This is a genomic window from Janthinobacterium sp. GW460-12-1-14-LB5, assembly GCF_059423585.1.
In genome coordinates, this window is the sequence record NZ_JBWKYD010000003.1 from 1 (window position 1) to 57671 (window position 57671).

The following is a 57671-nucleotide window of genomic DNA, read 5'->3' on the forward strand; positions in this document are numbered from 1 at the left end:
CCCCTTTCCCGCCACCGCGCTCCCAGCTCCCGCGTCTGCGCCTGGCTATGCGGCTGGCCGCTCCTGCTCGGCCTGCTGTTCGGCCTGCTGGGCCTGGCGGGCGCCGCGCAGGCGGCACCCTTGCCCCTGAGCAAGCAAGGCATCGCTCATCTGGACGATGGCGGGCAACTATTTCTCGCCGGTAATGACGCCGCGCCTGCCGATGCGGCCGCCCTGCCCGCCTGGCTGGCGCGCCAGCGCCCGGCCGGCCAGGTCGACCTGTTCGGCGGCGCCTACTGGCTGCATGCGCAGGTGCGCAACGACAGCGGCGAAGCGGCCTGGGTCATCGACCCGAACGACACCCTGATCGACCTGGTCGACGTCTACGTGTATGGCCCCGGGCCGCACACGCCGCCGCGGATCTTGCTGACGGGCTACCAGCATCCGCACGAGTATTTGTTGCACTACGGCAGAAACGTGCAGCTGGCGCCAGGCGCCACGTATGACATCCTGATCCGCTTTTCCAGCCCTTATTACGCGCGCGCGCCCCTGTTCGGCGTGAAGACGCAGCAAGACTACCGCAAGCTGGTGGGCAAGGAAAACTTCCTGATGGTGGCGTCCATCGGCGCCCTGCTGGCGCTGGGCCTGTTCAATTTCTTCATCTTTTCCATCACCCTGGACAAAGCCTCGGCGTATTACGCGCTGTACGTGCTGATGTATGGCCTGGCCTGGGCCATGACCTTCCACGTCTTTGCCGACCTGTTCGACTGGCACCAGCTGCAGCTGCATTACGTGCCGTTTTTCCTGCTGCCCGTCTTCAGCACCCTGTTCTACATGCATTTCCTGCACCTGCGCGATTACTCGCCCCTGCTGTACCGCCTCAGCAAGGTCAACCTGGTGCTGCCCCTGCTGCTCTTGCCCAGCTGCTTCTTCGCCCTGTCGTATGCGCACACGCTGGCCACCATCGCCATCAGCATCTGGATGCTGCTCGCGCTCGTCTGCGGCATCGTCGTCTGGCGCCGCGGCTACCAGCCGGCGCGCTTCTTCGTGCTGGCCTTCGTCGCCCTGATGCTGCCCGGCTTTCTGATCCTGCCGGCCAACCTGGGCCTGATGCCGGCCATGGTGGCCAACGCCCAGCTGGTGACCCTGCTGGGCGGCACCTTGGACGGCTTGCTGCTGGCCTTTGCCCTGGCCGACCAGATCCGCCTGCTGCGCAACAACCTGGAACAGCGGGTGCAGGAACGCACCCTGGCGCTGACCCTCAGCAACGACGCCCTGCTGAAAGCCAAGGAGCACGCGGAAGTGGTCAGCCGCCACCGCATCGATTTTCTGTCCGCCATGAGCCACGACATCCGCACGCCGCTGGCCGGCGTGATCGGCATGCTGAAATTCGCCCTGCGCGACCAGTCCGTCAAGGGCCGCACGCAGGAATACCTGCGCATCGGCCTGCACAATGGCGTCTCGCTCTTGACCATTCTCAATGACATCCTCGATTTCTCGAAGATCGACGCGGGCAAGCTGACCCTGGAAACGGTGGATTTCGACCTGCTGGCGCTGATCGGCGACGCGGCCGGCATCGTGCAGGGCCAGGCCGACGCCAAGAGCCTGCTGCTGCGCCGCGAGCTGGCGCTGGACTTGCCCCGCTACGTGCGCGCCGATCCCACGCGCCTGCGGCAAATCCTCATCAACCTGCTGGGCAACGCGCTGAAATTCACGGCGAATGGCGAAGTGCTGCTGGAAGTGCGGCGCGCCCGCACGCCGCCGCGCCGCGATGGCCGCAGCGACATCGAATTCATCATCAGCGACACGGGCCCCGGCATCGACGCCGACACCTTGCCGCGCTTGTTCCAGAAATTCGAGCAGGCCGACCATTCCACCACGCGCCGCTACGGCGGCACGGGCCTGGGCCTGGCCATCTGCAAGGAACTGGTCGAACTGATGGGTGGCACAATCGGCGTGGAAAGCCGGGTCGGCATCGGTTCGCGCTTTCATTTCACCTTGCCGCTGACGCCCGGCAGCGCGCCCGCGGCCGATGCGCGCCGGCCGGCACGCCAGGCGCGCCATGCCTGCCGCCTGCGCATCCTGTGCGCCGAAGACGTGCGCACCAACCAGATCATCATCGGCACCCTGCTCGAAAGCATGGGCCATGACGTGACCATCGTGGAAAACGGCGAGCAGGCGCTGCGCGCGCTGGGATCCGGCCCCTACGACTGCGTGCTGATGGATGGCCGCATGCCGGAAATGGATGGCGAACAGGCCGCGCGCCTGATCCGCGACGGCGGCAACGGCCAATTCCCCATTCCCGACGCGCACATTCCCATCATCGCCCTGACGGCCAACGCCAGCGAACATGACCGGCAACGCTACCTGGCCGCCGGCATGGACGACTTCCTCAGCAAGCCCGTCGACGAAGCGCTGCTGTTCGAGAAAATCGACGCCGTCATCGACCTGCTGCTGGCGCGCGGCCACGCCCTGCCGCCCGCTGCGTCCGCCGGGGACGACACGCTGGCGCGCCAGTTCGGCCTGGACGACGCCGGCGGCGCGCAACCGCAAACGCCGGCGCCGGCCGATCCCATGACGGCGCCCGTGCACATTTTGCCGCTGGCGGGCCTGTCGCCGCAGCACTTGCAGCGCATCGCGCAAGCGTTTTTGACGGAAGCGCCGCGGCGCCTGGACCTGGCTTGCCACGCCGTGCGCGACGGCAATGCCAGCGCAGCGGCCGCCGCCTTCCACGCCTTGAAAGGCAGCGCCGGCTACCTGAGCCGCCCCACCCTGCACGGCCTGTGCCACCAGATGGAAACCCTGGCCTCGAACGGCCAGCTCGATAACGTGGAGCAATTCCTGCCGCAGCTGCAGGCGGCGCTGGAGATGGCGCGGCGCGACCTGGAAAATCAGCCTGGAGCCTGAGGCAGCCAGCCACGCGATTGCAGCCACGCCAGCAACAGCCGCGGCCAGGCGGCCGGCTCGCTGCCCGGCTTGCCCAGGCCCCAGCCATGGCCGCCGTGCCGGAACTGATGCAGCTCAAACGGCACGCCCGCCGGCCCAGGGCGGCGGCCATCAATGTACTGTTTTCGGGCGGCGACACGCGGTCATCGAGCGCCTGCGCGATGAAGGCGGGCGGCGTGTGCGCATCGACGTGCCATTCCACCGACAGCGCATCGCGCGCCGCCTGCGTGGGGCGGGCGCCCAGCAGCTCTTTCTTCGCATGCGTCGTGTCGAACGGCGGCTGCATGGTCAGCACGGGGTACAGCAGCACGACGAAATCGGGCCGCGCCGATACGCCATCGATCGCATCGGCGGGCGCATACAGGGCGGCGGCCGGCTGGACGGCCGTCATGCCGGCCAGGTGCGCGCCGGCGGAAAAACCCAGCATGCCGATGCGCGCCGGGTCGATGCGCCACTCGGCGGCGCGCGCGCGGAGCACGCGCATGGCCCGCTGGCCATCCTGGAACGGCGCGGCAACGCCGCCGCCCTCCCGCGGCAGGCGGTACACGAGTTCAAACGCCGTGATGCCCTGCGCCTGCAGCCAGGCGGCGGCCGGTCCGCTTTCCTTGCCCGCCTCGATATGCGCATAACCGCCGCCGCTGACCAGCAGGATGGCCGTGCCGTTCGGCTGCGCCGGGCGGTGCACGATCAGGTAAGGCTGCTCCACCTGCGTGATGGAACCCCTGGCGCTGGCGCGCTGCGGCCCCGGGGCCGCGCCGCCGGGCGGCGCGCCTGGCCACAGGAAAATCGCGCCCGCCGGCGCGGCGCCCGCGTGCAGGTGGATCAGGACAAGACACAGCAGCATCAGGCCTTGCATGACTAGAAATCCGTCTCGCCCTGGATCACGGCCGGATAGCCCGTCATGGCGCGCGAAGTCTGCATGCCGGCCATCACGGCCGCCTCCACGCAGCCCGCATTGATGCCCGTCCTGATCCAGTCGCCCGTCAGGAACAGGTTGCTGAAGCCCGACTGGTCGGTGGCCAGCCGGTACTGCGTGCTGTTCACCACCGACATCACGTAGCGCTCGGACGGGTCGACGTTGGCGCGCCAGTACTGGCTGTCGAAGCGCGCCGGCCCCGTGCCCTGCTTCGCGTCGACCAGCCATTGCCACGGGAACGCGCCCGGCGCGCCCGCCTCGGGCCACAGCGCGCCGATCTCGCGTTCCAGCTGGTGCAGCGCGCCCTGCTTCGCCCTGGCCGCGCAGCGGGCGGGGAAATCCGTGTCGGTGACGGGCGGGTAGCTGTCGACGGGGAAGGCGCTGCAAAAATACGAGACGTTTTTCGGTTCCAGCCCCGCCGGCCAGTCCTCGTGCGCCAATAGTTGATCCATCGGCGCCCACGTATCGTACGGCTCCGTGAAGGCCGACAGCACGGGCTGCTGGCCCTTCGGCTGCGTGGTCCAGCCCATCTGCGCCAGGTTTTTGTTCAGCCACACCTGATAGGCCTGCGTGGCCACCGTTTTCACCTTGTCCGATGCCAGTTGCAGGGCCGGGCTTTGCGCCAGCAGCTGCGGGCACAGGGCCGGCAGCGAGCCGATGGAAATGCCGAACACCACCTTGTCAAAATCCACGCCCTTCTTCAGGATCGTGGCGGGCAGCTGCCGGCCGAACGCTTGCTGGTACTGCTGCGGCCAGTCGCTCCAGTACGATTCCAGGTTGATTTCCTGCCCTTGCAGCAGCGCCGCTTGCGCTGGATCAAGCTGCGCATAATCGGGCGCGCTGGGCCAGCAAGCCAGGCCCTTGACGTCGACCAGCGGCGCATAGCCGGCGGCCGGGTCCTTCAATTGCACCTGCTGCGTGATGCGGATGCTGTCGATGTCGCCCGCGCCCGGCACCAGTTCCTCCACGCGCTGGAAGAACTTGAATTCCACGCCCCGTTTTTTCAGCACCTCGTACAGCGGCGTAAAAATCGTGTCGCCCATGCCGGCCTGCATCTTGAACATGATGCCACCCTTGTAGGCCAGGCCGATGCGCGCCATCGCCCGCAGCAGGGTGCCCGCCTCGATGTTCGGCTTGGCGAAATCGCCGCCCTCGTAGGCGAACACCAGGTCGTAAAAGCCGCGCACGGGCGCCGAATTGACGCTGAACTGCTCGTCGCCGCCATGTTTTTTGAGCCAGGCACGGAAGTCGATGTCGTTGATGACGTCGAAGCCGTGCTTGAACACGCCATCCTCGAACATGCCTTTCATGACCGTGATGCCCAGGTCCAGGCAGGTGAACAGGCGGCGCAATTCATCGTCGCCATCGATCAGGGCGCGGTAGCGCAGGCGCAGCCAGGCGCGGATGCCGTTCAGGGTGCTGGCCAGCAGCTGGTGGCGGGCCTGGTCGTGGCGCGTGGAATCGGGCGCCAGGTCGGCCACCAGCGCCGCCAGCGCGCCCACGGACAGGCCCACGTCCAGCCCCAGTTCATCGGCCTGCCCCACCACTTCATCGGCCAGGCGGCGCAGCCAGCCCGGCCACACGCCTTCGCCTTGCGAGGCACTGGCACGCACGATGCGCGCATCGGCATCGGCCACCTGCCGGATCTGGCGTATCCACTGCTCGATCCAGCCCACCATGGCGATGGCCATCTGCCACAGGGTGATGTCTTCACCGCCCTCGCCCGGCTCGCCCGGCAAGGTGGGAAAGACGATGGACCAGTTGCGCCACTTGCCCTTGACGTCTTCCGACAGGGCCACGTAATCGTGCTGCTTGAAGGCGTCGCGCCAGGTGGCCAGCGGCGATCCGGGCGGGCGCTCCAGGCTGGCATACGCTTCCTTGATCATCCTGAAGGCGTTGGCGTAGAAGCCGAACCAGATGTGCAAGCCGTGTTCCTCGATGCGCTGGCCCGCCTGCGCATTGCGCCCGCTGGCGCCCTTGCCGCCCAGGCGCCAGCCCAGCTGGTAGACGGTGATGGCGTGCCGGTTTTGCCAGCCCGGCTGGCTCGTCAAGTAATAGGCCGCCGTCATAGCCGCCACGCCGCCGCCGAGGATGGCGATCTTTTCCGGCGCGATGCGCGAGTTGTCGACCAGCTCCTCGCCCGGCATGGCCGTGAAGTCGAAATTGACGTTGAACGGCAAGATCGCCGCCTGCGGCCCCAGCTGCAAACCCAGGGTCTGGTCCAGCGGGAAGCTGTCGAAAGCGTGCACCGTGCATTCGTATTCATAGCCGAGCAGGCGCGCGCTGTGCAGGCGGTTGATCTCGGCCGGCGCGGCCACCAGGGCCTGGTACACGGCTTTCACGCCCGCGCTGTCGGGGAATTGCTTGAGGAATATCTGGTCGATGCGTGGATTGCGCAGCAAGGACAGGATATCGGCCCAGCCGGCCTGGTCCATGTCGAAGAAATCGGGGATGGAGAGGAAAATCTGGAATGCCTGCTCGATGAGTTCCAAAAAGCTGTTGACGGGTTTGTGCGGCCCCGTCTGCACGGTGGCATTGACTTCGAGCAGCGGGTGCAGGGCCAGTTTCGTTTCCGGCGAGAAATGCTGGAAACCCTTGGCGGCGACGGAACAGCGCAGCGGCTCGCTGCCGGCGGCGGGAATCTCGTAGTCGCACAGGTATTTCGGATAGCCGAACAGTTCGCGCCCGTTGATCAGGGCCATCGCGTCATCGACAAAAATATGGCATGGATACCAGTAGATATGCGCGAGCTTGCCCGCCGCATCCATTTCGCCCACCATGATCCAGGTGACGATGTCGACTTCCGTGATCCAGCCCTTGGCCTGGTCGACGGGGTTGGCGGAGTCCGCATGGTTGACACGTGTAAACGTCAGCATCACGTACGGCGACAGGGCTTTCAGGGTCATCTTGCTGCCCGCCACCTGGTTCAGGGTGGTATTCACGGTCGCTTGCAATTTCGCCAGATCGCCGCGGACAAAATAGCCGTACATTTCCGACTGTTTCAATTGCAGCGGCGCATGCATCATCACCGAACCGCCCTGATAGATATACGAAGGTCTTGCAGAAGGTGTCGCCGTCATTGCCCTGTCCCCTTTAAGTTTCATTCAAACAAGATTTCTACAGTGTATTTGAGAAAGATCAATGAATGATATGAAATAAATTAAAGGATTTGCCAAGATGCATAGGCTCAGCCGGAAGGGGCAGGGACAAGCGTGAGGCAAGCGGCGGCCATCCGGTGTAGGATGGATCATCCGTGCAAAGCAGGCGAACTGACCCTGAAATGATTACTACCGACTACGTATCCACCTATTCCGGCAACCGCTTTTATCCCTTGCGCCCGCATATCGACAAGGTCGCCATCGAAGACATCGCCCACGGCCTCGCGTACCAGTGCCGCTTCAATGGACAGACGCAAGTGTTTTATTCGGTCGCCCAGCACAGCCTGATCGTCGCCGAGCTGGTGCCGCCCCCTTTGCGCCTGGCCGCCCTGCTGCACGACGCGGCCGAAGCCTACCTGGGCGACATGGTGAAGCCCTTGAAAGTGCTGCTGCCGGAATTTGCCGTGCTGGAAGACAAGGTCAGCGCCATCATCGCCGCCACGTATGGCCTGGATTTTTCCGACTACGCCCCCATCAAGCGGGCCGACCTGATCGCGCTGGCCACGGAAAAGCGCGACCTGATGCCGCACTCGGCCGAGCGCTGGGCTTACCTTGACGGCATCGCCCCCTTGCCCGGTATAATCGAGGCCATGGGTCCGGCCGAAGCCAAGCAGCGCTTCCTGCATGCGTTTGCCCGGCTGAGCGGGCTTGGGCTTGCGGCATGACGGCGTTTGCCCAGCCTCGCGAACGGGCGCTAAGCCCCGGTTTTTGCACGGCTTTTTTAGATATCCACAGCAACTGTGGATAAAGTTGTTGATAAGCCCCTCTTGACAAGCCGCAACGCCAGTATTGATGCGGGTTTCAATAATTTGCTGATTTCACAGGCAATTTTTTACCCCAATGAAATCAATGACTTAGGATCATGGGTTTGCGCCAACGCAAAGTTATTCGACAGCCATGAAAATATATTTTGCTGTGCACAAGCAATCCTGCCCAGACCGTCTTGCCTGAACAGCATTATTTTGACAAACCCCGCAGACTGGCATAGTGTGGAGTGAGCGAGCACGATCAACGGTGGATAAACGCATGAATATGGATAGCGACAGTTCCGCCAAGGGGGCGGACGAACCGGACTGGCTGGTCGATGAGCCGCTGGAACGGGCAAATGCGGCGGCAGAGACTGCCAACGCAACACCATGGCGCGTGCTGATCGTCGATGACGATGTCGACGTGCACGTGGTGACCAAGTTCGCCCTCAGCCAGGCCAGCTTCCAGGGCCGCAGGCTGAGCTTTCTGCACGCCTACTCGGGCGCCGAGGCATTGACCTTGCTGCGCAGCACATCCGATATTGCCGTGGTGCTGCTCGATGTCATCATGGAAACCCAGGATGCCGGCCTGCAAGTGGCGCGCCAGGTGCGCGAAGACTTGCACAACAGTGCCGTGCGCATCATCCTGCGCACGGGCCAGCCTGGCCAGGCGCTGGAACACCGCATCATCATCGACTACGACATCAACGATTTCTGGTGCAAGACCGACCTCACCACGCGCAAGTTGTTTACTACCGTGATCGCCTCGCTGCGCACCTACGCCACCTTGCGCGAAGCGCAGCAACAGCTTGCCGAACTGGCTGCCGCCCTGGCCCAGTGCGGCGATGCGCCACCGGCGCCAGCCGGCGGCACGCCCTGATCGGGCGCAGCTACTTTCAGTCATAAATCAAGAGTACTGGATGGGCATACAGGCTTGTACCCTGCCCCATTTTGGCCCATCTTGCCAACCCTTTGCATGGACTGAACGACCCCAATTTCCTAAGTGGCGGATTGTTAAGCGCTTTTTCAGATATCCACACGGACTGTGGATATCTTTGTGGATAAGCGCCTATTGACAGCCTTCAAAGCCACAGCCCGTGCGGCTTTCAATAAACTGCTCAATCAAACAGCAAAAATAAAATCCATTAAAATCAAACACTTAGAAACTCACACATAATCACAAGAAAATTATTTCGCCAATTTCGCTAACTCATCATTTGTGCATAACTGAGCCATAGTGATCAATCCGACAATATCGGACTGCGGCCACCGGCAACACAGTTGCCGTGCGGATACTCAATGCACGGTCTGGCGGCGCTGCTCCGGGTGCAGCAGCACGCGCTCGATCAGTTCGGGGGCGATATTGTATGACTTCAGGTATTCCAGCGCACACAAGGTACTGAAGGCCGCCTGCACGGCAATGCCCAGATCGACGATGTCGGACATCTTCTGGTCGACGCGGGCGTGCAGCACCGCGGGGTTGACGGGCATATGCAGCGTTTCTGTGGAATGAGGCATGATAAGCAACTCCTGCGTAGGGGACGGAGGGATGAAATGGCGTAGCGGTGCGAACCGCGCCAGCGGACAGGGACAGCGGTCATGTTGACGCTCAAAGTATTGCCGATAAACTCACGATGTCAATGGCAGGGAAACATGAGCCACGGTTTTTTTCTTCCAGGCACAAGCAAAGCCGAAAGCGGTGGACAAGCCCGCTCGGCCACGGCGATAATCAGCCATGCCCTCGCCTTCGCCCCTTCCGCCCGACCCGTCCCGCCCGCAGCCCGCCTCGCTTGCCGACCTGTTCTTCTCGTTCACCTGGCTGGCCCTGCAGGGGTTCGGCGGCGTGCTGGCCGTGATCCAGCGCGAAATGGTCGAACGCAAGCGCTGGCTGACGCAGGAGGAATTCCTGGAGGACTGGGCCGTGGCGCAAATCATGCCGGGGCCGAATGTCGTCAACCTGTCGCTGATGGTGGGCGGACGCTATTTCGGTTTGAAAGGCGCGCTGACGGCGCTGGCCGGCATGCTGGCCGTGCCCCTCGTCATCGTCTTGCTGCTGGGCGTGCTGTACACGCGCTTTGGCGACAACCCGCAGATGGCGGGCGCCCTGCGCGGCATGGCGGCCGTCTCGGCCGGCATGATCGCCGCCACGGGCGTGAAACTGGCGACCGCGCTGGCCAGGCATCCGCTTCCCCTGTGGCTGACCTTGTCCATCACCGTACTGGGTGTGCTGATGGTGGCGATCTTCCGCTGGCCCCTGCTGTACATCCTGCTGGGACTGGGCGGCATCGGCTGCCTGCTGACGTACCGGAAGCTGTCCGCATGACGCCGCCATTGCAACTGGTGTTGAGCGCGGGCGACTGGCTGAACCTGTTCGGCCACTACCTGATGCTGTCGCTGATGTCGATCGGCGGCGCCATTTCCACCACGTCCGAAATGCACCGTTTCCTCGTCGAACAGCATGGCTGGCTGACCCAGGCGCAATTCAACGAATCGATCGCCATCGCGCAAGCGGCGCCCGGCCCCAACGTGCTGTTCGTCGCCCTGATGGGCTGGAACGTGGGCATGAACGCGGGCAGCTACACGGCCGCTTACCTCGGCGTATTCATCACGATGGTGGGCATCATGCTGCCCAGCACCACCCTCACCTACGTGGCGGCCCAGTGGGGCTACCGCAACCGCGACCTGCGCCCCGTGCGCGCCTTCAAACAAGGCATGGCGCCCATCGTCGTCGCCCTCCTGATTTCCACGGGCATGATCCTGGGCGGCGCCAACCACGACATCCGCACGGACTGGCCCCTGTGGAGCCTGTCCATCGTGGCCGGCCTGATCATCTGGCGCACGAAGATCCATTTATTGTGGCTGCTGGCGGGCGGTGCGATCCTGGGCTGGCTGCAGCTCGTCTGACCTTACACGGCCAGGTGCCGTTTTACCTCATCGCCATCCATCTGCGCCGCCTTGCCACTGGCCACCACCTGCCCCCGCGACAGCACAATGAAGTCGTCGGCCAGCTCGCGGGCGAAATCGAAATATTGCTCGCACAACACGATGGCCATGTCGCCGCGCTGTTTCAACAAGGAAATGACCCTGCCGATATCCTTGATGACGGACGGCTGGATGCCCTCGGTCGGCTCGTCGAAGATGATCAGCTGCGGCTCGGCCAGCAGGGCGCGGGCGATAGCCAGCTGCTGCTGTTGCCCGCCAGACAAATCTCCGCCGCGCCGCTGCAGCATCTCCTTGAGCACTGGAAACAGCTCGTACACGTGGGGATCGATGCGCGCCGCTTGCCTGCCCCGCTTCACCGCCATGCCCATCAGCAAGTTTTCCTCGACCGTCAGGCGCGCAAAGATATCGCGTCCCTGCGGCACGTAGGCGATGCCCAGCTTTGCGCGCACATGCGGCGTCATTTTCGTGATGTCGCGCCCCTGGAACATCACCTTGCCCTGCGCCACGGGCAGCACGCCCATCAGGCATTTCAGCAAAGTCGTCTTGCCCACGCCATTACGCCCCAGCAAGGCCAGGCATTCGCCCTTGCGCGCCGACAAGTTGATGCCGCGCAAGGTGTGCGAGGAGCCATAGTATTGATTTAACTGTTGTACTTCCAGCATAGTCTGTGATCTCCCCTATTACCTTCCCAGATAGACTTCGATGACCCGCTCGTCGGCTTGCACCTCGTCCATGCGCCCCTGCGCCAGCACGGCACCTTCATGCAGCACGGTGACGATGCCTTGCCGGGCGATTTCCGCAACAAAACCCATGTCGTGCTCGACCACCATGATCGAATGTTTGCCGCGCAATTCATTGAGGAGTTCCGCCGTGCGCGCCGTTTCCGCGTCCGACATGCCGGCCACCGGTTCGTCCAGGAGGATCAGCTGCGGCTCCTGCATCAGGAGCATGCCGATTTCCAGCCACTGCTTTTGCCCGTGCGACAGCAAGCCCGCCGGCCGCGCCTCGTGGCCGTGGAGGCGGATCAAACGCAAGACCGCTTCGATCCTGCCCGCCTGTTCGGAAGACAGGCGCGCAAACAGGGTGGGCGCCACGCGCTTGTCCATCTTCATCGCCAGTTCCAGGTTGTCGAATACCGTGTGCTGCTCGAACACGGTAGGCCGCTGGAACTTGCGGCCGATGCCGGCGTGGGCGATCTGCGCTTCCGTCATCGTCGCCAGGTTCATGGTCTGGCCGAACCAGGCCGTGCCGGAGGTGGGCCGCGTCTTGCCCGTGATGACATCCATCATCGTCGTCTTGCCCGCGCCGTTAGGGCCGATGATGCAGCGCAACTCGCCCACGGAAATATCGAGGCTCAGTTTGTTGATGGCCTTGAAGCCGTCAAACGACACGCTGATGTCTTCCAGATACAAAATGGCGCCATGCGTCGTATCGACGCCCTCGCCTTTTATGCGCGAGTACGTGGGGCCAGCCTCGGTGCTGGCCATGCCGGGCAACATGCGGATGCTCATGCGACCTCCTCTGCCACGATGGGCTTGCGTTTGATCTTGCGCAACACGCCCAGCATGCCTTGCTGCATGAACAGGGTGACGCCGATGAACAGCAAGCCCAGCGCGAACAGCCACAGTTCCGGCATGGCCGCCGTGAACCAGCTTTTCAGACCGTTAACGGTGAAGGCGCCCAGGATGGGACCGATTAAAGTCCCCCGCCCGCCTACCGCCACCCACACGACCATCTCGATGGAGTTGGCGGGCGACATCTCCGACGGGTTGATGATGCCCACCTGCGGCACGTACAGGGCGCCGGCAATGCCGCACAGCACGGCCGACAAGGTCCACACAAACAGCTTGAACCACAGCGGGTTGTAGCCGAGAAACATCAAGCGCGCCTCGCTGTCGCGCACGCCCTGCAGCACCCTGCCCAGTTTCGAGCGGACGATGGCGCGCGCGCCCACCAGCGCCGCCAGCAGGAAGGTGAGCGTCAGCAGGAACAGCACGGCCCGGGTGGCGGGCGCCGTGATGCTGTGGCCCAGTATCGTCTTGAAATCCGTGAAACCGTTGTTGCCGCCAAAGCCGGTGTCATTGCGGAAGAACAAGAGCATGAAGGCATACGTCATCGCTTGCGTGATGATGGAAAAATACACGCCCTTGATGCGCGAGCGAAAGGCAAAGTAACCAAACACGAAGGCCAGCACCCCCGGCACCAGCACGACGAGGGCCATGCAGTACCAGAAATGTTCCGTGAAGGCCCAGTACCAGGGGTAAGTCTTCCAGTCGAGAAAGACCATGAAATCGGGCAAGCTGCTGTGGTACTGGCCCTGGTCACCGATGGCGCGCATCAGATACATGCCGTGCGCATACGCGCCCAGGGCAAAGAACACGCCGTGTCCCAGCGACAGGATGCCCGTGTAGCCCCAGACGAGGTCCAGCGCCAGCGCTGCCAGCGCGTAGCACATGAACTTGCCCACCAGCGCCACCGTGTAGGCGGACACGTGCAAGGCATGCCCTTCGGCAAATGCCAGATTGAACATCGGCAACAACGCCGCCAGTAATGTACAGGCGGCAATCGCCAGCCAGACGGGCCGCGTGAACAGGCCAGGCTTGGATTGATATGAGGTAATCATTCGACGCTGCGTCCCTTCATGGCAAACAGGCCCTGCGGCCGGCGCTGGATGAAAATGATGATGAATATCAAAATGGCGATCTTCGCCAGCACGGCACCCGCCACCGGTTCGAGGAATTTGTTGACTTCGCCCAGTCCCAGCGCGGCGATCACGGTGCCGGCCAGCTGGCCCACGCCGCCGAGCACCACCACCATGAAGGAATCGACGATATAGCTTTGGCCCAGGTCCGGCCCCACATTGCCCAGCTGCGACAGAGCCACGCCACCGAGCCCGGCGATGCCGGACCCGAGGCCGAACGTGAGCATGTCGACCTTGCCCGTGGCCACGCCCACGCAATCGGCCATGCGGCGGTTTTGCGTAACGGCCCGCACGAACAGTCCCAGCCGTGTCTTGTTCAGGATCAACCACACGGCCACAACGACGATGACGGCAAAGCCGATGATGGCCAGCCGGTTGTACGGCAGCACGAGGCCGCCCAGTACCGTCACGCCGCCCGACATCCAGCCCGGGTTGGCCACTTCCACGTTTTGCGCGCCAAAGATCGTGCGGACCAGCTGCATGAGGATCAGGCTGATGCCCGAGGTAGCCAGCAGGGTTTCCAGCGGCCGCCCGTACAGCCAGCGGATCACCGTGCGTTCCAGCATCACGCCCACCAGGCCGGCAACAAAAAAGGCGGCCGGCAAGGCGGCCAGCAGATACGCATCCTGCAGGCCGGGCAAGTAATTGCGGAAGAACAGCTGGCACAGGTAGGTCGTGTAAGCGCCTATCATCAGCAATTCGCCGTGCGCCATATTGATGATGCCCATCAAGCCAAACGTGATGGCCAGCCCCAGCGCGGCCAGCAGCAGCACGCTGCCCAGGGAAATGCCGTAGAACACATTGCCGGCCAATTCCATGCGCGCCACTCTGCCCTTGATCTGGCGCATGGTCTCGATGGCGGCCAGCTGCACGGCTTCGTCCGGTTCACCCCCCTGCTCCAGCATGGCTTGCAGCACGGGCAGCAGGCGCGCATCGCTGCTGCCGGCCAGGTCCTGCACGGCGGCCTTGCGCGTGGCGGCGTCGGGCGCATGCAGGTTGGCGCTGGCGATCAGCACTTGCAATAGTTGTTGAATGTCAGCGTCGCTTTCCCGTGCCAGCGCCGCGCGGATCAGGGGGATTTGCGCGGGATCAACATCCTTTTGCAAGGCTTGCGCGGCCGCCAGGCGTGCGCTGCGCTCCGGCGCCAGCAGCTGCCAGCCCGACAAGGCGCCTGCCACGGCCGCGCGCAAGCGGTTGTTGACCATCACGCCGTCGATGCCTTCCGGCAGCGGCACGTTCCGGCCGCTTGCCGGGTCATATGCCTGCTCGCCCTCGACGATGTACACCTTGCCGTCGGGCGCGGCGTACAGTTTGTCGTCCTGCAGCGCGTGCAGCACCTTGGCGGCCTCGGGCGTGGCCAGGGCGGCGATCTGCGCGACGGCGGCGACCCTGGCGTCGGAATCGTCGCCGGCCAGCGGCTTGAGCAATTCTGGCGGGATGGCGGCCTGCGCCATGGACGACAGGCACAGGCAGGCGAAGACCAGCAGCGATGTGAATAGCCTCATTGAGTTCCCGGGAAAGCGTTGATGGTCGGCGCCACCGGACACCTGCCCGATGGCGCTGGCGTGGCTTTTACAGCTTCTGCTTACCCTCATTGCCCTTGATAAACGGGCTCCACGGCTGGGCGCGTATCGGTTCCTTGGTTTTCCACACGACATTGAATTGCCCATCGGCCTTGATCTCGCCGATCATCACGGGCTTGTGCAGGTGGTGGTTCGTCGCATCCATGGTCAGGGTGAAGCCCGATGGCGCCTTGACGCTCTGGCCCGCCATGGCGGCGATCACCTTGTCCGTGTCCGTCGATTTGGCCTTTTCCACGGCTTGCGCCCACATGTGGATGCCGACGTAGGTCGCTTCCATCGGGTCGTTCGTCACCACCGAAGCCGCGTTCGGCAGCTTCTGCGCCACCGCATACGCTTTCCACTGCTTGATGAAGGCCGTATTCACGGGATTCTTGACGGATTCGAAATAATTCCACGCTGCCAGATGGCCGAGCAGCGGCTTGGTATCGATGCCGCGCAGCTCTTCCTCGCCCACGGAAAACGCGACGACGGGCACGTCCGTGGCTTTCAGGCCCGCATTGCCCAGTTCCTTGTAGAACGGCACGTTCGAATCGCCATTGATGGTGGAAATGACGGCCGTCTTGCCGCCCGTGGAAAATTTCTTGATGTTGGCGACGATGGTTTGATAGTCGGCATGGCCGAACGGCGTGTAGACCTCGCTGATATCGCTATCCTTGACTCCCTTGCTTTTCAGAAAGGCGCGCAGGATCTTGTTGGTGGTGCGCGGATACACGTAATCCGTGCCCAGCAGCACGAAGCGCCTGGCCCCGCCCCCATCCTTGCTCATCAGGTATTCCACGGCGGGGATCGCTTGCTGGTTCGGCGCGGCGCCCGTATAAAACACATTCTTTTCCAGCTCCTCGCCCTCGTATTGCACCGGGTAAAACAGCAGGCTGTTAAGTTCCTTGAACACCGGCAACACCGACTTGCGCGACACGGACGTCCAGCAGCCGAATACCACGGCCACTTTATCCTGCGCCACCAGCTGTCTCGCTTTTTCCGCAAACAGAGGCCAGTTCGAGGCGGGATCGACGACGACGGCTTCCAGCTTCTTGCCCAGCACGCCGCCCTTGGCATTGATCTCGGCAATCGTCATCAGCGCCACGTCCTTCAGCGACGTTTCGGAAATGGCCATGGTGCCCGACAGGGAGTGCAAAATGCCCACTTTGATGGTATCGGCGGCCAGGGCTGCCTGCATGTAAGTGGACGTGGCCAGGGCCAGTGCGCCGGCGGCGGCCGCTTTCAGGATGATGCGTCGTGACATGGGGACTCCTGTGATGGGTTCGTGGGGGTCGAGCTGGGCTTGCGATGTTGTTAAAGCAGAATGCATGCCAGCGCCAAGAGGTGTCCGCCATGGTGCACGCGGCCCCCGCCGCACGAAAAAAAACCTGGCTGCACAAGGACTGTGCAGCCAGGTTTCAAATTGCCGTAAAACAGTGCGCCGGAGGTTTTAATGCTTGCGCATCAATTCTTGCGCGGCAAGCCTCGCAGGCGGCGCCAGCCCTTGCGGCCCAGCGGGAACAGCAGCACGAACGCGATCAGCCACGGCAGGATGTAGGCCATGGCCGTGATGGCGTTGGCCACGCCTTCCGACAGGTTTTCCGTGAAATTGCCCAGCGCGCGCTTGACGGGGCGCCAGAACGATTGCTTGCCTTCGGCGCTGATGGCCACGTTCAGCAAGTCCGTATCGATGCGCTGCATCAACAGGGCATTGGCGGCCGTCGCCTGCTCCAGCTCCACTTGCACGGTGGCCAGTTCCTTGCTCACCTTGATCAAGGCATCGACGTTCGTGCCCGAGCGCTTTTCCAGGTCTTGCAGCTGGGCCTGGTATTGCCTGAGCATCTCCAGGCGCTTCTTGCTGTCGAGCACAGGACGGCCCAGGTCTTCCACCTTGGTGCCCTGGCTGGTGACGTCGCCTTCGGCCGCGACCAGCGCGACGAGCTTTTTGATGCCGGCCGGCTTGGCCCGCATGCTGATGCGCGCATGCACGTAGCGGCCGCTGTCGACGCTGGAATCGAGCAGCAAACAGCCGTTTTCCGTATCGGCCTTGCAGGCGGCGACGACTTTTTCATACAGGGGCCGCACTTGCGCCTCGCTCGTATCGATGCTGACATTGTGTTCATAGGCAAGAAACTCGCTGCCTTTTTCCTTGCCGTCGAGACGCGCGGCGCTCGATTGCCCGCCGCTCTCGCCCTTGCCGCCGCAACCGGCCAGCAACATCAGGCCTAGCAGGCCAACATACACTTTTTTCATGATTTCTTTCTTGAGATTATTTTTTCAGCGGCAACAATTCGATATCGGGCAAGTGCGCGGCCACGTCCTGCACGGTCGCATGGCCGGTCAGCGAGGCGATCACCTGGGGCAGCGGTGCCGGCCAGATTTCCGGCAGATCGCGCTCTTCCAGCGCCAGCACGGGAAACGCCAGTTGCTCCTGCGGCGGCGTGAAGGCGGCTTTGACCCCGGGCTTGTTGCCGCGCGCATCGATGCGGTACCAGCCAAATTCTTGCAAGTACACGGCATTCAAGCCGTGCAGGCAAAACGGCGGCCCGATTTCGCCAACGGCCAGGCGCTGGTAGCACAGGCCGGCGGGAATGCCGTTGGCGCGCAGCAGCGCCGCCAGCAGATGGCTCTTCGCATAACAGTAGCCCGTGCCATACTGCAACACGTCGGAAGCGCGGCAGGTGACGGGATTGCGCTGGTAATCCCAGCTGTGGGCAATCTCGTCGCGCACGAAGCTAAAGCAGCGGGCCGCGATGGCGGCGTCGCCCACGGCACCTGCCGCCAGTTCGGCCGCCTTGGCGCGCACGACCGGATGGTCGCTGTCGATGTAAGTGCTGCTGGCTAAATACAGGGAAAAGTCGGTAGACATGGCATCCAGGTCATGCAAAAAGATAATGCGCGATTCTAGTCGAAGCGGCACGAAATCGAACGTTTCCTTGCGCAGGAACAAAGAAAATCCACGCCACAGGCAGGCGGGAACGGGGGCGGCGGCTTTGGCGCCGGCCCCGTAGCTGGTATCATGCGGGCAAACGCAGCCGGCCCTGTTGGCCCCGCACATGGCACTACCTTGCGAAGCGGCCCCCGCCGCCGACGCCACCCTACAGATCAGAGAAACGAGTTCCTATGAGCACACCATCGTCCCACCCATCGTTCTGGCGCCGCGTCCCGCTGGCTTTCGGCGCCTTCTTCAGCACCCTGTCGGACGCCGCCTATGCGGCCCGCGTGGAAAAATTGTCCCTGCCCGAGGCCGCCCCCGTGGCACCCGTGGCCCCGGCTCCGGCGCCAGCCCCCGTGCCGGCCGCCGCGCCCGTCATATTGAAAGAAGCCACGCCCGACGCGGCCCTGCAATTGCTGGCCCTGCTGCAACGCGAAGCGCGCCTGATCGACTTCACCCAGGAAAACCTGGGCAGCCATGCCGATGCCGACATCGGCGCGGCCGCCCGCGTCGTGCATGAAGGCTGCGCCAAGGTCATGCGCGAATACTTCACCATCGAGGCCGTGCGCCAGGAAGCCGAGGGCAGCCGCATCGTGCTGCAGGAAGGTTTTGATTCTGCGCAAGTACGCCTGACGGGCAACGTCGTCGGTTCCGCGCCGTTCACGGGCACCCTCAGCCATCGCGGCTGGCGCGCTTCGAGCGTGCGCCTGCCGAAACTGAGCGGCCAGCACGACGCCGCCATCCTCGCACCGGCCGAGGTGGAACTGTGAGCGATACCATCAACCCTACCCCGCGCTACGCCATCGGCATCGACCTGGGCACCACCCACAGCGCCCTGTCATACGTCAACCTGGTCGAGAGCGACGGCGAGCAATCCAGCCACGGCGTGCTGAAGGTGCCGCAGCTGTCGGCGCCGGGCACCGTCGAAGAATTGCCGCTGCTGCCATCGTTCGTCTACCTGCCGCACGCCGACGAAGTGGCGGCCGGCGACCTGGCCCTGCCCTGGGTCACCGAGGAAGCGGAAGCGCCGTTCGTCGTCGGCGAAATGGCCCGCAGCCGCGGCGCCACCACGCCGATCCGTTTAGTGTCGAGCGCGAAAAGCTGGCTGTGCCACCCGGGCGTGGACCGCCGCGCGGCGATCCTGCCGAACGACGCGCCAGCGGAAGTGCCGCGCATCTCGCCCATTACGGCCGCCACGCGCTACCTGACGCACTTGCGCCAGGCCTGGGACAACGCCCACCCGCAAGCGCCGTTCGCCGAGCAGGAAATCACGGTGACGATTCCCGCTTCCTTCGATCCGGCCGCGCGCGAACTGACGATGGAAGCGGCGCAGGCGGCCGGCTACGCGTCACTGACCCTGCTGGAAGAGCCGCAAGCGGCCTTGTACAGCTGGATCCAGACCAGCGAAGGACGCTGGCGCAAGGAAGTCAAGCCGGGCGACATCATTTTAGTGGTAGACGTGGGCGGCGGCACCAGCGACTTTTCGCTGATCGCCGTGCTCGAGCGCGACGGCGTGCTGGAACCGCACCGCGTGGCGGTCGGCGAGCACATCCTGCTCGGCGGCGACAATATGGACCTGGCCCTGGCCCACCTGGTGGCGCGCAAGCTGGCCGCCAACGGCACCCAGCTGGACGCCTGGCAGATGCGCGCACTCACTTACGGCTGCCGCAGCGCCAAGGAAAGCCTGCTGGCCGACAGCGGCATGGAAACGGCGCCCATCGTCGTGCCGAGCCGCGGCTCGAAACTGATCGGCGGCTCCATCCGCACGGAGCTGACGCGCGCGGAAGTGTCCACCTTCATCCTCGACGGTTTCTTCCCGCAGGTGGAAGCGTCGAGCCGCCCCGCCGTGCGCACGCGCGCCGGCCTGACGCAGCTTGGCTTGCCGTATGCGCAGGACGCGGCCATCACGCGCCACCTGGCCGCCTTCCTGGGTCGGCAAGTGGCGGCGACCAGCGAACTGGAAGGCTTCGCGGGCCGCCAGGCGGAAGGCGCCAGCTTTTTGCATCCGACGGCCGTGCTGTTCAACGGCGGCGTATTCAAGTCCGACTTGCTGGTGCAGCGCATCATGGCCACCGTCAACGACTGGCTGTACATGGAAGGCGCGGAGCCGGCGCGCATGCTGGCCGGCGCCGACCTGGACCTGGCCGTGGCGCGTGGCGCGGCCTACTACAGCTACGTGCGGCGCGGCCATGGCGTGCGCATCCGCGGCGGCACGGCCAGCTCCTTTTATGTCGCCATCGAATCGGCCATGCCCGCCATCCCCGGCATGGAACCGCCGATCCAGGCCCTGTGCGTGGCGCCGTTCGGCATGGAAGAAGGCAGCGAGCTGGAACTGCCGGGCCAGCAATTCGGCCTCGTCGTGGGAGAGCCCGTGCACTTCCGCTTCTTCGCCTCATCCACGCGCCGCAACGACCAGATCGGCGATTTGCTCGACTTCTGGGGCCCCGATGAATTGCAGGAATTGAGCGAGATCCAGGCGACGCTGTCCGCCGAAGGCCGCCAAGCCGGCGACGTCGTGCAAGTCAAACTGCACGCCAGAGTGACGGAAGCGGGCACCCTGGAGCTGCTGGCCGTTTCCCCTGACGGCGCCGAGCGCTGGAAGGTGGAATTCGACGTGCGCGGCACGCCGCAATAAGCGCCATGGGCAGCACTGCGGGCAAGCCGGCCTTCCTGGTCGGCATCGACCTGGGCACCACCAATACGGTGGTGGCGTATGCGGCGGCTGGCGATGCGCAGGCAGGAATAAACCTGTTCGCCATCGAGCAGCTGGTCGCTCCCGGCGAAGTGGGCGCACGCCCCCTGCTGCCCTCCTTGCGCTACCACCCCGCCGCCGGCGAACTGGCGGCGGGCGATTTGCAGCTGCCATGGCCGCAGCAGGACGCTGAGCATGCCGTGCTGGGCGCCTTCGCGCGCCAGCTCGGCGCGCAGGTGCCGGGCCGGCTCGTGTCCAGCGCGAAGAGCTGGCTGTCGCACGCGAACGTGGACCGCCAGGCGCCGATTTTGCCGTGGGGCGCCGATGCCGACGTGACCAAGGTCTCGCCCGTGGCGGCCAGCGCCAGCTATCTGGCCTACGTGCGCGCCGCGTGGAATCACCGCTTCCCCGACGCGCCCCTGGAAGAGCAGGAACTGGTGCTGACCATCCCCGCCTCGTTCGACGAGGGTGCGCGCGCACTCACCTTGGAAGCGGCGCGCATGGCGGGCTTGCCCACCTTGCGGCTGGTGGAAGAACCGCAAGCGGCCTTTTATGACTACCTGCACCGGCGGCGCGACACCTTGCGGCTTGACCTGGCGCAAACGCGCCGCATTTTGGTCTGCGACGTGGGCGGCGGTACCACCGATTTCAGCCTGATCGACGTGGCCTTCGACGGCGATGGCGCACCGCAGCTCACGCGCAGCAGCGTGGGCAACCATCTGATCCTCGGCGGCGACAATATGGACCTGGCGCTGGCCCACCTGGTGGAAACGCGCATGGCGGCGGGCAGCGAAGGCGGCATGAAGCTGTCCGCCGCGCGCCTGTCGCAGCTGATGGAGCGCTGCCGCGCCGCCAAGGAATTGCTGCTGTCGCAGGACGCGCCAGAGAGCGCCACCGTCACCCTGCTGGGCGGGGGCTCGCGCCTGATAGGCGGCAGCCGTTCCGCCGACGTCACGCGCGAGGAAGTGGCGGCCATGGTGGTCGACGGCTTCTTCCCGAAGGTGGAACTGGCTGACACGGCGAAAAAGGGCCGCGCCGGCATCGTCGAATTCGGCCTGCCGTATGCGCAGGACGCGGCCATCACGCGCCACCTGGCCAGCTTTTTACAACAACATCAGGGCGCACTGCCCGATACCCTGCTGCTCAATGGCGGCGTGTTCCGCGCCGACGCGCTGGTGCGCCGCCTGGCCGCCACGCTGGAACACTGGCGCGGTCAGCCCCTCACCATCCTGCACAACGATAACCCCGACGTGGCCGTGGCGCGTGGCGCCGTCGCCTACGCGCTGGCCCGGCGCGGCCAGGCGCCGCGCATCGGCGGCGGTTCGCCGCGCAGCTATTTCCTCGTGCTGGGCGAGGCGGGCAAGGACGACCGCGCCGTCTGCATCCTGCCCCGCGGCAGCGCCAGCGGCGAAGAAATCCGGCTGACGGAGCGCCTGTTCGCGCTGCGCCTGGGCCGGCCCGTGCGCTTCCACCTGGCCTCGTCCATCGCGGAAACGGGCACGCCGCCGCAGCTGGGCGACATCGTCGACCTGGCCGCGGGCGAGTACCTGCGTCTGCCGCCGCTGGCCAGCGTGCTGCACGCCAGCGACGGCAATGACAAGCGCGAAATCACCGTGCAACTGGCCACCGTGATGACGGAAGTGGGCACCCTGGAAGTGCACTGCGTGGCCGCAGCCGATGCAAGCCAGCGCTGGCTGCTGGAATTCCAGTTGCGGGGCGAAGAGGAAACGCAGGCCGAAACGTCCAGCGTGCCGCCACGCGTGAAGGAAGCGGTCGAGAAGATCGAGCGCATCTTCGGCGGCAAGGCGCAAAAGGTCGAAACCAAGGAAGTGCGCCAGTTGCGCCAGCACCTGGAACGGGGCTTGGGCGGGCGCGAGAGCTGGGAGACGCCGCTGCTGCGCCAGCTGTTCGATGCCCTCATGCTGCGTGCGCGCGGCCGGCGCCGTTCCGCCGAACATGAGCGGGTGTGGCTGAACCTGGCCGGCTACTGTTTGCGGCCCGGCTATGGCGATGCGCTCGACCCGTGGCGCATCGAGCAGCTGTGGGCCTTGTTCGACGCGGGTATCCAGCATCACAAGGACAACCAGGTGTGCGCCGAATGGTGGACGCTGTGGCGCCGCGTGGCTGGCGGCTTGAGCACGCAGCAGCAGTTGCGCCTGCTCGACGACTTCGCCTTCAACCTGCAAGCCGATGCGGCCCAGCGCGGCAGCCGTCCCGTCACCCTGGTGAACGGCAGCGACGACGACATGCTGCGCCTGGGCGCGTCGCTCGAGCGCATCCCCGGCGCCTACAAGGCCGAAGTGGGCGCCTGGCTGATCAAGCGCCTGCAGAAGGCGGATAAAAAGGGCGAAGCGGCGGACACGAATACCCTGTGGGCGCTGGCCAGGGTTGGCGCCCGCCAGCCCTTCCACGGCAGCGCGCACGAAGTGGTCGACAGCGCCACCGTGGCCGAATGGCTGCACGTGCTGCTGGCGCTGGACTGGAAAAAGACGGAACCGGCCGCGTTTGCCGCCGCCCACCTGGCGCGCATGACGGGCGACCGTTCGCGCGACATCGGCGACGACCTGCGGGCCACCATCCTGGCCCGCCTGAAAGCCGTGGGCGCCCCGCCCCTGTGGCAGGCCATGGTCAGCGAAGTGACGCAGCTGGACGAAGCGGCTACCAAGCGCATGCTGGGCGAAGCGCTGCCGCCGGGCTTGAAGCTGATCGGGTGAACACCGTCCTTGATTATGCGATTACATGAATCTACAATGTAGATACATAGGGGGCCACATGGAACTATCCATCCAAAAATGGGGCAATAGCGCCGCGGTGCGCTTGCCGACAGAACTGCTGGGCATGCTGAAGGTGTCGCTGGGCGACAAACTGGCGGTCGATGTGCGTCCGGACGGCGTATTCCTGAAAGCCAAGCGTCCCGTCTTTACGCTCGATGATCTGGTGGCGCAATGCGATGTCACGGCGCCCGAACCGGCCGACATGGCGGCATGGAGCCAGGTCAAACCGGCAGGCCGCGAAGCATGGTAAAGCGCGTCCAGTTCGGCCGTGGCGACATCGTGATGGTCAATCTGGAGCCAACGGAAGGCCGTGAGCAGCGCGGTGCGGCCCGGCCAGCGCTGGTGCTGTCCACCAGCGTCTTCAACGCGCTCGGTGTCGTTCTGGTCGCTCCCATCACGCAAGGCGGCGATTTTGCCCGCCACGCGGGCTTTGCCGCGTCCTTGAGCGGCAGCGGCACGACGACGCAGGGCGTGGCGCTGGTCAACCAGATCCGCATGCTCGACCTTGAAGCGCGCGGCGCAAAGCGCATCGAAACCGCGCCCGAATTCGTGGTGGAAGACGCGCTGGCACGCCTGCGCGCCATTACCGATTAATCAGCGTTCACCGGCGGCCAGATCGCCCTCGCTGCGCGCGCCACGATAACGCGGCAAGCCATCGGCCCATTTCACCTGTTTCAGATCACGGCGACGATCAACAACAGCGCCGCCAGCGGCGCCTGCACCAGCACGATACCGGGATGCGTGCGGCGCAGCCGGGCCCACACGGACAGGCCCGGCACTTCCGCGTGCGGGTGGTGGGCTTCGTCGCGCAGCGACATCGCGTGCAGGAACATGCCGGCGATCAGGGGGCCGGGATTGACCCACCAGCCCTGCTCCAGCAAGCCGCGCGACAGGTAGATGGCCAGCGCGCCGATGGCGACGGGCGAAGCCCACACCAGCGCCGGCATCAGGCGGATGCCATAGAATTCCGCCACGGTGCCCATGCGGTGCAGGCGGCTGAAATCATGGTCTTCCATGCGCTTGTCGATGGCCAGCTCGGCGCGGCCGTACAGGGTCCACAGGCCGCCGAACAGGCAGCCCAGCAGCACGCCGATGACGATGTCGGCGACGAACACCACGTATTTGTTGACGTCGGCCGTGCCGATGCCCAGCGAGGTGTGGGCGGCCGCGTGCAGGTGCAGGCCGGCCTGTTCGCCTTCGGCCGTCGTATAGCGGTCGCGCACGTCATAGGTGCTGCCGATGTACACGACGTTCTTGCGCGGCGCCCCGGCATCCACGCCGGCCTGCCCATCGATCAGTTGGACGCGCGTGCGCGTGGGGTTCAAAAATGGCGGTGCCACGGCGGCCGGGTGAAACGGCGCGGTGACGGCGTTCTGCTCCGCCGCATCCCTGGCGTCGCCGTGGATCACGGGTTCGAACGCCCAGCGCGCCAGCTCCTTTTCGCTGCCTGTGCGCCGCGCCAGCTGGCACACGCGGCCGGCCAGCGCCAGCCCTTCCTTTTGCTGGGACAAGGCGGCCGGCATCGGTTGCTGCTGTTCCTGCTCATCGGCGCCATGCGCCAGCTCGAAGGCCACGGCCGCCAGCACGGGGCTTTTCAGCTCGATGCGCGTGACGGCGCCCATGCGCTCGCGGATACGCGGGCTGGCGAAGTGGATGCCGGCCGCGCAGCGCGCACGTATCCACGCCAGGTTCGCGTTCTGGTCCGATTGTTCGGGCAGGATCAGCACCAGTTTCCGGCCATCGGCGGCCAGCCGGTCGAGCAGGCGGTCCAGCGGCCGCTCGCCCGCCTTGTGCTGCTCATACACTGCCGGCGCCAGGTCCAGGTCGATGGCCAGCACCTGGCTGCCGCGCGCGGCGGCGCTGGCGATCACTTGCTCCAGACGGGTGCGCTCCAGCGGTTCGCGTTCGTCGAAGACCTGTTCGAACGCGGGCTGGTCGATTTCGATGATGCCGGGCCGGTAGGCGGCGCCCGGGTCCTTGCCCCGCTCCAGCAGCTGCCCCTGTGCCGCGCTGGCGCGCAGCATGGCCGCATCGAGCCATTCGAGCACGTGAAAACCTTCCAGCACCAGCATCAGCGCGGCGATCAGGCTCGCGCCGATCACGTGGTGCAGCAAGTGCGTGCCCGTCAGCTTGAAGGCCGAGCCCAGCTGGGCGACCAGCCACAGCAGACGCCGCCAGAGCGGGGGACGCGGTTGTTCTGGCTGGCGGTTTTCCACGGTGCATACTCCTTGCGTGCGGCGAATAAATTATCACCCGAGCAACAAGTGATGACGAAAGGACAGTGTATTGCAGTTGTGCCCGTTCCGCCGCACGGCTGACGCCCTACTTCGGCCTGGCCAGCAGCAGCTTGCCCAGCGCTTCGAAAGCCGGCGTGGTGGTCGGGTCGTTGGCCGCATTGGCCGCCGTCGGCGTCGAGGCGAAACGCACGATCACCATTTCCGCCTTCGGATCGATGTAGATGCGCTGGCCGTACACGCCGCGCGCCATGTAGGCGCCATGGTCGTTATGCGTGACCCACCACATGTCGCGGTAGCTCCAGCCCTTGAGCAAATCGTAGCCGCCCTTGGCGAACAGCTGCTTGTCGCCGCCACGGCGGATATCGTCGACGGCCGCCTTCGGTAGTATCTGCTGGCCGTTGTAGCGGCCATCGTTGCGCAGCATCTCGCCGAAGCGGGCCAGGTCGCGCAAGCCCGCATTCAGGCCGCCGCCGGCAAACGGCGTGCCCGTCGAATCGACCGTCATGTAGGCGTCCTGCTCGGCGCCCAGCTTTTGCCAGACATGCTCGGACAGGTAGTCGTTGACGTTCTGCCCCGTGACGCGGGCGATGATCCAGCCCAGCACGTCGGAGTTGACCGTGCGGTAGCCGAACGCCTCCCCATGCCGGCCCTCGTGCCGCACCGTTTGCAGGTACTCGAAATAGCTGCGCGGCCCCGTGTAATCCTTGGGCTTGGGCAGCGGGCTGCCGGCCGCCGCGTGCTGCCACACTTCCGCTTTCGGGTCGGCGTAGTCTTCGCTGAATTTCAGGCCCGTGGTCATGTCGAGCACCTGGCGCACGGTGGCGTCGCCAAACGCGGATTTGGCCAGTTCCGGCACATACTCGGCCACTTTCTTGTCCGCATCGAGCTTGCCTTCGGCCACCAGCGCCGCGCCGATGGTGCCCATGACGGACTTCGTCACGGACATGGCGCCGTGCTGGCCGCTTTCCTTCAGCACGCCGAGGTAACGTTCGTACACGATGCGGCCCCGGTGCAGCACCACGATGCCGTCCGTGTAGTTGGCGCCCAGCGACTGCTCCCAGGTCATCGTTTCCTTCGCGCCCAAGGGGGTGAAGCGCAGGCCGTCGATATCGTTGCGCAGCGCGCGTCTCAAGGGCACGGGCGCTTTCAAGCCGCGCGCCACTGCCACCGTCGGCATCAGCTGGCGAAAGTGCGACACGCTCCAGCGCAGCTGCGGGAAATTGAAATAGCTGCCATCGTCGAAACGGATGATTTTATCGGCCGGCGGCGGCGCGCCCACCATCCATTGCAAGGCGGCCGGATCGCTGGCGGCGGCCGACAGCGGCGCCGTCGCCTCGGCCGCGTGGGCGCCGGCGGCCAGCGCCAGGCAGGCGGCGGCCAGGGCCAGGCGTTTCATGCTTGGGAAATCGTTCATGCGCTGCTCTCCTTGATCAACAAAATACTTAATAAACCCATACGACGTTCGCCAGCCAGCCCGTCCACGTTTTGGCCTGGCCATTCACCAGCTGGTTCACGCCCGACTGCGCGAACGAGGCGCTGAAACCCAGGGTCAGGTAGGTATTCGGGTTCACCACACGCACGTATTTGACGAAGACATCGTTGGCCAGCATCGGGCGCAGCACGCCGGCGATTACCACGGGTGCCTCGCCCGGCACGTCGAGGCGCGTGGCCTGGCCGAACTGCAGCGGGCTGCCCATCCGGTTGGCCCGCACCTGGGCCAGGTAGGCGGTCACGGTGTCCTTCGGCGTCGGGTGCAGCTCGATGGTGGCCTGCAGCGCATTCACGTTGGCATTGACGAAAACCCAGGTCGCCTTGCTGCCCGAAGCCCAGGCGCCCGGCGTGCCTTCGAAGAACAGCGGGTCGAAGCGCTCGTTGCGCGCCGTGCGCGGATCGTCGCCGGAAAAGCTCTGGTAACCAAGCGTGAACTTCGGCGTCCATGCCACGCCGGGCAGCGAAAAGCCCCCTTCCGTGCGCCAGCCCCAGGCCCGCATCGGCTCGCGCGTATTCCACTCGCGCGCGGCATCGATGCCGAACCAGCCTTTCGACAGCACGGTGGGCAGCACGGGAACGCGCGCGTAGGCATACACGAACTGCAAGTCCTTGCGGCCATCGGGCACGGCCAGCGGCGCGCCGATGCCGCCCGGCGCCGCCTGCGGATACGCGGCATGCGAACGGGGCACCTTGCCATACGCGATGCCGGCCTTGCGGTCGTTCGCGGGCGCGTAGCTGACATCGACGCCGACGACGCGCGTGCCGCTATCGTTGTCGGGGTTTTCATTCGGGTCAAGGTAAAAAGCCTGGGCGCTGAATGCGTCCTGGCTTATTTTGGCCACCACAGAATTCTGGAAGGCCTTGCGCGGCCCCAGTTTCAGCGCGCCACGGTCAAAGCCGTTCGAGCCGCCATTGGCGATCAGCATGCCGGTGCCCAGCGTGAAATTCTGCGCGCCGGCCGACAGGTCAAGGCGCGCATTCGTGCCGCCGAGCGGCATGCGGATGCCGGCGACGAATTCCTCGACCGAGATGCGGCCCGTGTCGCCCGCGCCAAACGGGTCGTGGCGCACGGTGCCCGAGCCGACGGCGGACACGCGCACATACAGCTGCCTGCCGTCGCCCAGATTGCGCTTGAAGCCGAGCGCCGGCTTGACATAGAACTCGTACCAGTAGGGGTTGAATTCGAAGCCGGGGTTGCGCGCCGGCGTATTCGACAGCTTCCAGAACAGATTGCTCTCGCCGGCCACCTGCACGCCCGCTTCCACGGAACGCGTCATGTGCCAGCCGGCGCCGATGGCCGGTTCGACGACAGCGCGCCGGGCCACCTCTTTTTCCATGCTGCTCTGGCCATCGGGATCGAGCTGACCGGCGGCGCCGCAGGCGGCGCTCCAGCCCAGCAGGGCCAGGACGAGTGAGCTGCGCACCGGGAACATCGCTTGCGTTGCCATAGGTATCCCTTGCGATAGCTGTCTTTAGATTTGAACGAATGTTATCAGAGATGCTCTTTTTTATTGTTGTAAAGCATCCTACTGTGCGGCGCCAGGCGCTGAGACGAACGTCTCACGCGCACGCCATGCTGCAGCGCAGGATGCGCCCCCCCCGGCCTTCATGCTACAAACGGGCATACCATACAAAATACCGAGACACCGGAGAGCGCCATGCCCTACGTCCGCCAGACCAGCCATATCGACCGCGTGCGCGACCTGATCGCCGGCCGCATCGTCCATCCCGGGGCCGACACGGCCCGACTGGCGTCGTCGTACCGGCGTTCGCTGGACGACTACCGGCTCGATCCCGCCTCCACCACGGGGCCGCGCATCCTGACGGGCGCCGAGCTGCGCGCCATCCAGCAATCCGAGGAAAATTTTCTGCGCTCCACGGGCCAGTGCCTGCCGCGCCTGCACGCCATGGTGCGCGAAGCGGGCTACTGCGTCATCCTCGCCAATGCGCGCGGCGTGACCATCGACTACGCGGCCGACACGGACCAGCGCAAGGATTTCAAGAAGGCGGGCCTGTACCCCGGTTCGTGCTGGTCGGAAGAGGAGGAAGGCACGTGCGGCATCGCCTCCGTGCTGCTCGACCAGGAAGCGATCACCGTGCACAAGACCGACCATTTCCGCGCCGCCTTCACGGGCCTCACCTGCAGCGCCGCACCGATCTTTTCGCCGCACGGCGACTTGATCGGCGTGCTCGATGCCTCGGCATTGAGCTCGCCCGACGCGCGCGACAGCCAGCGCCTGGTGAAACAGCTGGTGCGCCAGGGCGCAACGCTGATCGAGGACGGCTTTTTCCTCACGTCCTACAGCCACTGCTGCATCCTGCTGGCGCACCGCAACCGCCATTTCGTCGAAGTGCAGCCGGAAATGCTGCTCGCCATCGATGAACATGGCGACATCGTCGCCGCCAACCGCTGCGCGCGCGAGGTCATCCCCGGGCTGGGCGCCCTGCCGCGCCCCGTCGCCGAGGTGCTGGAAGTGCGCGCCGAACGGCTGTTCGATGCGCGCGCAGGACACAATCTGCTGTCCCTGCGCCTGGCGGGCGGCAGCACCTGGCTGCACGCGCGCATACGCGCGCCGCTGCGCCAGGCCAGCGTGCGTGCGCACATCAAGAGCGCCGTCCCCGTGACGCAGGACGCGCCGGCCTGCACGCCGCAGGAGCTGGCCGAGCGCACGCGCATCGTCAACACCATGAACGCCGCCAAATGGCGCCCGCTGCAGGCGGCCGCCATGCTGGGCGTCTCGCGCGCCACCCTGTACCGGCGCCTCAAGCAGCTGCACATCGTGCCGCCGCACCGCCAGTAAGGCATCCGGCAAGCTGAGATTTCCGTCTCATTCGCCGCCATGCTGCACTGCAGGATGCGACGCCAGAACGCCAGTGTTACAACATCGTCAGCGGCAACACAGCCGCATCCCATCATAAAGTCAGCAGACTTGGAGGAGACACGATGCAAACCGAAATCAACCCGCACGACCTGGCCGTGGCCGGCATCCTGGAGCAGCTCGAAGGTGCCCTGCGCGCCGGCGACGGCACGGCCGCCGCGCAGCTGTTCGAACAGGACGGCTACTGGCGCGACCTGGTGCTGTTTACCTGGAACCTGAAAACCCTGGAAGGCCGCGGGCAGATCGCCGCCATGCTGGCCGCCCAGCTCGGCGCCGTGCAGCCCGTCTCCATCCGCATCGCCGGCGGCGAACATGCGGTGGAAGCGGGCGGCGTGCTGCAAAGCTGGATCACGGTGGAAACGAAGGTGGCGCGCGGCGTGGGCTTCATCCGCATCCGCGACGGCAAGATCTGGACCCTGCTCACCACCATGAGCGAATTGAAGGGTTTTGAGGAAGCCAAGGGCGGCCGGCGGCCCATGGGCGCCGAACACGGGGCGCGCACCAACCGCAGCAGCTGGCTGGAGCACCGCGAGCAGGAAGCCAAAGAACTCGGTTACGCGCGCCAGCCGTATTGCGTCATCATCGGCGGCGGCCAGGGCGGCATCGCGCTCGGTGCGCGGCTGCGCCAGCTCAACGTGCCGACCATCATCATCGAGAAAAACGCCCGCCCGGGCGACAGCTGGCGCAAGCGCTACAAGTCGCTGTGCCTGCACGACCCCGTCTGGTACGACCACATGCCGTACATCCCGTTCCCGGAAAACTGGCCCGTCTTTACGCCGAAGGACAAGGTCGGCGACTGGCTGGAAATGTACACCAAGGTGATGGAACTGAACTACTGGGGTTCGACGTCATGCGAGTCGGCCAGCTTCGACGAGGCCACGGGCGAGTGGACGGTGCAGGTGCTGCGCGACGGCCAGCCCGTCACCCTGAAGCCGCGGCAGCTGGTGCTGGCGACGGGCATGTCGGGCAAGGCGAACATGCCGAAGTTCAAGGGCATGGACGTGTTCCAGGGCGAGCAGCAGCACTCGTCGCAGCATCCGGGGCCGGACGCGTATGCCGGCAAGAAGGTGGTGGTCATCGGCGCGAACAATTCCGCGCACGATATCTGCGCCGCCCTGTGGGAAGCGGGCGTGGACGTGACCATGGTGCAGCGCTCGTCGACGCACATCGTCAAGTCCGATTCCTTGATGGACCTGGCCTTGGGCGACCTGTATTCGGAACGGGCGCTGGCGGCCGGCATGACGACGGCCAAGGCGGACCTGACGTTCGCCTCGATCCCCTATAAAATCCTGGCGGACTTCCAGAAACCCGTCTTCCAGGCCATCCGCGAGCGCGATGCGGATTTTTATGCGCGCCTGGAAGAACGGGGCTTCATGCTCGATTTCGGCGACGACGATTCCGGCCTGTTCATGAAATACCTGCGCCGCGGCTCCGGCTACTACATCGACGTGGGTGCCTCGGAACTGGTCGCCGACGGCAAGATCAAGCTGAAAAGCGGCGTCGGCGTGCAGGAGCTGAAAAGCCATTCCATCGTGCTGTCGGACGGCACGGAACTGCCGGCCGACCTGGTGGTGTACGCCACCGGCTACGGCTCCATGAATGGCTGGGCGGCTGACCTGATCTCGCCCGAGGTGGCGAATAAAGTGGGCAAGGTGTGGGGCCTCGGCTCCGCCACGACGAAGGACCCGGGCCCGTGGGAGGGCGAACAGCGCAATATGTGGAAACCCACGCAGCAGCAAGCGCTGTGGTTCCACGGCGGTAACCTGCACCAGTCGCGCCACTATTCCCAGTACCTGTCGCTGCAGCTGAAGGCGCGCATGGAAGGCTTGAACACGCCCGTGTACGGGCAGCAGGCGGTGCATCACCTGGCGTGATGGCAGAGGCAAGCAGATAAAAAAATGGCGGCGGACCGAAGTCCGCCGCCATTTTTACGTCATGCAGCCAACGATTACTGTTTGATGGCTTCGATGGCAAACGTCAAAGTGACATCATCGCTGACGGCTGGCGCATATTTGCCGGCGTTGAATTCCGAGCGCTTGATCTTGGCCGTAGCGTTGGCGCCGCAGGCGTCTTTTTTCAGCATCGGGTGCGGTGCGCAGGTGAACGAGGTGACGGTCAGGGTCACTGGCTTGGTCACGCCTTTCAGGGTCAGGTTACCTTCCACGGAAGCCAGCTTGTCGCCGTCGAAATTGAACTTGGTCGACTTGTAGGTGGCGACCGGGTACTTGGCCGTGTCGAGGAAGTCTTCACCCTGGATGTGCGAGTTGAACAGGGTCGAACCCGTATCGACGGATTTGGTGTCGATCAGCACTTCGACGGCGCCCGTCTTGGCGGCGCGGTCCAGGGTGATCTTGCCGGTGGTGTTATTGAAACGGCTTTGCTGCGTCGAGAAGCCCATGTGGGTGTACTCGAAACGGGGGAAAGTGTGGCTGCCATCGATGACATAGACTTCGGGAGCGGCAACGGCGGACAGCGAGAAGCCGGCGGCGGCGATAAAAGCGAGCAGTTTTTTCATTGTAGGTTCCTGGCAGAAAGTGGAGGATGTCAAAACCGCAAGCAGCTGCAGGCGAATGACGGCTGCGGCTGATTGTCTGGCTTCAGTTGCAACAGATTATGCATGGCATGAAGATCGATGTAAAACGGAAAATATACCTAGTTAGTATCGATAAAATCGATAATACAGGGTAATCATGTCCGCGACAGCGCCTTCTGCTGCCGATTATTGTCTGCATTGCCAAAAATATCCAGCGTTATCCGGCACCTCAAAAAGGCATCAGATGAGAATGATTCTTGTTATTATTTGATGAGCTTGCTATCATGGCGCGCTTTGATCACGGGGACATGCGCGGTGCTTGAACGCTATTACCAGGAATTGCTGCGCCTGATTTCGCGCTCCACCGGATGCCGCGACAAGGCACAGGACGTGGTGCAGGAAGCCTACGCCCGCCTCCTGGCGCGCAAGCCGCTCGGCGACGCGCCTACCCTGCAAGGAGGCGCCCGCGCCCTGCATGGCGATACGCCTCCCGACAGCGGCCAGCGCGCCCTGCTGTACGTCACGGCGAAAAACATCGCCATCGATGAACAGCGCTTGCGCCAGAGACGGCCCCATGACGCGCTCGACGAGCCGCACCTGCAACTGCGCGCGCCGCGTGCCGATGAACCCGAGCAACGGCTGCACGACCGGCAAACCATGGAACGCCTGCTGGCCATCATCGAGGCCTTGCCGCCGCGCTGCCGCCAGGCTTTCGCGCTGTACAAGTTCGATGGCCTGAGCCAGATCGAGATCGCCGCCCAGATGGGTATCTCCGTCAACATGGTGGAAAAACACATCATCAACGGCATGCTCGCCTGTAAAAAAGGCTTGCCCGAGCGGGATACGCTATGAAACAGCACATGACATCACAAGACACGACGGCCGACGACATCGACTTCCTGGCGGCGCAATGGCTGCTGCGCCACGACGCGGGCCTGGCCGCGCACGAACTGGCGGCATGGCGGCAATGGCTGGCAGCGGACACGCGCCACCAGCAGGCCTGGGAGGCGCTGGCCCGCACCGATGCGCTGCTGGCCAGTCTGCCGGCGCAGCGCGTGGCGGCCTTCAGCCAGCCCGCCCCGGCGGCGGGCACGCCGTCATCGCTGCTGCAGCGGCTGCGCCAGGCGGCCTCCTTCCCGCCGCGCGGCGCGCTGGCCGGCGGCTGCCTGCTGCTGTGCGGCCTGCTGGCCTGGCCGCTGGCCGGCCATCTGCAGCGCCCCGGCTTCCAGCACGATTACAGCACGGCGCGCGGCCAGTTCGCCACGCAAGTCCTGCCCGACGGCAGCCGCATCGAACTCGATAGCGGCAGCGCCGTCGACGTGGCCCTGTACCGCGACCGGCGCAGCGTGCGCCTGCTGCGCGGCCAGGCCATGTTCCATGTCCACGCCGACCCTGCGCGTCCGTTCCAGGTCATCGCGGGAGCGGCCACGGCGACGGTACTGGGCACGCATTTTTCAGTGCGCCACGTGGGCGCCACGACACAGGTCAGCGTGGCGCAAGGCACGGTGCGCGTGGAAAGCGAAGCCGGCGCGCATGCCGAAGTGCTGCGGGCGGGCGACACGGTCACCGTCACGCCGCACGGCGTGAATGCGCTGGCCAGGGTCAGCGCGCAAGCGGTGGGCAACTGGCGTGCCGGGCGCCTCGATTTCGAGGACGCCACCCTGGCCGAGGCGCTGGCCGAATTCGAGCGCTATGGCGATTCAGGCCTCGTGCTAGACGACCCGGCCCTGGCCGGCCTGCGCCTGAACGGCAGCTTCGACGCCAAGCTGCCGGCGCAATTTGCCGCCGCCCTGCCGCTGGCCTTGCCCGTGCGCCTGCTGCGCCAGGACAGCAAGCTGCATATCGTCGCCCGCTGATGCGTCCCCATGTCGCGAAATAAAATGCATCCGCACGTCAGGGTAAATGATACTCATTCGTTTTAACTATGAAGGATCACCACATCACCATAGGAAAAACATGCATATGACTCCACCGCGCCATCCCTTGCACGCCCGCCTGTCCCCCCTCTTCCTGGCCATCGGCCTGGCCTTCGCCACGCCCGCCGTGCATGCCGCCGCCGCGCCGGCGGCGCAGGTGGAATGGCACATCCCCGCACAGCCCCTGAACCGCGCGCTGAACGAACTGGCGCGCCAGGCCGGCATGGTGCTGCTGGCCGACGCGCGCCTGACGCAGGGACGGCAAAGCGCGCCGCTGCAAGGCCGGCATTCGCTGCCCGAGGCGCTGCGCCAGCTGCTGGCCGGCAGCGGCCTGCAGGCGCAGCTGCAAGGCGGCACGACCATCATCATCAGCGCGCCTGCGCCTGTCTCTGCCGGCGCGGTGCAGATCGGCACCCTGCGCGTGACTGGCCAGGGCGGCAGCGGCACGTTCGAGGCGGACGACACGGACCCGGCCGACCTGCCCTACGTCACGTCCGCATCGTCCGCCTACATCGGGCGCGAGCAGATCGAACGCTTCCGCGGCACGTCGCCGGCCGACATCTTCAAGGGCGTGGCCGGCGTGCAGGTGGGCGACAGCCGCAACAGCGGCGCCGTCGACGTCAACGTGCGCGGCATGCAGGGCCAGGGCCGCGTGCCCGTGCTGATCGACGGCAGCCTGCAATCGTCCACCGTCTACCGCGGTTACGCCGGCATCGCCGACCGCAGCTACATCGACCCTGACCTGATCAGCGCCATCCGCATCGACAAGGGCCCGAACCTGTCGGCGCAAGGCGCGGGCGCCATCGGCGGCATGGTCAGCATGCAGACCCTGCGACCGGAAGACATCCTGCGACCGGGCCAGCGCACGGGCGTGCGCCTGCGCGGCGGGATCCAGGACAACAGCGTCCCGGCGCCCGCCGATTTCGGCAGCACGCCGCGCACGCGGCGCAACAAGCTGGGCGACCCGCGCAGCGGTTTTGGCAGCATCGCCGTGGCCACGCGCCAGGACGACTACGACCTGGTGGCCGCCATCAGCCAGCGCAGCATCGGCAATTATTTTGCCGGCACGCGCGGCTTCGAACGCTATCAGATGCTCAACGAATGGGGCGACGACAATGGCGTGACGCAGTTCTTCAAGAAAGGCGACGAAGTGCTGAACACGGCCAACCGCACCACCTCGGCCCTGCTGAAGGCCAACCTGCGCCTGCCGCACGAGCAGAAACTGGAGCTGGGCTACCGCTATTTCGACAGCAGCTATGGCGAAATCATGCCCTCGCAAATCTACCGCAACAGCACCGGCAGCATCCCCCAGTGGGACCCCAGCCAGGTGCGCACCAACGCGCTGACGGCGCGCTACGAGTGGAAGCCGGAAGGCCAGAACCTGATCGACCTGAAGGCCAACCTGTGGCTGACGGACATGCAGAGCAAGTCGCGCAACGGCGACATCTTCAGCAATCCGCTGGAAGGCAAGACCAATCCGGGCGACCACGAATGCAAGGAATGCGTGGAGGTACTGTACCTGGCGAAGAACCAGGCGCGCAGGGTCGGCGCCGACCTGACGAATACCTCGCGCTTCGCCACAGGCATGGGCCCACTCAAGCTCGATTACGGCCTGTCCTTGCAAAATGAAGATATCGGCCCGGCCGACAGCGTGCGCATCCTCGACGACGACCTGAACGCCAATCACACCCTGCGCAACGGCAAACGCCACGAGCAAAGCGCATTCGCCTCGCTGCAGTGGCAGGCACGCGACTGGCTGAGTGTCGAGGCCGGCGGGCGCTTCCAGCGCTTCGATACGCGCGACCGCAACCGCCGCGCGGAACAGCAATACCAGCCGCAAGGCTGGCAATGGGTCACCATGTGGGACAAGGACGGCGATCAGCTCGGCGCAGCGAAGTGGTACCAGGATGCGCAGGGCCGGTTCACGCCCGCCACCAATCCCGCGCTGGTGGGCGGCATGGTGGAAAACTACGGCGCCGAGCCGGCGCCGCTGGACGTCTCGCAGGTCGCCGACTGGAGCGGCAATGATTATGTCTTCCGCGACGCCATCCCCGGCCTGTTCAGCTACAGCAAGCCGATCCGCCGCAAGGACCACGGTTTTGCGCCCACGTTTGCGCTGACGGCGCGCCTGTCCGACAGCGTCAGCCTGTTCCTGCGCGACGCGCGCGGTCTGCGCATGCCCAGCCTGTATGAGTCGACAATGGGCTTCTCGGCCACGTATTCGTCGCCCTTGAACGCCGAGCGCAGCCACAACCGCGAGATCGGCGTGAGTCTGGTCAAGGATGGCGTATGGAGCGCCGCCGACAAGCTGCGCCTGCGCGTGGCGTACTTCGACAACGTCACCCACGGCTACATCACGCGCCGTCCGATTCCCGACTTGCCGGCCTACGCGCAGAATTTCTCGATGGCGAATACGGACAAATACAGCGTCTCGGGCATCGAACTGCAGTCGTCCTATGACCGGGGGAGCGTGTTTGCCGACTTTTCCGGCACCTGGAACCGCAAGACCCTGATCTGCGACGCGGCCACGGCGGCCTATTTGCGCAAGGCCAGCAAGTGGCCATCGGATATCTGGAACACGCCCGACTGCTCGCCCATCGGCTTTAGCAGCTCCTACGTGAGCAACCATATCCAGCCCAAGCTGAGCGCCAACCTGACCCTGGGCACGCGCTGGCTGCAGGAAAAACTCACCGTCGGCACGCGCCTGACGCACGTCGGCCATCCGCTGGCGCGCCAGGACGACAAGGCCGTGTGGCAGTCGTGGACAGGCACCTCGCCGCAGGTGCTGACGCAGGCGTACACCCTGGCCGACCTGTTCGCCAGCTACAAGATCACGCCCAACGCCACCGTCGACGTGGCAGTGGACAACCTGACGGACCGCTACTACCTCGATCCGCTGACCCTGAGCCTGATGCCGGGACCGGGCCGCACGGCGCGCGTCACGCTGGGCCTTCGTTTCTGATTTGATTCATCCTTATAATAGAGAGCAGATATTCCATGCATGCAGCAAGCGACACCACCAGCACCTTGAACGCCGTTCCGATTAACGCGGCCCCGACCCGCAGCCAGCGCCTGAAAGCCGACACCATGGCCACCCACGAATTGCTGGACCAGCGCATCATGGCCAGCGTGCCGTTTTCCAGCCGCGACAATTACGCGCGCTTCCTGCAGGCGCAGTACGCGTTCCTGCGCGACGTCGACGCGCTGTACGACAACGCGCAGCTGGCCGCCCTGCTGCCGGACCTGGAACAGCGCCGCCGCTACGCCAGCATCGCGGCCGACCTGCGCGACCTGGGCACCGCCCTGCCGGCCGATGCGGCCACGCCGCCGTTCGACGCGCAGCTGGACCTGGCCACGGCGCTGGGCTGGCTGTACGTGAGCGAAGGCTCGAAGCTGGGCGCGGCCATCCTGTATAAACTGGCCGGCAAGATCGGCCTCGATGAACACCACGGCGCGCGCCACCTGGCCGGCCACCCGGACGGGCGCGCGCGCCACTGGCGCGAGTTTACGTCGGTGCTCGATACGGCCGCCCTCGATGACGCCGGCGAAGCGCGCGTGATCGACGGCGCGCGCGCCGCCTTTTTGCGCATGCACGGCCACGTGGAGGCTTGCGCCTGATGGAGGAACCAGTGACCCGGGCAAGCGCGGAAGCGCACACGGCACGGCTGCGCCGCTGGGCCTGGACGGCGGCCGGCATGCTGATGGTGGCACTGGGCGTGATCGGCGCCCTGCTGCCCGTCATGCCGACGACGATCTTCCTGATCCTGGCGCTGGCCTGCTTCAGCCGTGCCTCGCCGCGCCTGGAACACTGGCTGCTGCACCATCCGCGCTTTGGCGCGCCGCTGCGCCAGTGGCGCGAACACCGCGCCGTGTCGCGGCGCGGCAAGATCCTCGCTTGCCTGGGCATGGCCATCGGCTTTGTCGCCATGTGCCTCGGCCATCCGCCGTGGTGGGTCATCGTCCTCGTGGCAACGCTGGAAATCGCCGTCATCCTCTATCTGCTGCGCCGCCCGGAGGGGCGGGCGCCGGCGCCAGAAAAGACGCCGCCGCCGGACTGGCACAAGCCGCTGACCATCGCCACGGTCTTCGCCATGCATGGCGCCCTGCTGGGATGGGCCGTGTACCACCGCGCGCCAGCGGCGCCCGTGCTGGCCATCGCGCCCGACTCCACCCAGCCGGCCATGCTGCTGTTCCTGCCTGCCGCCGCCCCGCCCCGCCCTTTGGAGCAGAATCTTGCTGAACAGGTCAGCGCGGCCGCCGCGCCATCGCGCGCCATTGCCAAAAAGGCAGCGCCGGCAATCAAACAATTCGTGCTGCCGCAGCCGGATGCCGCGCCCATGCCGCCGCAAGCCGAGGCCATCGCGGCCGTCGCCGACGTGCGTCCTGCCCCCGTGACACCGGCACCGGCGGCCACGGCGTCCGTCGCGGCGGCGCCGCCCTCGCCTGCCCTGCCGCCCGCGCCACAGGAGCTGCGCAGCGGCGTATCGAGCTGGGAAGGCAAGGTTTTGGCGCGCATGGAGCGCTTCCGCCGCTATCCGACGGCGTCGCGCGCGAAGCAGGAACAGGGCGTGGTGTATCTGCGCTGCCGCATCGACCGCGATGGCCAGGTGCTGGCAGCCGCCATCGAGCGCAGTTCCGGTTCCCCGGCGCTGGATCAGGCCGCGCTCGACACTTTGCAACGGGCGGCGCCACTGCCGCGCATTCCCAAGGAACGGCCGGACCCGCTGGAATTATCGATTCCCGTCGAATTTTCCATCGGCTGAACACGAAAAAACCGCGTTTACTCTCGCCAAACACCCATATAGACATTATTTGCATATTCAAAGCAAGATTCTGTCGTAGGAGTAATAACACGATCGGAGGTATACTACGCAACCGACGTAGCAGGCTGGGCGATTTGGCCCCTGCAAACAAGCCTGTCACGGTCCAATAAAAAAGGAAACACTGCATGACCACACCACACCGTACGCCGGTGATTCGCATCGATGGCGCGAACAAGACCTTCGCGCTGCCCAAGGGCGAACAATTCCACGCGGTCAAATCGGTCACGCTGGAAGTCTATCCCGGTGATATTTTCGGCCTGATCGGCAAGAGCGGCGCCGGCAAATCGACCTTGCTGCGCCTGATTAACCTGCTCGAGCGCCCCGACAGCGGCACCATTACCGTGGCCGGACGCGAACTGACGCGCCTGGGCAAGAGCGAACTGCGCGACGCGCGCCAGAACATCGGCATGATTTTCCAGCAATTCAATCTGCTGCAAAACGCCAGCGTCTTCGACAACGTCGCCTTCCCCCTGAAAATCCATGGCACGACCAAGCGCGAGCAGATCGCCGCCCGCGTGGAGGAATGCCTGGCGCTCGTCGGCCTGTCCGACAAGCTGCACAGCTATCCGGCGCAACTGTCCGGCGGGCAGAAGCAGCGCGTGGCGATCGCCCGCGCCCTGGCCAGCCACCCGGACGTGCTGCTGTGCGACGAGCCGACGTCCGCGCTGGACGCGGAAACGACGCGCGCCCTGCTCGACACCTTGCGCGACATCAATGCGCGCCTCGGCGTGACCATCGTCATCGTCAGCCATGAGCTGTCGGTGCTCGGTGCCATCTGCAACCGGGTCGCCGTCGTGGAAAACGGCGCCATCGCCGAACAATTTGACCTGAGCGACACAGCCACCCCGCGCAAGACGGCGCTGGGACGCGAGCTGGCTTACTACGGCACCGAGGCGTTTGAAGCCACCGCATGGAAGGATGCAACACATGTTTGAAGAATCGATCAATAACGTCATCAACCTGCTGCCGGAAATCTGGGTGGCGCTGGGCCAGACCATGACCATGCTGGGCATCGGCTTGACGGCCGCCATCCTGATCGGCGGCCCGCTGGGCATTTTGCTGTTCCTCGTCTCGGAAGGCCAGTCGCTGGAAAACCGTCCGCTGTCGACGATCCTCGGCTGGCTGGTGAATACCGTGCGCAGCTTCCCCTTCATCATCCTGCTGGTCGCCCTGACGCCGTTTACGCGCATCATCGCCGGCACCTCGATCGGCCCGCTGGCCGCCAGCGTGCCGCTGTCGTTCGCCGCCATTCCCTACCTGGCGCGCCTGGTGGAACAGAACCTGCGCGAAGTGCCGCGCGGCGTGATCGAGGCGGCGCACGCCATGGGCGCCTCGGAAATGCAGATCATCTTCCGCGTGCTGCTGGTGGAAGCGCGCTCCGGCCTGGTGCTGGCCCTGACCGTGCTGTCGATCAGCTTCCTGTCGTATTCGGCCGTGGCCGGCGTGGTGGGCGGCGGCGGTATCGGCGACCTGGCCATCCGCTACGGCTACTACCGCTTCGAGACGGACATCATGGTCGCCACCGTCGCCATCCTGATCGTGCTGGTGCAAACCATCCAGTTCGCCGGCACGCGCATCGCCAAGCGCCTCGACAAACGTTAATTCATATTCAGAAACAAGGACCTACATGAACCACATTCGCCGCACCCTGCTGCTGGCCGCCGCCAGCCTGACCCTCGCCACCGCCGCCCACGCCAAGGACCCGAAGGAAATCGTCATCGGCACCAGCTCCGGCCCGTATTCGGACCAGCTGAAGCTGGGCATCAAGCCCATCCTGGAAAAACAGGGCTACAAGGTCAAGATCGTCGAATTCAACGACTACGTGCAGCCGAACTACGCGCTGGCCGAAGGTTCGCTGGACGCCAACGTGTTCCAGCACATCGTCTACCTGACCAAGTTCGCCACCGATAACAAGCTGCCATTGAGCGCATTGATCACCGTGCCGACCATGCCGATCGGCCTGTACGGCGGCAAGCAGAAAACCCTGGCGGAAGTCAAGAACGGTGCCACCATCACCATGCCGAACGACCCGACCAACCAGGCGCGCGCGCTGGTGATGCTGGCCAAGATGGGCTGGATCAAGCTGAAACCGAACGTCGATCCGCTGCGCGCGTCCGAGCGCGACGTGCTGGAAAATCCAAAAAAACTGAAACTGGTGCCGCTGGAAGCGGCGCAGCTGCCACGTTCGCTGGCGGACGCCGACTACGCCTTTGTGAACGGTAACTTCGCGCTGGCCGCCGGCATGAAGCTGACGTCGGCCCTTAGCGTGGAAAAGATCTCGGACAGCTACATCAACCTGGTCGCCATCCGCACGGCCGACAAGGCCAAGCCATGGGTGAAGGACCTGGAAGCGGCCTACCGCTCGCGCGCCTTCCTCGACGCGACGAACAAATACCTGGCCGGCTACGAAAAGACGGACTACCAGCTGGCGCTGGAAAAGACGCTGAAAAAATAAACGGCGTGCACCAAACGTAAAAAGGACGGCCAAGGCCGTCCTTTTTTATTGTCCGCGCCGTGCGGACGCTGTCATGCCATGCTTAGAAGCGGTAGCCGACGCCTACGCCGATCAGGACAGGGTCGATCTTGACTTCGCTGGCCTTGGCCGCACCGACGAAGACGTCGCTGCGGATCTGTACTTTCTTGATGTCGAAGTTCAAGGACCAGTTTTTATCCAGTTTGTAATCGACACCGGCTTGCAGCGAGAAGCCCCAGCTGTCGTGTTCCAGGCGGCCGGCGCCGTCCAGCAGTTTCACGCTCGAAATATTCGTGTAGTTCACGCCTGCACCCACATATGGGCTGAACTGTTTTTCCGGCATGAAGTGGTATTGCAGCGACAGGGTCGGCGGCAGATGCTTGAACGTGCCGATATCTTTGCCCCCCAGGGTGACGTCATGCTTTTGCGGATACGTCAGAATCAGCTCGGCAGCGATATTGGGGGTAAAGAAATACGAAATATCGATTTCAGGAATCGTCTTGCTGCTGACGTGTATCGTGTCCGATGCGCCAGCGCCCAAGACCGGCGTGGATTTATTGGCCGGATCGATATGCACGGCACGCGCACGCACCAGCCATGGGCTTTCCTGCGCCATTGCATTGCCGGCGAATGCGCCGATGGCGGCCAAAACGATTGCTGCTGCAGTTGCGGACTTCTTCATTCTAGTTCCCTCTTTTTGTCGTTAAGTAACGCTGCGAAGTCTAAGAGTGCAGTGCAACAAAAACTTTGATCCACATCAAATAGTGCTAGATGGCATCAAAAGAGGGATTTTTTTCTTTGCCCAGGTCAAGAAAATGCGGCATTGCAAAATCAAGCCGCCTCGGCAAACAGGCCGGCGACCCAGTCGGCAAACACGCGCACGCGCGGCGACAATTGCCGGTGATGGGGATACAGCACGGAGACGGGCAAGGGGTCGGGCCGCAGGTGCGCCAGTACTTCCACCAGTTCGCCGGCCGCCAGCGCCCGCTCCAGGTGGTAGCGGGGCGCCTGGATCAGGCCCAGGCCCGCGCGGCAGCAGGCATGATACGCGTCCGCGTTATTGACGGACACGGTGCCCGGCAAGGCCACGCTGTGGCGCTGGCCGTCCACCTTGAAATCGAAGGGCCAGACCTTGCCCGTCCGGGCGGAAAAGAAATTCACGGCGCGGTGGCCCGCCAGCTGCGCCAGATTCTCGGGCGTGCCGTGCGCGGCCAGGTAGGCGGGGCTGGCGCACGTCATTTGCTCCAGCAGCGCGACGCGGCGCGCCACCATGGACGAGTCGCCGGGCTCTCCCACGCGCAGCACGCAATCGACGCCTTCGCGCACCAGGTCGACGAGGCGGTCGCCCATGCCGATTTCCAGTTCGATCAAGGGATAGCGGGCGCAGAACCGGTCCAGCACGGGCATGACGAAATGCATGGCCAGGGTCGCGTGCAGGTCGATGCGCAGCTTGCCGGCCGGCTGCTGCGCCGCCGAACTGAACACGGCTTCCGTTTCTTCCAGGTCGGCCAGCAGGCGCGCGCAGCGCTGGTAATACGCCTCGCCATCGGGCGTGGGCGTCACTTGCCGCGTGGTTCGCTGCAGCAGGCGCACGCGCAGCCGCGCTTCGAGCTGCTTGATCGCATGCGTGACGGTCGCCTTCGGGTAGCCAAGGTCATGCGCCGCCTGCGTGAAACTGCGCAGCTCGACGATGCGCGTAAAGATGCGCATCGCATCGAATCGATCCATGGCTCCTCCATTGTTATTGTCTGTTGCACAGTGTAGCGATGCGGGCGCCATTTTTCCATCGTTAACGACAACGCGGGCAGAAGTTGTCCGCCACGCAATCGCCACTTGCGCCGATGTCACTGGATTGCCGCCGGCCCGCGCAGCATACTATCTTCTGCACGCACATGAGAATGGTAATGATTATCATTTGCGATATAATGCAGGTTCACGCTTAAGCGCTCGCTCAGGCGATAATAAAAGGAATGGGAGACATGGATATATTGAGGGAACTGCGTGAATCGGGCTTGAAAGTGACCATCCCCCGCTTGCGGATTCTGCAGCTGTTTCAAGAAGGCGGCATCAAGCACCTGAGTGCGGACGACGTGTATAAACTCTTGCTGGCTGAAAAGATCGATGTGGGCCTGGCCACCATCTACCGTGTGCTGATGCAGTTTGCCGAAGCGGGCATTCTGTTTCGCCGGCACTTCGAATCGGGCCACGCCGTCTTCGAGCTGAACGAAGGCCAGCACCACGACCACCTGGTCTGCACGGGCTGCGGCAAGGTCGATGAATTCGTCGATGAAGGCATCGAACTGCGCCAGAACGAGATCGCCGCCGAGCGGGGTTTCGTGCTGCACGAGCACGCGCTGTCGCTGTACGGCACCTGCGCCGAGTGCACGGCGAAGAAAATCCCGCCGCGCCGGGCCTGAAGGTGCCTGGGCCGCCTGGGCGCTGCTGCCTTGCGGTAAGATTCGCTCACGCTTGAGAAAGGATCACCCATGTATATCGGAGAAATCGCCCGCCTGGCGGGCACCTCGCCCAAGGCCCTGCGCCACTATGAGGCGCTGGGCTTGCTGGGCGACGTGCGCCGCTCCGGCGCCTACCGCGTCTACACGCAGCAGGACCTGGCGCAAGTCAAACTGATACGCCAGGCGCAGGCGCTGGGCTTCCGCCTGGCCGAACTGCTGCCCCTGCTGGCCGGCGACGAGACCGACTGGGCCGCCCTGTCGCAGCACATCAGCGCCAAGCGCGCGCAAGTGCGGCAGGATATCGCCCGCCTGCGCCAGCTCGATGCGCAATTGGCCGACATCGACGCGGAAATCCGCGACTGCCTGGCGCGCCAGCACCTTCAAGCGGCCGCTTGACTCTGCCACTAAGGGCAGGCTTTAGCATGCAAGCTCTTCTTTAACGGAAAGCCTGCAGCATGAGCAAAATTACACCGAAGCGCATTTTAATTCTCCTCGGCCATCCGTCCAGCGACAGCTTTTGCGCCGCCCTGGCCGAGGCCTACGCCGCCACCGCCCGCAGCGCGGGCCACAGCGTGCGCGAGCTGCGCCTGGGCCAGCTGGACTTCGACCAGAACCTGCATGAAGGCTACCGCCAGGTGCAGCCGCTGGAGCCGGACTTGCTGGCCGCGCAGGAAGCCATCAGCTGGGCAGAACACCTGGTGTTCGCCTACCCGATCTGGTGGGGCGGCGCGCCGGCCCTGCTGAAAGGTTTCGTCGACCGCATCTTCCTGCCCGGCTTTGCCTTCAAATATCGCCCCGGCAAGGCTTTCCCGGCGCAACTGCTGAAGGGCCGCACGGCGCAGCTGCTGGTGGCGATGGATACGCCGCCCTGGTATTTCCGCTGGGTCTACCACATGCCCGGCATCCACCAGCTGCGCAAGACGACCCTGGAATTTTGCGGCGTCAAGCCCGTCAAGGTGGCCAGTTTCGGCCCCATGATCGATTCCACCGAAGCGCAGCGCACGCGCTGGCTGGAACACGCGCAGGCGCTGGCGCGGCGCCTGTAGGTCCGGCAATGGATTGCCATGCAGCCATCTTGCATACGGTTTTGACAAGCCGGTAATCAAGCCGTCATATTCAGCGGCTACCATGATGGTATTGCCTGTTTGTCAGTCGCCTTGCTCTCGCGACAACAAGGGTCCGATCGTCATGTAAAGGTAGCCGCTGTGGAGTTCAACGCTTCTCGATTGCATCTTCCCCGTTATCGCACGTCCGTGGCGTCTGACCTGTGCATTCCCACGGAATCCGTGCAGGCCGACGCCAGCAATTTCGCCGTGCTGGAACTGTTTACGGAGCGGCGCGACATGATGAGCTTGCCCGTCACGGAACAGCAAAAGCCCATCGGCTTGATCAGCCGCAATATCTTCATGTCGCAGATGTCCAAGCCCTTCTATCACGAGGTGTACGGCAAGAAGAGCTGCATCGCCTTCATGGACAAGGAACCGCTGATCGTCGACGGCGCCATGAGCATCGAAGACCTCACCTTCCGCGCCGTGGAAGCGGGCGAGAAGGCGCTGGCCGACGGCTTCATCATCACCGAGGACGGCGCGCTGGCCGGCGTGGGCTTCGGCTTGCAGCTGATGAACGTGGTCGCCACCATGCAGGCGGAAAAGAACCGGCAAATCATGCACAGCATCGATTACGCCAGCGTCATCCAGCGCGCGCTGCTGCGCACCTCCGATGCGGAACTGCGCGCCACCCTGCCCGACGCGCACCTGGAATGGCAGCCGCGCGACGTCGTCGGCGGCGATTTCTACTTTTTCGAGCGCCATGAAGGGGGCTGGTTCGCCGCCATCGCCGACTGCACGGGGCACGGCGTGCCGGGCGCCTTCATGACCCTGATCGCCTCGTCGGCCCTGAGCCAGGCCCTGCGCGAGCGGGGGCCGCGCGATCCGGCCGCCCTGATCGGCGCCGTCAGCCGCGCCATCAAGACCTTGCTGGGGCAGGATGGCGCCAGCAGCGGCCACGCCGGCCATGCCGGCTCGAACGACGGCATGGATTGCGCCTTCCTCGCCTACGACACGGCCAGCGCCAGCCTGCGTTTCGCGGGGGCGAAACTGGCGCTGTACGTGGTGGCGCCCGGCGAAGAGGCCGTGCGCGCCATCGATGGCGCGCGCATGGGCGTGGGCTACGTCGACACGCCGGCCGGCTACTGCTGGCACAACGAGACGCCCGACATTCCCGCCGGCAGCCTGCTGTTCCTCACCACCGACGGCTTGCTCGACCAGATCGGCGGCGCGCGCGACATCGCCTACGGCAAGCGGCGCATGCGCGAGCAGCTGCTGGCGCGGCGCGACGCTCCCGCCGGCGACGTGGCGGCCGCGCTGCTGCGGGACAGCGCGGCATGGCAGGGAAAGCAGCCGCGCCGCGACGACCTGACCTTTTTCTGTTTTCGCCTGTAGTCGGGCGCCATCGAGCCACCTTATCAACAAGAAACCGGGTCACCGGCTAGCCAGGAGCACGCACGTGCTGTACGAAGAATTCAACGAGTTTTGGGACGTGGCGCGCAAGCGCAACATCATCTTTTTTTACGTGGGCTATTTCTCGCAGCACGTGGTCAGCGCCATTTCCGAGACCATCAAGGCGCGCCTCGATACGGCCGGCGCGGCCGGGCCCACGCGGCGGCGCATTTTTTCCTCGTTCATTGAGATGTCGCAAAACATCATGCATTATTCGGCCGACAGCCTGACGCCCGATGCGCAGCTGGACCAGCAGATGCGGCGCGGCTCGTTCTGCATCGGCACGCGCGGCGACAGCTTTTTTCTGCTGTGCGCCAACCCCGTCTCGACGGACAACGTGGCGCAGATCCGCGCCCGCCTGGAACCGCTGCACACCATGACGATGGACGAAATCCGCCTCGCCTACAAGAAGGCCCTGCGCGAGGAAGCACCGTCCGACAGCAAGGGCGCGGGCCTGGGGTTCCTTACCATGGCACGCGACGCCAGCGAACCGCTGGAATTCGAATTCGTCCAGGATCCACAGGAGCCTGGCCACACCATCTTCTGCATCAAAGCCATCATTTGAAAGAGCCGACTCAGGAAAGCATATGCAATTACCGTCACCACTGTTCATCGCCGCGACCCCGAGTTCGCCCGAAATCGACTTCCGTTTCGAGCAGCACACCCTGTCGATCAAGGGCGAGTCGTACCCGGAAAACGCGGCTGCCTTCTATGGCCCGCTGATCGCCGCGGTGCGCGCCTACCTGGCTGGCTGCAACGAAGCGGCCATCACCGTCAACGTCTCGCTGGCCTACTTCAACAGCTCCAGCACGAAGATGCTGTTTACCCTGTTCGACACCCTGAACCAGGCGGCCGCGGACGGCAACCAGGTGCGCCTGAACTGGTATCACGACGAGGATGACGACACCATCCTGGAATTCGGCCAGGAGCTGCAGCAGGACTTTACGGCGCTCGACTTCCACGACCATCCCGTGCAGGGCAGCTAGGACATGCACGCCGCCCTCTCCGAGTCCGGACTGGAACCCGACCTGTTCACCGTGGAAGCGGCCGCGCTGGCTGCCGCGCGCCGCATGCACGCCGACCTTCACGCCAGCGGCGAGGCGCAGCGCCGCGTGCTCGGTGAGCTGATCGTTCACTACGAGCGGCTGATGCGCGAAACGCGCCGGCTGATCGGCCGCAGCGACCGCGCCGAGCGCGACATGCATCTGCTGAACCGGCAGTTGCAGACGCTGGCCGGCCAGCTCGAATACCGCGCCACGCACGATCCGCTGACGGGCGCCCTGAACCGCGGCGCCGTGATCGACCACGCCTCGCGCTGTCTGGCGCAGGGCGACATGGCCCTGATCGTGCTCGACATCGACCTGTTCAAGCAAGTCAACGACGACTTCGGCCACCCGGCCGGCGACGGCGTGATCCAGGCCGTGGTCGACTGTTTAAAAGGGTTGTTGGGACAGGAAACGGCCATCGGCCGGGTCGGCGGCGAAGAGTTTTCCGTGGTCTGGCCCACCTCCTCGCGCGACGACGCGGCGCAAGTGGCGCAGCGCATCTGCGAGACGGTCGGCCGCCAGCGCCACGCGGCGCCCATCACGCGCGCCATCACCGTCAGCGTGGGCCTGAGCTGGAACCGCGCCGGCACGGCCTTCGAGACGGCCTACAGCCATGCCGACCAGGCCCTGTACCAGGCCAAGCGCGAAGGACGCAACTGCGTGCGCCAGTGGCTGGAGAGCTGAATCAGCGCAATGAATCAGCGAATATGCTCGCGCGCCATGCTGCCATCGCGGCGCATGGCGGCTGCCGCGCGCTGCATGGCCGCCACCTGCGCCTCGGGCACCTTGAGGTTGCAGGCCAGGTAAGTCTGCACGCGGTTAAAAGTCAGCAGCGGCACCACCTTGCCCTCCCACTCCTTGCCGACGAAAGGCTTGCTGCCCACCGCCAGGCCGACGGCCCACAGGTCGATGCGCCCCAGCAGCAGCTTTTGCGGATTGAGCCACTCCTGCGTCACGGGCGCCACGTTCATGCCGTGCTGGCGCAGGTAGTCGTCGCGCGCGTCACCCAGCACCGTGCCGATCACCAGGCCGCGCGCATCGGCCAGGGTGCGCAGCGCCAGATGCCGCTCGGCCAGGCCATACAGTATCCATTCCGCTTCATTCAAGGGGCCGATCCAGCGAAACTGCGCTTCGCGCTCTTGCGTGCGCGTGGTGGAAAAGATGCAGGTGTCAGGCTCGCGCAACGCCTGCGCATACGCGCGTTTCCACGGCAGCAGTTCCATCGTATAGCCGATGCCGGCGCGCGCCATGATCTCGCGCACCTTCAGCGTTTCACGTCCCACGACGACATTGCCTTCCATCATGCTCGATGGCGGCAAATGCTCGCCGACGATGCGCAGGCCGGCCGCCACGGCCAGCACCGGCATCAGCAGCGCCACTGCCAGCAGCCATGCCATGCTTGCTTGTTTCATGCTTGCCTTCTTCTACCACAGGGGATACGCGTCCCTGCCACCTGCAGGATGGTAACATCGGCCCCCACCGGCCATCGCCAAAGGTTGCCAAATAAACCATTATTTTTCCGTAACGTGGCTCAGGGCCAACGCTGGGAACGAACATGCGAGGGGAAAATGGCGAGAAAAATAACTGGCGGAAAACAGTAGGAGTCGAACCTACGGGAGAACGTCTGACGCCCTCCACCGGGTTTGAAGCCCGGCCACATCACCGGATGAGTGTGCTTTCCGCGGTGCCAGAGCTAACTGTTGGGCAAGGCGGCGCTGTAGGACCACAATGCTTGCGGGCGCAACAAATGCCCATTGCCAACACGGCGAGTATAACCGACGCGGTCGAAGAACTCCAGAACCTGGATCGCCCGCTTGCGCCCCAGGCCGCTCGCGTCGCGGAATACGGCCGCGCTGACGGCGCCGGAACCGGACGCCAGCGCCCCTTCCTCTTCGGCTTTTTGCGCCAGGTCCCGCACCAGCTGCGCCAACCCGGCCAGCGCGGCCGGGTGATAAAACAGGTCGTGCACCACCTGGCTGATCTGGCCCGCTTTCGCCAGTTTACGCAGCAGCCTGCGCGTCTCGTCCTCGGCCAGGCCGAAGTCGCGTGCCAGGTCGCGCGTCCAGGGCGGATCGAAGCGCCCCTGTTCCAGCGCCGCCAGCAGCGGCTCGGCCACCGCCTGTTCCTGCGGCGTCAGTTCCACGCTGTGCGTCGGCAGATGCAGGCTGGCGCCGCGCGCCTGCACGCTGCCTTGCGCCAGCAAGCCATCGACCAGATGGCTCCACAAGGCGTCTTCCATCTCCGCGTCGACGATGCGCTTCAGGCGCCACAGCTCGGGGCCCGCCTCGTCCGGCGCACGGGCGTGGAACGCTGCCAGGGCCGCCAGCAATCGCTCTTCCAGCGCCAGCAAGGCCGCCGGCGCCAGCAGCAGGGCGTCGTCGCCGCGCAGGGCGATGCGCCGCGTCTCGGGCGGCAAGGTGATGGCTGCCGCCGGCAGCAGCGACAGGCGCACCAGCAGCGACTCGCGCAAGCCCAGCGGGCTTTGCGCCAGCAGGGCGCCGATGTCGCCGTGCGCGACAAACGCCGCCAGCGCATCGAGCCACGCCAGCCTGGCCGGGCTGCGCCGCTTGCGCGCCGGACCGAACGGATCGAGCACCATGCCGCCGCCCACCGTCTGCGTCGCTTGCGCATTGCGCACGACGAAGCGGTCGCCCGGCACGCCGTGCATGGGCGCCTCGAACACCAGCTGTACCCTGCCCGTCTGTCCCGGCGACAGGGTCTCGCCATCGAGCATGACGGCGCGCGCCAGCTGGTGCGCCGCGCCCAGGTGCACGTGCAGCGGCGACCAGGCTTTCAATTGCACGCCGGCGTCGGGCAGCAGGGTCAGTTCCACGTCGAGGCGCTCGGAACACTGCGCCAGCGCGGGCGCGACGATCCAGTTGCCCCGCTCGATGCCTTCGCGGTCGATGCCGGCCAGGTTCAGCGCCAGGCGCTGGCCCGCCATGCCCGTCTCGGCCGCGCGGTTTTGCGCATGGATGCTGCGCACGCGCGCCGGCGCGCCGCCGGGCGCCAGTTGCAGGCTGTCCCCCACCGTGGCCATGCCGGCCAACGCCGTGCCGGTGACGATGGTGCCCTGCCCCGGCAAGGTGAACACGCGGTCCACGCCCAGGCGGAACAAGCGCCGCTCGTCGCGTTGCGGCAGGCTGCGCGCCACCTGCGTCAGGTGCGCCAGCAAGGCGGCCACGCCGGGATCGCTGTCGCGATTGGCGGCCGTCGGAAAGATCGGGCTGCCCGCCAGCGGCATGCCGGCCAGCAGCGCCTCGATGTCCGCTTCCACCTGCGCCACGCGGGCGCTATCGGCGCGGTCGACCTTGGTCAGCGCCACGGCGCCACGCGTCACGCCCAGCAGCCGCAAAATGGCCAGGTGCTCGTGCGTCTGCGGCATGACGCCGTCGTCGGCCGCCACCACGAGCAGGGCGAAGTCGATGCCCGTCACGCCGGACGCCATGGTGCGGATGAATTTTTCGTGTCCCGGCACGTCGATCACGCCCAGCACCGTGCCATCGGCCAGCGGCAGGTAGGCATAGCCGAGTTCTATCGAGATGCCGCGCGCCTGCTCTTCCTTCAAGCGGTCCGTGTGCACGCCCGTCAGCGCGCGCGTGAGGGTCGTCTTGCCATGGTCGATATGGCCTGCGGTGCCGACGATCATGCGGACAACCCGGCCAGCTGCGCAATGAAGGCCGTCTCGTGCGCCGCTTCCAGGCAGCGCAAATCGAGCCACAGCGTGTCCTGGCCGATGCGGCCGATCACGGGGCAAGGCAAGGCGCGCAGGCGCTGCTCCAGCACGCCCAATGGGTTGCTCAGGCGCGCGCCGGGGGCGCTGCGGATGGCCAGGCCAAAGCTGGGCAGCTGGTCGACGGGCAAGGCGCCGCTGCCGATCTGGCTTTTCATGGCTTCAGCCGTGACGGCGTACGATTTTCCCAGCACCTGCTGCAACTGCGGCAGCAATTGCTCGGCCTGCGCGCGCATGGCGGCGGCCGGGCGCGTCAACAGGCGCAAGGTGGTCAAACGGTCGGCCAGCAAGTCGGGCGCGCGGTACAGCTGCAGCACGGGAGCCAATGCGGCCAATGTCAGCTTGCCGACCCTCAGCGCGCGTTTCAATGGGTTGCGCTTGATCCTGGCGATCAGGTCGGCGCGGCCGACGATGACGCCGCACTGCGGACCACCGAGCAATTTGTCGCCGCTGAAGGTCACCAGGTCGGCGCCGGCCGCGATGGTTTCGCGCACCGTCGTTTCATGCGGCAGCCCGTATTGCGCCAGATCAACGAGAGTGCCGCTGCCCAGGTCCACGGCCGTCGGCACGCCATGCTGTGCCGCCAGCGGCACCAGTTCGTCCAGCTCCACGCTTTTCGTGAAACCGGTAATCGCGTAATTGCTGCAATGGACCTTCATCAGCAGGCTTGTGTGCTCGTTGATCCCGTTCGCGTAATCGGCCAGGTGCGTGCGGTTGGTGCTGCCCACCTCGCGCAGCACGGCGCCCGCGCGCGTCATCACGTCGGGGATGCGGAAGGCGCCGCCGATTTCCACCAGTTCCCCGCGCGAGACGACGACCTCTTTGTTCTGTGCCAGAGTGTTCAGCATCAGCAGCACGGCGGCCGCATTGTTGTTGACGATGGTGGCCGCTTCGGCCCCCGTCAGTTCGCGCAGCAGTTCTTCGACCAGGTCGTCGCGGTCGCCCCGCTTGCCCGTTTCCAGGTCAAATTCCAGGTTCATCGGCCACTGCAGCGCTTCCACCACCGCTTGCACGGCGGCGTCGGGCAGCAGCGCGCGTCCCAGATTCGTGTGCAGCACGGTGCCCGTCAGGTTGAACACGGCGCGCAGCTGCGGGCGCGACTGCGCCTGCAGGCGTTCGCCCATTTGCGCGGCGATGGCGGCAATCGATGCGCCCTCCTCGCCGAAGTTACCAAAACCCGCCCCGGCCAGCATGGCCGTGCGCAATTCGGCCAGCACGGCGCGCGCGCAGTCCAGGGTCTGCACGCGGCCGTATTCGGCGATCAGGGCCAGGCAATCCCCGTCGCCCAGGATGCGGTCCACCGACGGCAGGCGCACGGTCTGCTCTGTCTTCATCAGGCTGCGCCCTGGGGTTCGCTCTTCCCCAGCCACAGCAGCGGATTGCCGCTGGCGCGCTGGTAGCCCGCTTCGCCCACCAGCAGGTCGAGCATCAGGCTGGCCAGGTCGTCGGCCAGCGGCTCGACGTTGTAATCGTGTTCCTGGTTGAAGACTTTTCGATAGGTATGGCAATCGTCGCAGGTTTCCGCGCGCGCCACCTTCTTTGGATCGTTGGCCTTGTTCGGCAATTTCTCGTCCTTCGCCGTCACCGGGTCGAACGGCGCGGCATCGGCCGCATCGAGGCCCTGGTAGGCGATCTTGCCATTCTGTTCGCAGGTCGAACATTTTACGCGCACCATGTGCCATTCGCTTTCGCAAATGCCGCAGTGCAGGTAGCGGTAGCCCTGCGACTGGCCGCCGATGCGGATCACGCTGGCGACGGGGTGCGAACCGCAGACGGGACACAGGGTGCCCGTTTCCAGGTCCGGCACGCGCGCGGCGCGCAATGCGCTGGCCGATACCGACCACAGGATCTGCAGCGCGGCCGCGACGAACGGCGCATGCATGGGATTGAGGTTGTCGCCGTTTTCATCGAGCACGGCATCGGCGCAGGCGTCCAGCGCGGCCGCGTCGAGCGCGCGCAGCTGGGCCAGCACTTGCGTCAGGCCGCCGGACAGGGCCGGCTGGCGTGCTGCCGTGGCGGCCAGTTCATCGAGCAGGCTGGCAAAGATGTCGCGCCAGACGGGCGGACGGGCGCCGTTGACGGGCAGCACGGGCATGCGGTGCTGGACCGCGCGGCGCAGCGCGTCGGGATCGGCGGCCGGCACGGCGCCGGGCGCCAGTTTGGCTACCACGGCGGCCTGCGCATCGGCCAGCGCGGCCATCAGCACCAGGTAGCCCTGCATGCCCGCGTCGACGGGGATGCCCTTGATATTGCCCTGCGCCAATTCGCGCAAGCGCAAGGCGCGCGCCGTAAACAGGCTGTCAGGCTGCGGCAGCAGAAGGCGCGGAATCGCGTTGTGGTCCAGGCCTTCGATTTCGCCTGGCTGAAGAATGCGTTGTACCAATGGAGTTCCCATCAAGAAAGGGGATGTAAAAGTATTTTAATCGATAAAGAGAAAGGGGCCGATCCTGTGGGACCGGCCCCGGCTCTTGCAGCAGGGTATCGCTTACGGCAGCTTAATCCTTGCTGTTGCGTACCACCGCCTCAAACCACTTCGGATGGTGCTTGCGCGCCCATCCATAGGTGACGGTGCCGCGTACCATGGCGCCGATCGAGCCCTTGACCCACAGGGCCGCGTAGATGTGCACGATGATGGCGCAGATGATAGCAAAAGCACAACCCGCATGCAGCAAGGCGGCAAAGCGCACCACGTCGATGGGGAAATAGAACGCAAAATACGCGCGCCAGATCACGATGCCCGACAGCAGCAGGCCTATCATGCTGACCAGCAACACGAAGAACAGGATCTTCTGGCCGGCATTGTATTTGCCGATCTTCGGAAGCTTTTCCTCGCGGTTGTGCAGCACGTCGTCCATCTGTTTCAGCCACTGCTTGTCGCCATCCTCGAACTTGTTGTGGTGCCAGAAGCGCAGCACCAGGATCGCGAACGAGACGAACATCACCAGGCCGGCAAACGGATGCAAAATGCGCGTCCATTGCCCGCCGCCGAACAGGTTCGCCAGCCACGCCATCGAGGGATGGAACATGGCCAGCCCGGACAGGGCCAGCATGACGAAGGTGATGGCCGTGACCCAGTGATTCGTGCGCTCATTGGGGTTGTAGCGCTCGATCAAGGGATTGCCATCCTTGTCGCGCAGCTTGCCATCGTGAAGTTCACTATGCTTCATGCTGTTCCTCCCGGATGCGCTTGGCCTCTTCCAGCGCCTCGTGCTCTTCGTCCTTGCTCACTTCGTTCGGACCGACACGCGTGTAGTGGAACAGGCCTGCCAGGGCCGTGGCCGCCATGCCGGCGACGGCCAGCGGCTTGGACCAGCCCTTCCAGAAGCCCACCATCGGACTGATGCGCGGGCGTTCCGGCAAGTTCGAATACAGCTTCGGCTTGTCGGCATGGTGCAGCACGTACATCACGTGCGTGCCGCCCACGCCCAGCGGATCGTACAGGCCCGCGTTTTCAAAGCCGCGCGACTTCAGGTCGACGATGCGCTCTTCCGCATGCACCTTCATGTCTTCCTTGGTGCCGAAGACGATGGCGCCCGTCGGGCACGTCTTCACGCAGGCCGGTTCCTGGCCCACGGCGACGCGGTCCGAGCACAAGGTGCACTTGTAGGCGCGGTCGTCCTTCTTCGAGATGCGGGGCACGTCGAAAGGACAGCCGGCCACGCAGTAGCCGCAGCCGATGCAGTTTTCCTGGTGGAAATCCACGATGCCGTTCGTGTATTGCACGATGGCGCCCGGCGCCGGACAGGCCTTCAGGCAGCCCGGGTCCTCGCAGTGCATGCAGCCATCCTTGCGGATCAGCCACTCGAGGTTGCCGTCGTTGTTTTCGTGCTCGGCAAAACGCATCACCGTCCACGATTGCGGCGTCAGGTCCGTCGGATTGTCATAGGTGCCATGGTTTTCGCCGACTTCGTCACGCAAGTCGTTCCATTCCATGCACGCCGTCTGGCAAGCCTTGCAGCCGATGCATTTCGACACATCGATCAGCTTGGCCACGGTGCCCGTCACCGGGCTGCGTGCTTGCGGCGGCGTCACCGTGGTAGCCGACAGGCGCCGGATATCTAAGGATTGCAGTGCCATTATTGAGCTCCCATCATGCTTTTTCCACCTTCACCAGGAAGGACTTGAATTCCGGCGTTTGCGAATTCGCATCCCCCACGCCCGGCGTCAGGGTATTAATCAGATACCCCGGCTTGGCCACGCCCGTAAAGCCCCAGTGCAGCGGCAGACCCACGGTATGCACCGGTTTGCCTTCGATCATCAAGGCCTTGATGCGCTTGGTGACGACGGCCTTGGCGATGATGTGGCCGCGCTTGGAACTGACGCGCACTTCTCCGCCGGCAACGACGCCGATGCTCTTGGCCAGCTCTTCGCCGATTTCGACGAATTGCTGCGGCTGGATGATGGCATTCAGGTGCGCATGCTTGGTCCAGTAATGGAAATGCTCGGTCAAACGGTAGCTGGTGGCCACGTGCGGGTATTCCTCATGCGTGCCGAATTGCTTGCGGTCATCGGCAAACACGCGCGCGGCCGGATTGCTGGTCGCTTGCGGGTTTTTCGGGTGCATGGGGTTATAGCCCAGCGGATTTTCGAACGGCTCGTAATGCTCGGGGAACGGCCCTTCGGCCATGGCCCCGCGCGCAAAGAAGCGCGCCACGCCCTCGCCCAGCATGATGAACGGCCCCATGCCGTTTTCCGGCGGTTCGTCGGCCTTGAAGTCGGGAATATCGGCCCCGCTCCAGTTGGTGCCATTCCATTCGATCAACTTGCGGGTCGGGTCGAAGGCCTTGCCCTTCAGGTCGCACGAGGCGCGGTTGTACAGCACGCGGCGGTTGGCCGGCCACGCCCAGGCCCAGCCCAGGGTCTGGCCGATGCCGGTCGGGTCGCTGTTGTCGCGCCGTCCCATCTGGTTGCCCGCCTGCGTCCAGCTGCCGGCGAAGATCCAGCAACCGCTGGTGGTCGTGCCGTCGTCGCGCAATTGCGCAAACGAAGCGAGCTGCTCGCCCTTTTTCACCAGCAGCTTGGTCGGATCTTTCGGGTCGTACAAGTCGGCCAGCGCCTTGCCGTTGAATTCGCGGGCGATTTCTTCCGGCTGCGGGTTATGCGGCTGCGCATAATTCCACGTCAGGTTGACGATAGGATCGGGGAACTTGCCGCCCTCTTTCTTGTACATGTTGCGCATGCGCAAGAACAGGCCCGACATGATCTCCAGGTCGCTGCGCGCCTGGCCCGGCGGTTCGGCCGCCTGCCAGTGCCACTGCAGCACGCGCGAGGAACTCACCAGCGAACCGCGTTCTTCGGCGAAGCAGCTCGTCGGCAAGCGGAACACTTCCGTCATGATCTTGGTGGGATCGACTTCGTGGTATTGGCCGTGCGCCTTCCAGAATTCGCCCGTTTCCACGGCCAGCGGATCCATGATGACGAGGAACTTCAGCTTCGACAGCGCTTCCGTGACCTTCTGCTTGTTCGGCGCGGACGCCAGCACATTGAAGCCCTGGCAGATATAACCCGTCATCTTGCCTTGGTGCATGTTCTCGATGGCTTGCATCAAGTCATACGGCTTGTCGAGTTTTGGCAGGTAGTCGTAGGCGTAGTTATTTTCCGCCGTGGCGAAATCGCCCCACCACGTCTTCATGAAGCTGACGTGGAATTTGCGGTAATTGCTCCAGTAGCTGAGCTGGTTCGGCCGCAGCGGCTTGGTGGCGCGCGCGGCGATGTAGCCGTCGAAATCCTGCTCCGCTTCATTGGGCAAGGTCATGTAACCTGGCAACAGGTTCGACATCAGGCCCAGGTCGGTCAAGCCCTGGATGTTCGAGTGGCCGCGCAAGGCGTTCATGCCGCCGCCCGCGATACCCATGTTACCCAGCAGCAACTGCACCATGGCGCCCGTGCGGATGGTTTGCGCGCCCGTCGAGTGGTGCGTCCAGCCCAGCGCGTACAGGATGGTGCCGGCGCGTCCCGGCACGGCGGTCGAAGCCAGGGCTTCGGCCACCTTGTGGAACTTGTCGGCCGACACGCCGCACGTACGCTCGACCATCTCGGTCGTGTAGCGCGCGTAGTGCTTCTTCATCATCTGGTAGACGCAGCGCGGGTGTTCCAGGGTCGGGTCGACCTTGGCGTAGCCGTCGTCGCCGATCTCGTAATCCCAGGTGGCCTTGTTGGTGTACTTGCCTTTTTCCTTGTCGAAACCCGAGAACAGGCCGTCCTCGAACGCATAGTCTTCGCGCACGATGAAAG

49 protein-coding genes, 1 tRNA gene and 1 pseudogene (1 of these 51 running past the window's edge) are annotated in these 57671 nt (G+C 64.9%); 27 read left to right on the top strand and 24 right to left on the bottom strand.

The features are described 5' to 3' along the window. Positions 1–120: 120 nt before the first annotated feature. Positions 121–2886 carry a hybrid sensor histidine kinase/response regulator gene (locus AC07X6_RS03145; RefSeq protein ID WP_494790235.1) on the top strand — a complete coding sequence of 922 codons (2766 nt, stop codon included), beginning with the start codon at positions 121–123 and terminating at the stop codon, positions 2884–2886. A 196-nt stretch (positions 2887–3082) separates the two neighbouring features. On the opposite strand, the pseudogene AC07X6_RS03150 reads toward AC07X6_RS03145, so the two are convergent. Together AC07X6_RS03150 and AC07X6_RS03155 are read right to left on the bottom strand one after the other, a co-directional pair. After that, positions 3083–3781, bottom strand: a pseudogene (locus AC07X6_RS03150) (alpha/beta hydrolase); the annotation flags it as partial. Positions 3782–3783: 2 nt separating this feature from the next. Next, entirely contained in the window at positions 3784–6921 is a 3138-nt protein-coding gene (locus AC07X6_RS03155; RefSeq protein WP_494790085.1) for an NAD(P)-binding protein, read from the bottom strand. A 200-nt stretch (positions 6922–7121) separates the two neighbouring features. Here AC07X6_RS03155 and AC07X6_RS03160 point away from each other — a divergent pair, with 200 nt between their 5' ends. Further along, positions 7122–7664, top strand: coding sequence for a phosphohydrolase (locus tag AC07X6_RS03160; protein ID WP_230540682.1), 543 nt, complete (start codon positions 7122–7124; stop codon positions 7662–7664). A gap of 361 nt (positions 7665–8025) precedes the next feature. Further along, entirely contained in the window at positions 8026–8625 is a 600-nt protein-coding gene (locus AC07X6_RS03165; protein WP_474291967.1) for a hypothetical protein, read from the top strand. Between the two features lie 416 nt (positions 8626–9041). Here AC07X6_RS03165 and AC07X6_RS03170 read toward each other — a convergent pair whose 3' ends face one another. Further along, on the bottom strand, positions 9042–9263 hold the full coding sequence (locus AC07X6_RS03170) for a hypothetical protein (RefSeq protein WP_230540680.1): 222 nt from the start codon (positions 9261–9263) through the stop codon (positions 9042–9044). Positions 9264–9480: 217 nt separating this feature from the next. Here AC07X6_RS03170 and AC07X6_RS03175 point away from each other — a divergent pair, with 217 nt between their 5' ends. Beyond that, positions 9481–10068, top strand: a complete 588-nt coding sequence (locus AC07X6_RS03175) for a chromate transporter (protein WP_494790086.1) — start codon at positions 9481–9483, stop codon at positions 10066–10068. After that, positions 10065–10649 (top strand): chromate transporter, encoded by a 585-nt coding sequence (locus tag AC07X6_RS03180; protein ID WP_494790087.1) that lies wholly within the window; start codon positions 10065–10067, stop codon positions 10647–10649. Before AC07X6_RS03175 ends, AC07X6_RS03180 begins: the two co-directional genes overlap by 4 nt. 2 nt (positions 10650–10651) lie before the next feature. Here the strand turns inward: AC07X6_RS03180 and urtE are convergent, their stop codons facing one another. From urtE to AC07X6_RS03215, 7 genes are all read right to left on the bottom strand, one after another. Beyond that, complete coding sequence (urtE, locus tag AC07X6_RS03185; protein WP_494790088.1) at positions 10652–11350, bottom strand: urea ABC transporter ATP-binding subunit UrtE; 699 nt, start codon at positions 11348–11350, stop codon at positions 10652–10654. 18 nt (positions 11351–11368) lie between these two features. Beyond that, the gene (gene urtD / locus AC07X6_RS03190) at positions 11369–12199 is read right to left on the bottom strand and encodes an urea ABC transporter ATP-binding protein UrtD (RefSeq protein WP_494790089.1); all 831 of its coding nucleotides are present in this window, start codon (positions 12197–12199) and stop codon (positions 11369–11371) included. Continuing rightward, positions 12196–13311 (bottom strand): urea ABC transporter permease subunit UrtC, encoded by a 1116-nt coding sequence (urtC, locus tag AC07X6_RS03195; protein ID WP_494790090.1) that lies wholly within the window; start codon positions 13309–13311, stop codon positions 12196–12198. Before urtC ends, urtD begins: the two co-directional genes overlap by 4 nt. Beyond that, positions 13308–14894 (bottom strand): urea ABC transporter permease subunit UrtB, encoded by a 1587-nt coding sequence (urtB, locus tag AC07X6_RS03200; RefSeq protein ID WP_494790091.1) that lies wholly within the window; start codon positions 14892–14894, stop codon positions 13308–13310. Before urtB ends, urtC begins: the two co-directional genes overlap by 4 nt. 67 nt (positions 14895–14961) lie before the next feature. Further along, positions 14962–16215, bottom strand: coding sequence for an urea ABC transporter substrate-binding protein (gene urtA / locus AC07X6_RS03205; RefSeq protein WP_230540673.1), 1254 nt, complete (start codon positions 16213–16215; stop codon positions 14962–14964). 200 nt (positions 16216–16415) lie between these two features. After that, positions 16416–17204: a DUF4349 domain-containing protein gene (locus AC07X6_RS03210; RefSeq protein WP_494790092.1), complete on the bottom strand. Its 789-nt coding sequence runs from the start codon at positions 17202–17204 to the stop codon at positions 16416–16418. 16 nt (positions 17205–17220) lie between these two features. Next, on the bottom strand, positions 17221–17820 hold the full coding sequence (locus tag AC07X6_RS03215) for a transglutaminase-like domain-containing protein (RefSeq protein ID WP_494790093.1): 600 nt from the start codon (positions 17818–17820) through the stop codon (positions 17221–17223). A 254-nt stretch (positions 17821–18074) separates the two neighbouring features. Here AC07X6_RS03215 and AC07X6_RS03220 point away from each other — a divergent pair, with 254 nt between their 5' ends. The 5 genes from AC07X6_RS03220 to AC07X6_RS03240 are packed head-to-tail and all read left to right on the top strand — an operon-like array spanning position 18075 to position 23946. Continuing rightward, positions 18075–18656 (top strand): DUF2760 domain-containing protein, encoded by a 582-nt coding sequence (locus tag AC07X6_RS03220; RefSeq protein WP_474291975.1) that lies wholly within the window; start codon positions 18075–18077, stop codon positions 18654–18656. Next, entirely contained in the window at positions 18653–20521 is a 1869-nt protein-coding gene (locus AC07X6_RS03225; protein ID WP_494790094.1) for an Hsp70 family protein, read from the top strand. Before AC07X6_RS03220 ends, AC07X6_RS03225 begins: the two co-directional genes overlap by 4 nt. 5 nt (positions 20522–20526) lie before the next feature. Further along, a complete protein-coding gene (locus tag AC07X6_RS03230) occupies positions 20527–23292 on the top strand; it encodes an Hsp70 family protein (protein ID WP_494790095.1) in 2766 nt (921 codons plus the stop codon). 58 nt (positions 23293–23350) lie between these two features. Continuing rightward, positions 23351–23602 carry an AbrB/MazE/SpoVT family DNA-binding domain-containing protein gene (locus AC07X6_RS03235; RefSeq protein WP_474291978.1) on the top strand — a complete coding sequence of 84 codons (252 nt, stop codon included), beginning with the start codon at positions 23351–23353 and terminating at the stop codon, positions 23600–23602. Beyond that, positions 23596–23946, top strand: a complete 351-nt coding sequence (locus tag AC07X6_RS03240; protein WP_230540666.1) for a type II toxin-antitoxin system ChpB family toxin — start codon at positions 23596–23598, stop codon at positions 23944–23946. The genes AC07X6_RS03235 and AC07X6_RS03240 overlap by 7 nt, the downstream gene beginning before the upstream one ends. 80 nt (positions 23947–24026) lie before the next feature. Here AC07X6_RS03240 and AC07X6_RS03245 read toward each other — a convergent pair whose 3' ends face one another. The 3 genes from AC07X6_RS03245 to AC07X6_RS03255 all read right to left on the bottom strand — a co-directional run bounded on the left by AC07X6_RS03245 (position 24027) and on the right by AC07X6_RS03255 (position 28528). Further along, complete coding sequence (locus tag AC07X6_RS03245) at positions 24027–25568, bottom strand: CHASE2 domain-containing protein (protein WP_494790096.1); 1542 nt, start codon at positions 25566–25568, stop codon at positions 24027–24029. 106 nt (positions 25569–25674) lie between these two features. Further along, entirely contained in the window at positions 25675–27003 is a 1329-nt protein-coding gene (locus tag AC07X6_RS03250) for a serine hydrolase domain-containing protein (RefSeq protein WP_494790097.1), read from the bottom strand. A 28-nt stretch (positions 27004–27031) separates the two neighbouring features. Next, entirely contained in the window at positions 27032–28528 is a 1497-nt protein-coding gene (locus tag AC07X6_RS03255) for an alginate export family protein (protein WP_494790098.1), read from the bottom strand. Positions 28529–28738: 210 nt separating this feature from the next. On the opposite strand from AC07X6_RS03255, the gene AC07X6_RS03260 reads away from it, so the two are divergent. Together AC07X6_RS03260 and AC07X6_RS03265 are read left to right on the top strand one after the other, a co-directional pair. Further along, positions 28739–29881, top strand: coding sequence for a sigma-54-dependent Fis family transcriptional regulator (locus tag AC07X6_RS03260; protein WP_494790099.1), 1143 nt, complete (start codon positions 28739–28741; stop codon positions 29879–29881). Between the two features lie 143 nt (positions 29882–30024). Continuing rightward, the gene (locus tag AC07X6_RS03265; protein WP_494790100.1) at positions 30025–31833 is read left to right on the top strand and encodes an NAD(P)/FAD-dependent oxidoreductase; all 1809 of its coding nucleotides are present in this window, start codon (positions 30025–30027) and stop codon (positions 31831–31833) included. Between the two features lie 74 nt (positions 31834–31907). Here AC07X6_RS03265 and AC07X6_RS03270 read toward each other — a convergent pair whose 3' ends face one another. Then, positions 31908–32474: a YceI family protein gene (locus AC07X6_RS03270; protein WP_314633827.1), complete on the bottom strand. Its 567-nt coding sequence runs from the start codon at positions 32472–32474 to the stop codon at positions 31908–31910. Between the two features lie 333 nt (positions 32475–32807). Between AC07X6_RS03270 and AC07X6_RS03275 the strand changes: the two genes are divergently transcribed. The 8 genes from AC07X6_RS03275 to AC07X6_RS03310 all read left to right on the top strand — a co-directional run bounded on the left by AC07X6_RS03275 (position 32808) and on the right by AC07X6_RS03310 (position 41686). Then, positions 32808–33344, top strand: coding sequence for an RNA polymerase sigma factor (locus AC07X6_RS03275; RefSeq protein ID WP_230540661.1), 537 nt, complete (start codon positions 32808–32810; stop codon positions 33342–33344). Positions 33345–33352: 8 nt separating this feature from the next. Next, positions 33353–34348, top strand: coding sequence for a FecR family protein (locus AC07X6_RS03280; RefSeq protein WP_494790101.1), 996 nt, complete (start codon positions 33353–33355; stop codon positions 34346–34348). Positions 34349–34448: 100 nt separating this feature from the next. Further along, positions 34449–37370, top strand: coding sequence for a TonB-dependent receptor (locus tag AC07X6_RS03285; RefSeq protein ID WP_494790102.1), 2922 nt, complete (start codon positions 34449–34451; stop codon positions 37368–37370). Between the two features lie 35 nt (positions 37371–37405). Beyond that, positions 37406–38026: a biliverdin-producing heme oxygenase gene (locus AC07X6_RS03290; protein ID WP_494790103.1), complete on the top strand. Its 621-nt coding sequence runs from the start codon at positions 37406–37408 to the stop codon at positions 38024–38026. A gap of 11 nt (positions 38027–38037) precedes the next feature. Beyond that, positions 38038–39171, top strand: coding sequence for a TonB family protein (locus AC07X6_RS03295; RefSeq protein WP_494790104.1), 1134 nt, complete (start codon positions 38038–38040; stop codon positions 39169–39171). Positions 39172–39356: 185 nt separating this feature from the next. Further along, on the top strand, positions 39357–40166 hold the full coding sequence (locus AC07X6_RS03300) for a methionine ABC transporter ATP-binding protein (RefSeq protein ID WP_494790105.1): 810 nt from the start codon (positions 39357–39359) through the stop codon (positions 40164–40166). Then, positions 40159–40833: a methionine ABC transporter permease gene (locus AC07X6_RS03305; protein WP_046683994.1), complete on the top strand. Its 675-nt coding sequence runs from the start codon at positions 40159–40161 to the stop codon at positions 40831–40833. The genes AC07X6_RS03300 and AC07X6_RS03305 overlap by 8 nt, the downstream gene beginning before the upstream one ends. Before the next feature lie 25 nt (positions 40834–40858). Beyond that, positions 40859–41686 (top strand): MetQ/NlpA family ABC transporter substrate-binding protein, encoded by an 828-nt coding sequence (locus tag AC07X6_RS03310; RefSeq protein ID WP_474291989.1) that lies wholly within the window; start codon positions 40859–40861, stop codon positions 41684–41686. 82 nt (positions 41687–41768) lie between these two features. Here AC07X6_RS03310 and AC07X6_RS03315 read toward each other — a convergent pair whose 3' ends face one another. Together AC07X6_RS03315 and AC07X6_RS03320 are read right to left on the bottom strand one after the other, a co-directional pair. After that, the gene (locus AC07X6_RS03315; RefSeq protein WP_077406595.1) at positions 41769–42386 is read right to left on the bottom strand and encodes an OmpW/AlkL family protein; all 618 of its coding nucleotides are present in this window, start codon (positions 42384–42386) and stop codon (positions 41769–41771) included. Between the two features lie 149 nt (positions 42387–42535). Beyond that, a complete protein-coding gene (locus AC07X6_RS03320) occupies positions 42536–43432 on the bottom strand; it encodes a LysR family transcriptional regulator (RefSeq protein ID WP_230540654.1) in 897 nt (298 codons plus the stop codon). Positions 43433–43683: 251 nt separating this feature from the next. Here AC07X6_RS03320 and fur point away from each other — a divergent pair, with 251 nt between their 5' ends. From fur to AC07X6_RS03355, 7 genes are all read left to right on the top strand, one after another. After that, complete coding sequence (gene fur / locus AC07X6_RS03325; RefSeq protein WP_076566678.1) at positions 43684–44121, top strand: ferric iron uptake transcriptional regulator; 438 nt, start codon at positions 43684–43686, stop codon at positions 44119–44121. A gap of 69 nt (positions 44122–44190) precedes the next feature. Beyond that, positions 44191–44556: a MerR family transcriptional regulator gene (locus tag AC07X6_RS03330; protein WP_230540653.1), complete on the top strand. Its 366-nt coding sequence runs from the start codon at positions 44191–44193 to the stop codon at positions 44554–44556. A gap of 59 nt (positions 44557–44615) precedes the next feature. Further along, positions 44616–45206: an NAD(P)H-dependent oxidoreductase gene (locus AC07X6_RS03335; RefSeq protein WP_494790106.1), complete on the top strand. Its 591-nt coding sequence runs from the start codon at positions 44616–44618 to the stop codon at positions 45204–45206. Positions 45207–45446: 240 nt separating this feature from the next. Beyond that, the gene (locus tag AC07X6_RS03340; protein ID WP_494790236.1) at positions 45447–46601 is read left to right on the top strand and encodes a SpoIIE family protein phosphatase; all 1155 of its coding nucleotides are present in this window, start codon (positions 45447–45449) and stop codon (positions 46599–46601) included. Positions 46602–46665: 64 nt separating this feature from the next. Further along, positions 46666–47223 carry a SiaB family protein kinase gene (locus tag AC07X6_RS03345; protein ID WP_230540651.1) on the top strand — a complete coding sequence of 186 codons (558 nt, stop codon included), beginning with the start codon at positions 46666–46668 and terminating at the stop codon, positions 47221–47223. 22 nt (positions 47224–47245) lie between these two features. After that, entirely contained in the window at positions 47246–47644 is a 399-nt protein-coding gene (locus AC07X6_RS03350) for a DUF1987 domain-containing protein (protein ID WP_230540650.1), read from the top strand. 3 nt (positions 47645–47647) lie between these two features. Further along, positions 47648–48388 (top strand): GGDEF domain-containing protein, encoded by a 741-nt coding sequence (locus tag AC07X6_RS03355; protein ID WP_230540649.1) that lies wholly within the window; start codon positions 47648–47650, stop codon positions 48386–48388. A gap of 14 nt (positions 48389–48402) precedes the next feature. On the opposite strand, the gene AC07X6_RS03360 is transcribed toward AC07X6_RS03355, so the two are convergent. The 8 genes from AC07X6_RS03360 to fdnG form a co-directional block, all read right to left on the bottom strand. Further along, positions 48403–49116: a substrate-binding periplasmic protein gene (locus AC07X6_RS03360; RefSeq protein WP_230540648.1), complete on the bottom strand. Its 714-nt coding sequence runs from the start codon at positions 49114–49116 to the stop codon at positions 48403–48405. Between the two features lie 173 nt (positions 49117–49289). Then, positions 49290–49385, bottom strand: a tRNA-Sec gene (locus AC07X6_RS03365). Between the two features lie 12 nt (positions 49386–49397). Next, positions 49398–51353 (bottom strand): selenocysteine-specific translation elongation factor, encoded by a 1956-nt coding sequence (selB, locus tag AC07X6_RS03370; protein WP_494790107.1) that lies wholly within the window; start codon positions 51351–51353, stop codon positions 49398–49400. Next, positions 51350–52771: an L-seryl-tRNA(Sec) selenium transferase gene (gene selA / locus AC07X6_RS03375; RefSeq protein ID WP_494790108.1), complete on the bottom strand. Its 1422-nt coding sequence runs from the start codon at positions 52769–52771 to the stop codon at positions 51350–51352. The genes selB and selA overlap by 4 nt, the downstream gene beginning before the upstream one ends. Beyond that, positions 52771–53832, bottom strand: coding sequence for a formate dehydrogenase accessory protein FdhE (gene fdhE, locus AC07X6_RS03380; RefSeq protein ID WP_494790109.1), 1062 nt, complete (start codon positions 53830–53832; stop codon positions 52771–52773). The genes selA and fdhE overlap by 1 nt, the downstream gene beginning before the upstream one ends. 100 nt (positions 53833–53932) lie before the next feature. After that, positions 53933–54604: a formate dehydrogenase subunit gamma gene (locus AC07X6_RS03385; protein WP_494790110.1), complete on the bottom strand. Its 672-nt coding sequence runs from the start codon at positions 54602–54604 to the stop codon at positions 53933–53935. After that, positions 54594–55514, bottom strand: coding sequence for a formate dehydrogenase subunit beta (gene fdxH / locus AC07X6_RS03390; protein WP_035820208.1), 921 nt, complete (start codon positions 55512–55514; stop codon positions 54594–54596). The genes AC07X6_RS03385 and fdxH overlap by 11 nt, the downstream gene beginning before the upstream one ends. A 13-nt stretch (positions 55515–55527) precedes the next feature. Continuing rightward, on the bottom strand, positions 55528–57671 hold the 3' portion of the coding sequence (gene fdnG / locus AC07X6_RS03395) for a formate dehydrogenase-N subunit alpha (protein WP_494790111.1). Its footprint extends 928 nt past the window's final position; only the last 2144 of its 3072 coding nucleotides appear in the window; the start codon falls outside the window, past its right edge; its stop codon occupies positions 55528–55530.

Coding starts and splice junctions, on each gene's coding strand:
- AC07X6_RS03240 (WP_230540666.1), top strand. CDS start 23,596: ATGGTAAAGCGCGTCCAGTTCGGCCGTGGCGACATCGTGATGGTCAAT.
- AC07X6_RS03170 (WP_230540680.1), bottom strand. CDS start 9,263: ATGCCTCATTCCACAGAAACGCTGCATATGCCCGTCAACCCCGCGGTG.
- AC07X6_RS03180 (WP_494790087.1), top strand. CDS start 10,065: ATGACGCCGCCATTGCAACTGGTGTTGAGCGCGGGCGACTGGCTGAAC.
- urtE (WP_494790088.1), bottom strand. CDS start 11,350: ATGCTGGAAGTACAACAGTTAAATCAATACTATGGCTCCTCGCACACC.
- AC07X6_RS03310 (WP_474291989.1), top strand. CDS start 40,859: ATGAACCACATTCGCCGCACCCTGCTGCTGGCCGCCGCCAGCCTGACC.
- AC07X6_RS03280 (WP_494790101.1), top strand. CDS start 33,353: ATGACATCACAAGACACGACGGCCGACGACATCGACTTCCTGGCGGCG.
- AC07X6_RS03290 (WP_494790103.1), top strand. CDS start 37,406: ATGCATGCAGCAAGCGACACCACCAGCACCTTGAACGCCGTTCCGATT.
- fur (WP_076566678.1), top strand. CDS start 43,684: ATGGATATATTGAGGGAACTGCGTGAATCGGGCTTGAAAGTGACCATC.
- selB (WP_494790107.1), bottom strand. CDS start 51,353: ATGATCGTCGGCACCGCAGGCCATATCGACCATGGCAAGACGACCCTC.
- urtC (WP_494790090.1), bottom strand. CDS start 13,311: ATGATTACCTCATATCAATCCAAGCCTGGCCTGTTCACGCGGCCCGTC.
- AC07X6_RS03330 (WP_230540653.1), top strand. CDS start 44,191: ATGTATATCGGAGAAATCGCCCGCCTGGCGGGCACCTCGCCCAAGGCC.
- AC07X6_RS03305 (WP_046683994.1), top strand. CDS start 40,159: ATGTTTGAAGAATCGATCAATAACGTCATCAACCTGCTGCCGGAAATC.
- AC07X6_RS03165 (WP_474291967.1), top strand. CDS start 8,026: ATGAATATGGATAGCGACAGTTCCGCCAAGGGGGCGGACGAACCGGAC.
- AC07X6_RS03160 (WP_230540682.1), top strand. CDS start 7,122: ATGATTACTACCGACTACGTATCCACCTATTCCGGCAACCGCTTTTAT.
- AC07X6_RS03285 (WP_494790102.1), top strand. CDS start 34,449: ATGCATATGACTCCACCGCGCCATCCCTTGCACGCCCGCCTGTCCCCC.
- fdhE (WP_494790109.1), bottom strand. CDS start 53,832: ATGGGAACTCCATTGGTACAACGCATTCTTCAGCCAGGCGAAATCGAA.
- AC07X6_RS03350 (WP_230540650.1), top strand. CDS start 47,246: ATGCAATTACCGTCACCACTGTTCATCGCCGCGACCCCGAGTTCGCCC.
- AC07X6_RS03360 (WP_230540648.1), bottom strand. CDS start 49,116: ATGAAACAAGCAAGCATGGCATGGCTGCTGGCAGTGGCGCTGCTGATG.
- AC07X6_RS03385 (WP_494790110.1), bottom strand. CDS start 54,604: ATGAAGCATAGTGAACTTCACGATGGCAAGCTGCGCGACAAGGATGGC.
- selA (WP_494790108.1), bottom strand. CDS start 52,771: ATGAAGACAGAGCAGACCGTGCGCCTGCCGTCGGTGGACCGCATCCTG.
- fdxH (WP_035820208.1), bottom strand. CDS start 55,514: ATGGCACTGCAATCCTTAGATATCCGGCGCCTGTCGGCTACCACGGTG.
- AC07X6_RS03270 (WP_314633827.1), bottom strand. CDS start 32,474: ATGAAAAAACTGCTCGCTTTTATCGCCGCCGCCGGCTTCTCGCTGTCC.
- AC07X6_RS03215 (WP_494790093.1), bottom strand. CDS start 17,820: ATGTCTACCGACTTTTCCCTGTATTTAGCCAGCAGCACTTACATCGAC.
- AC07X6_RS03320 (WP_230540654.1), bottom strand. CDS start 43,432: ATGGATCGATTCGATGCGATGCGCATCTTTACGCGCATCGTCGAGCTG.
- urtA (WP_230540673.1), bottom strand. CDS start 16,215: ATGTCACGACGCATCATCCTGAAAGCGGCCGCCGCCGGCGCACTGGCC.
- AC07X6_RS03255 (WP_494790098.1), bottom strand. CDS start 28,528: ATGGCAACGCAAGCGATGTTCCCGGTGCGCAGCTCACTCGTCCTGGCC.
- AC07X6_RS03265 (WP_494790100.1), top strand. CDS start 30,025: ATGCAAACCGAAATCAACCCGCACGACCTGGCCGTGGCCGGCATCCTG.
- AC07X6_RS03220 (WP_474291975.1), top strand. CDS start 18,075: ATGAGCACACCATCGTCCCACCCATCGTTCTGGCGCCGCGTCCCGCTG.
- AC07X6_RS03335 (WP_494790106.1), top strand. CDS start 44,616: ATGAGCAAAATTACACCGAAGCGCATTTTAATTCTCCTCGGCCATCCG.
- urtD (WP_494790089.1), bottom strand. CDS start 12,199: ATGAGCATCCGCATGTTGCCCGGCATGGCCAGCACCGAGGCTGGCCCC.
- AC07X6_RS03210 (WP_494790092.1), bottom strand. CDS start 17,204: ATGAAAAAAGTGTATGTTGGCCTGCTAGGCCTGATGTTGCTGGCCGGT.
- urtB (WP_494790091.1), bottom strand. CDS start 14,894: ATGAGGCTATTCACATCGCTGCTGGTCTTCGCCTGCCTGTGCCTGTCG.
- AC07X6_RS03300 (WP_494790105.1), top strand. CDS start 39,357: ATGACCACACCACACCGTACGCCGGTGATTCGCATCGATGGCGCGAAC.
- AC07X6_RS03155 (WP_494790085.1), bottom strand. CDS start 6,921: ATGACGGCGACACCTTCTGCAAGACCTTCGTATATCTATCAGGGCGGT.
- AC07X6_RS03250 (WP_494790097.1), bottom strand. CDS start 27,003: ATGAACGATTTCCCAAGCATGAAACGCCTGGCCCTGGCCGCCGCCTGC.
- AC07X6_RS03260 (WP_494790099.1), top strand. CDS start 28,739: ATGCCCTACGTCCGCCAGACCAGCCATATCGACCGCGTGCGCGACCTG.
- AC07X6_RS03315 (WP_077406595.1), bottom strand. CDS start 42,386: ATGAAGAAGTCCGCAACTGCAGCAGCAATCGTTTTGGCCGCCATCGGC.
- AC07X6_RS03175 (WP_494790086.1), top strand. CDS start 9,481: ATGCCCTCGCCTTCGCCCCTTCCGCCCGACCCGTCCCGCCCGCAGCCC.
- AC07X6_RS03355 (WP_230540649.1), top strand. CDS start 47,648: ATGCACGCCGCCCTCTCCGAGTCCGGACTGGAACCCGACCTGTTCACC.
- AC07X6_RS03235 (WP_474291978.1), top strand. CDS start 23,351: ATGGAACTATCCATCCAAAAATGGGGCAATAGCGCCGCGGTGCGCTTG.
- AC07X6_RS03230 (WP_494790095.1), top strand. CDS start 20,527: ATGGGCAGCACTGCGGGCAAGCCGGCCTTCCTGGTCGGCATCGACCTG.